At 42.2% G+C, this 57,671-nt stretch carries 53 protein-coding genes and 12 tRNA genes (1 of these 65 running past the window's edge); 46 read left to right on the forward strand and 19 right to left on the reverse strand.

Features of this window, described 5'->3' with window-relative positions:
- Nucleotides 1–46: 46 nt before the first annotated feature.
- Nucleotides 47–123 (reverse strand) — tRNA-Pro (locus C9J48_RS25560).
- A gap of 264 nt (nt 124–387) precedes the next feature.
- On the opposite strand from C9J48_RS25560, the gene C9J48_RS25565 reads away from it, so the two are divergent.
- Nucleotides 388–528 (forward strand): DUF3149 domain-containing protein, encoded by a 141-nt coding sequence (locus C9J48_RS25565; protein WP_006232775.1) that lies wholly within the window; start codon nt 388–390, stop codon nt 526–528.
- 129 nt (nt 529–657) lie between these two features.
- Entirely contained in the window at nt 658–1,239 is a 582-nt protein-coding gene (gene smrA, locus C9J48_RS25570; RefSeq protein WP_006232774.1) for a DNA endonuclease SmrA, read from the forward strand.
- Nucleotides 1,240–1,343: 104 nt separating this feature from the next.
- On the opposite strand, the gene C9J48_RS25575 is transcribed toward smrA, so the two are convergent.
- The 5 genes from C9J48_RS25575 to C9J48_RS25595 all read right to left on the reverse strand — a co-directional run bounded on the left by C9J48_RS25575 (nt 1,344) and on the right by C9J48_RS25595 (nt 6,971).
- The gene (locus C9J48_RS25575) at nt 1,344–1,958 is read right to left on the reverse strand and encodes a LysE family translocator (RefSeq protein ID WP_006232773.1); all 615 of its coding nucleotides are present in this window, start codon (nt 1,956–1,958) and stop codon (nt 1,344–1,346) included.
- A 55-nt stretch (nt 1,959–2,013) separates the two neighbouring features.
- Nucleotides 2,014–2,958, reverse strand: coding sequence for a LysR family transcriptional regulator (locus C9J48_RS25580; protein WP_006232772.1), 945 nt, complete (start codon nt 2,956–2,958; stop codon nt 2,014–2,016).
- A 10-nt stretch (nt 2,959–2,968) separates the two neighbouring features.
- Complete coding sequence (ybaK, locus tag C9J48_RS25585; protein WP_006232771.1) at nt 2,969–3,445, reverse strand: Cys-tRNA(Pro) deacylase; 477 nt, start codon at nt 3,443–3,445, stop codon at nt 2,969–2,971.
- Nucleotides 3,446–3,663: 218 nt separating this feature from the next.
- Nucleotides 3,664–5,337, reverse strand: coding sequence for a bifunctional UDP-sugar hydrolase/5'-nucleotidase UshA (gene ushA, locus C9J48_RS25590; RefSeq protein ID WP_006232770.1), 1,674 nt, complete (start codon nt 5,335–5,337; stop codon nt 3,664–3,666).
- 278 nt (nt 5,338–5,615) lie between these two features.
- A complete protein-coding gene (locus tag C9J48_RS25595) occupies nt 5,616–6,971 on the reverse strand; it encodes a Na+/H+ antiporter NhaC family protein (protein ID WP_006232769.1) in 1,356 nt (451 codons plus the stop codon).
- A 236-nt stretch (nt 6,972–7,207) separates the two neighbouring features.
- Here C9J48_RS25595 and C9J48_RS25600 point away from each other — a divergent pair, with 236 nt between their 5' ends.
- Nucleotides 7,208–9,088 carry a methyl-accepting chemotaxis protein gene (locus C9J48_RS25600; RefSeq protein WP_006232768.1) on the forward strand — a complete coding sequence of 627 codons (1,881 nt, stop codon included), beginning with the start codon at nt 7,208–7,210 and terminating at the stop codon, nt 9,086–9,088.
- A gap of 234 nt (nt 9,089–9,322) precedes the next feature.
- Nucleotides 9,323–11,206: a methyl-accepting chemotaxis protein gene (locus tag C9J48_RS25605; RefSeq protein WP_006232767.1), complete on the forward strand. Its 1,884-nt coding sequence runs from the start codon at nt 9,323–9,325 to the stop codon at nt 11,204–11,206.
- A gap of 81 nt (nt 11,207–11,287) precedes the next feature.
- Here C9J48_RS25605 and C9J48_RS25610 read toward each other — a convergent pair whose 3' ends face one another.
- From C9J48_RS25610 to hemA, 7 genes are all read right to left on the reverse strand, one after another.
- Nucleotides 11,288–12,544: an SLC5/6 family protein gene (locus tag C9J48_RS25610; RefSeq protein WP_006232766.1), complete on the reverse strand. Its 1,257-nt coding sequence runs from the start codon at nt 12,542–12,544 to the stop codon at nt 11,288–11,290.
- Between the two features lie 307 nt (nt 12,545–12,851).
- Nucleotides 12,852–13,706, reverse strand: coding sequence for a 3-deoxy-8-phosphooctulonate synthase (gene kdsA, locus C9J48_RS25615; protein WP_006232765.1), 855 nt, complete (start codon nt 13,704–13,706; stop codon nt 12,852–12,854).
- A 19-nt stretch (nt 13,707–13,725) separates the two neighbouring features.
- Entirely contained in the window at nt 13,726–14,535 is an 810-nt protein-coding gene (locus C9J48_RS25620) for a SirB1 family protein (protein ID WP_006232764.1), read from the reverse strand.
- 2 nt (nt 14,536–14,537) lie between these two features.
- Nucleotides 14,538–14,918, reverse strand: a complete 381-nt coding sequence (locus C9J48_RS25625; RefSeq protein WP_006232763.1) for a SirB2 family protein — start codon at nt 14,916–14,918, stop codon at nt 14,538–14,540.
- Between the two features lie 12 nt (nt 14,919–14,930).
- Nucleotides 14,931–15,779, reverse strand: coding sequence for a peptide chain release factor N(5)-glutamine methyltransferase (gene prmC / locus C9J48_RS25630; protein ID WP_006232762.1), 849 nt, complete (start codon nt 15,777–15,779; stop codon nt 14,931–14,933).
- Entirely contained in the window at nt 15,779–16,867 is a 1,089-nt protein-coding gene (prfA, locus tag C9J48_RS25635; protein ID WP_006232761.1) for a peptide chain release factor 1, read from the reverse strand. Before prfA ends, prmC begins: the two co-directional genes overlap by 1 nt.
- Nucleotides 16,868–16,879: 12 nt before the next feature.
- Nucleotides 16,880–18,142, reverse strand: a complete 1,263-nt coding sequence (hemA, locus tag C9J48_RS25640) for a glutamyl-tRNA reductase (RefSeq protein WP_006232760.1) — start codon at nt 18,140–18,142, stop codon at nt 16,880–16,882.
- Between the two features lie 385 nt (nt 18,143–18,527).
- Between hemA and lolB the strand changes: the two genes are divergently transcribed.
- The 17 genes from lolB to C9J48_RS25725 all read left to right on the forward strand — a co-directional run bounded on the left by lolB (nt 18,528) and on the right by C9J48_RS25725 (nt 27,049).
- Nucleotides 18,528–19,163, forward strand: coding sequence for a lipoprotein insertase outer membrane protein LolB (gene lolB / locus C9J48_RS25645; protein ID WP_006232759.1), 636 nt, complete (start codon nt 18,528–18,530; stop codon nt 19,161–19,163).
- A complete protein-coding gene (gene ispE / locus C9J48_RS25650) occupies nt 19,160–20,062 on the forward strand; it encodes a 4-(cytidine 5'-diphospho)-2-C-methyl-D-erythritol kinase (RefSeq protein WP_006232758.1) in 903 nt (300 codons plus the stop codon). The genes lolB and ispE overlap by 4 nt, the downstream gene beginning before the upstream one ends.
- A 32-nt stretch (nt 20,063–20,094) precedes the next feature.
- Nucleotides 20,095–21,042: a ribose-phosphate pyrophosphokinase gene (locus C9J48_RS25655; RefSeq protein ID WP_006232757.1), complete on the forward strand. Its 948-nt coding sequence runs from the start codon at nt 20,095–20,097 to the stop codon at nt 21,040–21,042.
- A gap of 255 nt (nt 21,043–21,297) precedes the next feature.
- A complete protein-coding gene (locus tag C9J48_RS25660; RefSeq protein WP_107281287.1) occupies nt 21,298–23,322 on the forward strand; it encodes a bifunctional metallophosphatase/5'-nucleotidase in 2,025 nt (674 codons plus the stop codon).
- 131 nt (nt 23,323–23,453) lie between these two features.
- Nucleotides 23,454–24,044 carry an aminoacyl-tRNA hydrolase gene (pth, locus tag C9J48_RS25665; RefSeq protein WP_006232754.1) on the forward strand — a complete coding sequence of 197 codons (591 nt, stop codon included), beginning with the start codon at nt 23,454–23,456 and terminating at the stop codon, nt 24,042–24,044.
- Between the two features lie 103 nt (nt 24,045–24,147).
- The gene (gene ychF, locus C9J48_RS25670; RefSeq protein ID WP_006232753.1) at nt 24,148–25,239 is read left to right on the forward strand and encodes a redox-regulated ATPase YchF; all 1,092 of its coding nucleotides are present in this window, start codon (nt 24,148–24,150) and stop codon (nt 25,237–25,239) included.
- A 305-nt stretch (nt 25,240–25,544) separates the two neighbouring features.
- A tRNA-Met gene (locus C9J48_RS25675) sits at nt 25,545–25,621 on the forward strand.
- 49 nt (nt 25,622–25,670) lie between these two features.
- Nucleotides 25,671–25,755: transfer RNA gene (locus tag C9J48_RS25680), tRNA-Leu, on the forward strand.
- A 40-nt stretch (nt 25,756–25,795) separates the two neighbouring features.
- Nucleotides 25,796–25,870, forward strand: a tRNA-Gln gene (locus tag C9J48_RS25685).
- A gap of 67 nt (nt 25,871–25,937) precedes the next feature.
- A tRNA-Met gene (locus tag C9J48_RS25690) sits at nt 25,938–26,014 on the forward strand.
- 49 nt (nt 26,015–26,063) lie between these two features.
- Nucleotides 26,064–26,148, forward strand: a tRNA-Leu gene (locus C9J48_RS25695).
- Nucleotides 26,149–26,188: 40 nt separating this feature from the next.
- A tRNA-Gln gene (locus C9J48_RS25700) sits at nt 26,189–26,263 on the forward strand.
- Between the two features lie 64 nt (nt 26,264–26,327).
- Nucleotides 26,328–26,404: transfer RNA gene (locus tag C9J48_RS25705), tRNA-Met, on the forward strand.
- Between the two features lie 45 nt (nt 26,405–26,449).
- Nucleotides 26,450–26,534: transfer RNA gene (locus tag C9J48_RS25710), tRNA-Leu, on the forward strand.
- Nucleotides 26,535–26,651: 117 nt separating this feature from the next.
- Nucleotides 26,652–26,736 (forward strand) — tRNA-Leu (locus C9J48_RS25715).
- Between the two features lie 70 nt (nt 26,737–26,806).
- Nucleotides 26,807–26,881, forward strand: a tRNA-Gln gene (locus C9J48_RS25720).
- 83 nt (nt 26,882–26,964) lie between these two features.
- Nucleotides 26,965–27,049 (forward strand) — tRNA-Leu (locus C9J48_RS25725).
- A gap of 202 nt (nt 27,050–27,251) precedes the next feature.
- Here the strand turns inward: C9J48_RS25725 and C9J48_RS25730 are convergent.
- Nucleotides 27,252–28,412, reverse strand: a complete 1,161-nt coding sequence (locus C9J48_RS25730; protein WP_006232750.1) for a 2-octaprenyl-3-methyl-6-methoxy-1,4-benzoquinol hydroxylase — start codon at nt 28,410–28,412, stop codon at nt 27,252–27,254.
- Between the two features lie 190 nt (nt 28,413–28,602).
- Between C9J48_RS25730 and mtgA the strand changes: the two genes are divergently transcribed.
- The 7 genes from mtgA to C9J48_RS25765 all read left to right on the forward strand — a co-directional run bounded on the left by mtgA (nt 28,603) and on the right by C9J48_RS25765 (nt 35,911).
- On the forward strand, nt 28,603–29,286 hold the full coding sequence (gene mtgA / locus C9J48_RS25735; RefSeq protein ID WP_081450121.1) for a monofunctional biosynthetic peptidoglycan transglycosylase: 684 nt from the start codon (nt 28,603–28,605) through the stop codon (nt 29,284–29,286).
- A gap of 256 nt (nt 29,287–29,542) precedes the next feature.
- Nucleotides 29,543–30,967, forward strand: coding sequence for a tRNA (N6-isopentenyl adenosine(37)-C2)-methylthiotransferase MiaB (miaB, locus tag C9J48_RS25740; protein WP_006232747.1), 1,425 nt, complete (start codon nt 29,543–29,545; stop codon nt 30,965–30,967).
- A gap of 114 nt (nt 30,968–31,081) precedes the next feature.
- Nucleotides 31,082–32,143, forward strand: a complete 1,062-nt coding sequence (locus C9J48_RS25745) for a PhoH family protein (protein WP_006232746.1) — start codon at nt 31,082–31,084, stop codon at nt 32,141–32,143.
- Between the two features lie 6 nt (nt 32,144–32,149).
- Entirely contained in the window at nt 32,150–32,614 is a 465-nt protein-coding gene (gene ybeY, locus C9J48_RS25750; RefSeq protein ID WP_006232745.1) for an rRNA maturation RNase YbeY, read from the forward strand.
- Between the two features lie 101 nt (nt 32,615–32,715).
- Complete coding sequence (gene corC / locus C9J48_RS25755; RefSeq protein ID WP_006232744.1) at nt 32,716–33,588, forward strand: CNNM family magnesium/cobalt transport protein CorC; 873 nt, start codon at nt 32,716–32,718, stop codon at nt 33,586–33,588.
- Between the two features lie 2 nt (nt 33,589–33,590).
- Nucleotides 33,591–35,144, forward strand: a complete 1,554-nt coding sequence (gene lnt / locus C9J48_RS25760) for an apolipoprotein N-acyltransferase (RefSeq protein ID WP_006232743.1) — start codon at nt 33,591–33,593, stop codon at nt 35,142–35,144.
- 89 nt (nt 35,145–35,233) lie between these two features.
- A complete protein-coding gene (locus tag C9J48_RS25765) occupies nt 35,234–35,911 on the forward strand; it encodes a lipid-binding SYLF domain-containing protein (RefSeq protein ID WP_006232742.1) in 678 nt (225 codons plus the stop codon).
- Between the two features lie 102 nt (nt 35,912–36,013).
- Here C9J48_RS25765 and C9J48_RS25770 read toward each other — a convergent pair whose 3' ends face one another.
- A complete protein-coding gene (locus tag C9J48_RS25770) occupies nt 36,014–36,496 on the reverse strand; it encodes a zinc ribbon-containing protein (RefSeq protein WP_006232741.1) in 483 nt (160 codons plus the stop codon).
- 187 nt (nt 36,497–36,683) lie between these two features.
- Here C9J48_RS25770 and leuS point away from each other — a divergent pair, with 187 nt between their 5' ends.
- From leuS to lipA, 12 genes are all read left to right on the forward strand, one after another.
- A complete protein-coding gene (leuS, locus tag C9J48_RS25775; protein WP_006232740.1) occupies nt 36,684–39,260 on the forward strand; it encodes a leucine--tRNA ligase in 2,577 nt (858 codons plus the stop codon).
- A 167-nt stretch (nt 39,261–39,427) separates the two neighbouring features.
- Nucleotides 39,428–40,141 (forward strand): LPS-assembly lipoprotein LptE, encoded by a 714-nt coding sequence (locus tag C9J48_RS25780; protein ID WP_006232739.1) that lies wholly within the window; start codon nt 39,428–39,430, stop codon nt 40,139–40,141.
- Entirely contained in the window at nt 40,138–41,169 is a 1,032-nt protein-coding gene (gene holA / locus C9J48_RS25785; RefSeq protein WP_006232738.1) for a DNA polymerase III subunit delta, read from the forward strand. The genes C9J48_RS25780 and holA overlap by 4 nt, the downstream gene beginning before the upstream one ends.
- A 221-nt stretch (nt 41,170–41,390) precedes the next feature.
- Nucleotides 41,391–41,708, forward strand: coding sequence for a ribosome silencing factor (gene rsfS / locus C9J48_RS25790; RefSeq protein WP_006232737.1), 318 nt, complete (start codon nt 41,391–41,393; stop codon nt 41,706–41,708).
- Nucleotides 41,709–41,714: 6 nt separating this feature from the next.
- Nucleotides 41,715–42,185 carry a 23S rRNA (pseudouridine(1915)-N(3))-methyltransferase RlmH gene (gene rlmH, locus C9J48_RS25795; RefSeq protein ID WP_006232736.1) on the forward strand — a complete coding sequence of 157 codons (471 nt, stop codon included), beginning with the start codon at nt 41,715–41,717 and terminating at the stop codon, nt 42,183–42,185.
- Between the two features lie 6 nt (nt 42,186–42,191).
- A complete protein-coding gene (gene mrdA / locus C9J48_RS25800) occupies nt 42,192–44,135 on the forward strand; it encodes a penicillin-binding protein 2 (protein ID WP_006232735.1) in 1,944 nt (647 codons plus the stop codon).
- Nucleotides 44,132–45,253, forward strand: a complete 1,122-nt coding sequence (mrdB, locus tag C9J48_RS25805) for a peptidoglycan glycosyltransferase MrdB (protein WP_006232734.1) — start codon at nt 44,132–44,134, stop codon at nt 45,251–45,253. Before mrdA ends, mrdB begins: the two co-directional genes overlap by 4 nt.
- Nucleotides 45,254–46,159 (forward strand): septal ring lytic transglycosylase RlpA family protein, encoded by a 906-nt coding sequence (locus C9J48_RS25810; protein ID WP_006232733.1) that lies wholly within the window; start codon nt 45,254–45,256, stop codon nt 46,157–46,159.
- A gap of 161 nt (nt 46,160–46,320) precedes the next feature.
- Nucleotides 46,321–47,496, forward strand: a complete 1,176-nt coding sequence (locus C9J48_RS25815) for a serine hydrolase (RefSeq protein WP_006232732.1) — start codon at nt 46,321–46,323, stop codon at nt 47,494–47,496.
- A gap of 188 nt (nt 47,497–47,684) precedes the next feature.
- A complete protein-coding gene (gene ybeD, locus C9J48_RS25820) occupies nt 47,685–47,960 on the forward strand; it encodes a DUF493 family protein YbeD (RefSeq protein ID WP_036804000.1) in 276 nt (91 codons plus the stop codon).
- 154 nt (nt 47,961–48,114) lie between these two features.
- Complete coding sequence (gene lipB, locus C9J48_RS25825; RefSeq protein ID WP_036804079.1) at nt 48,115–48,759, forward strand: lipoyl(octanoyl) transferase LipB; 645 nt, start codon at nt 48,115–48,117, stop codon at nt 48,757–48,759.
- A gap of 2 nt (nt 48,760–48,761) precedes the next feature.
- On the forward strand, nt 48,762–49,730 hold the full coding sequence (gene lipA / locus C9J48_RS25830) for a lipoyl synthase (protein WP_006232729.1): 969 nt from the start codon (nt 48,762–48,764) through the stop codon (nt 49,728–49,730).
- A gap of 91 nt (nt 49,731–49,821) precedes the next feature.
- Here the strand turns inward: lipA and bamC are convergent, their stop codons facing one another.
- Together bamC and dapA are read right to left on the reverse strand one after the other, a co-directional pair.
- Nucleotides 49,822–50,850 (reverse strand): outer membrane protein assembly factor BamC, encoded by a 1,029-nt coding sequence (gene bamC / locus C9J48_RS25835; RefSeq protein WP_006232728.1) that lies wholly within the window; start codon nt 50,848–50,850, stop codon nt 49,822–49,824.
- 31 nt (nt 50,851–50,881) lie between these two features.
- The gene (gene dapA / locus C9J48_RS25840; protein ID WP_006232727.1) at nt 50,882–51,763 is read right to left on the reverse strand and encodes a 4-hydroxy-tetrahydrodipicolinate synthase; all 882 of its coding nucleotides are present in this window, start codon (nt 51,761–51,763) and stop codon (nt 50,882–50,884) included.
- 262 nt (nt 51,764–52,025) lie between these two features.
- Here dapA and C9J48_RS25845 point away from each other — a divergent pair, with 262 nt between their 5' ends.
- Together C9J48_RS25845 and bcp are read left to right on the forward strand one after the other, a co-directional pair.
- Nucleotides 52,026–52,565 carry a glycine cleavage system transcriptional repressor gene (locus C9J48_RS25845; RefSeq protein ID WP_006232726.1) on the forward strand — a complete coding sequence of 180 codons (540 nt, stop codon included), beginning with the start codon at nt 52,026–52,028 and terminating at the stop codon, nt 52,563–52,565.
- A gap of 65 nt (nt 52,566–52,630) precedes the next feature.
- Nucleotides 52,631–53,101: a thioredoxin-dependent thiol peroxidase gene (gene bcp, locus C9J48_RS25850; RefSeq protein WP_006232725.1), complete on the forward strand. Its 471-nt coding sequence runs from the start codon at nt 52,631–52,633 to the stop codon at nt 53,099–53,101.
- 93 nt (nt 53,102–53,194) lie between these two features.
- On the opposite strand, the gene C9J48_RS25855 is transcribed toward bcp, so the two are convergent.
- Together C9J48_RS25855 and C9J48_RS25860 are read right to left on the reverse strand one after the other, a co-directional pair.
- A complete protein-coding gene (locus C9J48_RS25855) occupies nt 53,195–54,265 on the reverse strand; it encodes an AI-2E family transporter (RefSeq protein WP_006232724.1) in 1,071 nt (356 codons plus the stop codon).
- Nucleotides 54,266–54,274: 9 nt separating this feature from the next.
- Nucleotides 54,275–54,502, reverse strand: coding sequence for a sulfurtransferase TusA family protein (locus tag C9J48_RS25860; RefSeq protein ID WP_006232723.1), 228 nt, complete (start codon nt 54,500–54,502; stop codon nt 54,275–54,277).
- Between the two features lie 184 nt (nt 54,503–54,686).
- Between C9J48_RS25860 and bepA the strand changes: the two genes are divergently transcribed.
- The 4 genes from bepA to C9J48_RS25880 form a co-directional block, all read left to right on the forward strand.
- On the forward strand, nt 54,687–56,144 hold the full coding sequence (gene bepA, locus C9J48_RS25865) for a beta-barrel assembly-enhancing protease (protein WP_006232722.1): 1,458 nt from the start codon (nt 54,687–54,689) through the stop codon (nt 56,142–56,144).
- Between the two features lie 151 nt (nt 56,145–56,295).
- On the forward strand, nt 56,296–56,646 hold the full coding sequence (arsC, locus tag C9J48_RS25870; RefSeq protein ID WP_006232721.1) for an arsenate reductase (glutaredoxin): 351 nt from the start codon (nt 56,296–56,298) through the stop codon (nt 56,644–56,646).
- The gene (gene wrbA / locus C9J48_RS25875; RefSeq protein ID WP_006232720.1) at nt 56,646–57,230 is read left to right on the forward strand and encodes an NAD(P)H:quinone oxidoreductase; all 585 of its coding nucleotides are present in this window, start codon (nt 56,646–56,648) and stop codon (nt 57,228–57,230) included. The genes arsC and wrbA overlap by 1 nt, the downstream gene beginning before the upstream one ends.
- A gap of 44 nt (nt 57,231–57,274) precedes the next feature.
- On the forward strand, nt 57,275–57,671 hold the 5' portion of the coding sequence (locus C9J48_RS25880) for a DUF2069 domain-containing protein (protein WP_006232719.1). It continues 38 nt past the right edge of the window; 397 of the gene's 435 nt are visible here — the first part of the coding sequence; it begins with the start codon at nt 57,275–57,277; the stop codon falls past the right edge of the window.

Consider the following 57,671-nt stretch of genomic DNA (forward strand, 5'->3'; position numbering starts at 1 on the left):
CTTACCAGATTCATTCTATCCGACTTACATCCAATAGAAATAAGAGTGGTCGGTGAAGAGGGATTCGAACCCCCGACCCTCTGGTCCCAAACCAGATGCGCTACCAAGCTGCGCTATTCACCGACATAATCAACAGGAGTGCTGTTGAGGTCGCCTATAATACTCAGCACGGGATATTAAGCAAGTTTTACAAGCCATTTTTTTTAATTCTAGATTCAGTTGCTCATCAATCGCACAAACTAGAGGAAACACCGTCACTTAAGTGATCTAAAACACATCATTAAAAACACAAATTAAACATCTTGCCAACCATTGATCTAAATCATCATAACGTTTTCATTCATTGATTATCTTGTAGCCACTAACCCACGACTTTAAGGAAAGCACATGGATTTTTGGTTAGATCTTCTATTTGGTAACGCTGTAGGGCTCTCTTCAATGATCGTCATCTTTATTACGCTGGGTTTAATGCTATTTTTTGGCGGCTACTTTGTTTACAAAGTGTTGTCAGCACCCTCTCCTCACTAGAGCCATTTCGCAATATATTTTACTTGCGCCAGGATCAACTTGTCGGTATTGATCCTGGGTTTATTTTATCTTTATCCTTCCCAGATTGACTCGTATAATCATTTCATCGCCCTTTAACGCCAAAGCATCATGTCAGATAATAATGAATTAGATCTCTTTCGAGAGATGATGGCCGATGTTTCACCACTCGAACAAGATCAAGTTGCAATTACTCAAAAGTATCAAATAACAGAAACACATTTAGTACGTCAAATAGCAGCTCAAACCCTTACTGAAAGTGATCCTGAATATTTATCACTTGATAATGTCATAATGCGAAAGCCTGAAGATATTATTGAGTTCAAACGAGATGGTGTTCAAGAAGGTGTATTTAAAAAACTCAGACTTGGAAAATACGAGATACAAGCTCGCTTAGATCTTCACCGTAAAACCTTAAAACAGGCACGAGATGAAATTCTACAATTTCTAAAACAATGCCAAGGCATGGATATTCGTACTGTTATTATCATTCATGGCAAAGGTGAGCGCTCTGATCCACCAGCAATGATGAAGAGTCATGTCGCAACATGGTTAGAGCAAATATCTGACATTATGTGTTTTCACTCAGCACTTCGACAGCACGGCGGTAGCGGTGCAATGTATGTAATGCTAAAGAAAAGCCCAGCCAAAAAACTCGATAACCGTGAGAAGCATCAAAAGCGCCAACATTAAGGCTTGGGTTAAAGCTGGATTCAATAAAAAAGGCTTTCTGAGTAATATTCCAGATAGCCTTTTTACTGTATGAATTTATATATTTAAATGCCTTTCACTGCTATCTATGCTTGAACAACTACACGAATAGCCAAAAGAATGAGTACAACACCTGATAATTGGTCGATCAATTGAGCTTTAGTACGCAACTTATCCAATACTTTCGGGTTCGATAATACAAAAGCAATAAAGGTATACCATAAACCATCGACCAGTAATGGTGTGGCTACAATAATGGAACGGCTGGTTATTTCAGTACCAACAGCAACAAACTGACTGAATAGCGCTAAAAAGAATAAAGCCAGCTTGGGGTTTAACAATGAAATCATCAAACCATCACGGGCCGCTTCACGTAAGCGTGCTTTTTTACCCGCAGAGAGTTTCGCTGCCACACCACCTTTCGAGCGCAGCGCATTTACCCCAAGGTAAGCTAAATAAGCAGCCCCTGCATAAGAAATAAATGTAAATACAGTAGGTGATTGCTTTAATACTACCGCTAAGCCTAATAAGGTGAGTAATGCATACACACCAACACCGATAGCATGCGCCCACGATGTAACAATACCATGTAGCCTTCCGCTCGCAAGGCTATGTTTAGCCACAACCGCTAAACTTGGCCCCGGCGACATAGCCCCCAACATACAAATCATTAATAATGAAAACCAAATACTCAGTGTCATGCTTTTGCTCCTCTTGCATGGCGATAAATTAACAAGCAATGGTCATAATTAGAAATCAAAACAATTCATCTCCCTCATGACTATTAATCATAGGCATTGAATACATAGAGCTTCGCATCGTGGTTAAAAGTAATGTTCGCATCCACTGATGGGACGGTTCATTATTATATTTAGGGTGCCAAAGTAACCAATATTTATGCTCGGGCACAGATATAGGCAGAGGGAAATAGGTAATAGGAAAGAGTTGCTTCATATTCACGGCAATATGCTCAGGGATCACCAATAACATATCAGAGCGACAAATAGTGTTAAGTGCTGAAGTAAAAAAAGGGACCGAAAGCTTAACTCGTCGACTTAATCCTTTTTCAGCTAAACACCTATCAACAAAGCTATCTTTATCTCCCCCACCAGTCACTGATGCATGATCATAAGACAAAAAATCATTTAATTGCAGTGTATCTTCCGTCGCTAGTGGGTGATCAGAACGCATCACACACACAGGATAGTCAGCCCCAATAGGTTCACCGCATAAACCATCAGGAATAGCAGATAGCATAGTAGAAACAAATTGAATATCGAGTTCAGCTAATTGTTCAAACTGTTTGGGTGACCACAGTTGATAAACGACGCTAACGAGTGGAGCGTGCTCGCGCAAATGCTCAACCACCTCGGGAAGAATGTATTGCGCGACATAATCAGAAGACGATAGCACCACTTTACCTTGCCAACATTCTGGTTGAAAGGTAACGGGCTCAAACAAACTATCACACCCAGCCAACAGGGAATCTAACTTCAGTTTTAACGCTTCTGCACGTGGTGTCAGCAATAATCGATTCCCCTCACGTATTAGCAAGGTATCGTTAAATACCTCACGCAATTGGGTTAACTGTCGACTCACTGCCGATTGGGTAATATGTAAACGCTCTGCAGTACGACTAACATGGCACTCTTCGAGCAGCACTTGTAAGGTACGTAATAAATTGAGGTTATGACTCTTCATCTATTTTCCGCTACTCTTTTGCAATCAAAGCAAACTGACCAGACGTTAGCGACAATAAATCGTTAGGTGCAAGTTCAATTTCTAAGCCGCGACGCCCTGCGCTCACACAAATGGTTTTTAACTGCTGGGCTGATGAATCTAAAAAAGTAGGTAGCCGCTTCTTTTGCCCTAATGGACTAATTCCCCCCACGATATAGCCCGTTGTTTTTTCTGCAATCTGCGGATCAGCCATTTCAGCTTTCTTTCCACCCGCCGCTTTTGCAGCTGCTTTTAAATCCAACATGCCAGATACTGGAACGATGGCTACCGCCAATTTTTTTGGATCGCCATTAAGCGAAAATAGTAATGTTTTGAAAACAAGATTCGGGTTTTGACCTAACACTTCAGCAGCTTCTAGACCAAAGTTAGTATTGGCAGGATCATGCTCATATTGATGAACATTAAAGTGAATCCCTCTTTTTTTGGCTAGCTCTATTGCTGGTGTCATTATCGCTGACTCCCTTATGGTGAATGACGATGCTTAAGCCATTTACTATATGCCTTACCACCAATCAACACCAGTAAAGACCAGTAAAGAGAGCCACTCTATCCAAGCACAACGGCAAACAATTACAACAGTAAGATATAAAAAACGACACCCTACGGCTTAATACTTATAGTAGTAAAAAGCCAATAGGATGCCGCTCTCATTAATCTGTATAGCGTTTATTTATAAACGATTTCACCTTTTGGTGCATAAGCGTTTACATCAATAGGGCTGTTAGCTTGCAGGAACTCTTTCAAGACTTCTGCATCTACAAAACCAGTATTCACGTAACCACTATGGTCAGCAATTTTAGGGTAACCATCGCCACCTGCAGCATTGAAGCTTGGGATAGTAAAACGGTATGTCGCATTAAGATCTAATGCTTTAGCACCAATCTTAACGTCATGCACTTTACCCTGCTCTACAACCATAGAAATGCCATAAAACTGCGCATAAGCACCAGAATCAACAGGTTTTGTTGCCACAACATTTAAGTAATCTAGGATTTCTGCGCCCGTCATGTCGGTGTAAGTTACGATATTGCCAAATGGCTGAACCGTTAACACATCTTTATACGTGATATCACCGGCCTCGATAGAATCACGCACACCGCCAGAGTTCATGACAGCAAAGTCTGCTTTGGCACGCTGCATGTGAGAAGCTGCGATCAAACGACCAAGGTTCGTCTGCTCGAAACGAACAACACTACGATCACCTTCTAACTTGCCGTTAGACTTGGCAATTTTAATGTTAAGTTGATCCTGACCTTTTTCTTGATATGGCGTTAAGAAAGACAGTACATCTTGATCTTCAGCGATTTCATCTTGAATAAAGACGCGCTTTTTAGATCCATCAGGCATTTTCACTTTTTTCTTCAAATTAACAGGGATCAGGTTATAGCTAACCATTTCCAGTTCGCCGTTTTGGAATTCAAAATCTGCACGACCAACATACTTACCCCATTCGTGAGCTTGAACAATCCACGTACCATTTTGTTGGTCTGGCTGACAAGCCTCACCTGGTTTGAAGTTTTTGTTGTACATATTTGGACCTTCCATACAAACGGGCTCTTGCGAGTGGCCGCCTACAATCATGTCCAAATCACCTTCATCAACATAGCGTGCTAACGCTACATCACCAGGCGCATTCACACCACGGTTGCCATTTTCATAATGGCCCATATGCGTTGCAGCAATAATCACATCAGGGTTTTCTGTTTCTTTTAGCTCAGCAATTAACTTTTTAGCCTCTGCTTTAGGATCACGGAAATCAATACCGCTGATATATTCTGGATTACCAATTTTCGCCGTATCTTCGGTCGTTAAACCAATGACTGCAATTTTAATCCCTTGCTGTTCAAAGATTTGGTAAGGCTGGAATAAACGTTTACCAGTTTCCTTATCATAAATATTTGCTGATAGCATTGGGAATTCAGCCCACGCTTCTTGCTTACGCAGTACATCAAGCGGGTTATCAAATTCATGATTACCTAATGCCATTGCATCATAACCCAGCATATTCATGCCTTTAAAATCAGGCTCTGCGTCTTGTAGATCAGATTCTGGTACACCGGTGTTAATATCACCACCAGATAGAAGCAATGCTGTACCGCCTTCAGCTTGCACTTCCGTGCGCAATTCATCTAACAGCGTTTTACGCGCTGCCATTCCGTACTCACCGTTTTTATTCTGCCAGAAACGACCATGATGATCGTTGGTATGAAGAATAGTGATCTTATACGTTTTATCAGCATCCCATGCTGGTGAGGCGATATCAGCTTGGCTTGCACAACCAGAAAGTACTGCAAGCAAAGCTGCGCTCAATGCTGTTTTGGCAAATAGGCGTTGCTTCATGGTTTCCACCTTAATCGTTTTTATTGATTTTATTCCACTGCCTGCACTCCCTTGTTATTGATTATTAACAAGGCATGCAGAATTTAACTTGCGTCAGTCTAAGTTAATTCATCAGCAGTTGCGGATTCATATCATCAATATGTTGGGTGGATCACTTTACATAAATGCAAAAATTACGCGACATACGCAACACGCATAAAAAAGCTCCGCAAATGCAGAGCTTTTGATATTTCTATAAATACTGTTAATTAATGAAAACAGTACAATGTCATTAACCGTTAAGCATTCGCTAATTGACGGTTAGGGTGCTTCAATAAAACCGCAATAACGGCAGCAATCGCTAAGAAGAAACAATAATAAGAGTGGCTAACCACTTCAAGTGGCGATAAACCAAATACCGACCCCAATAATAATGCTTGAGCACCGTAAGGTAGAACGCCCTGAACCACACAAGAGAATATATCGAGTAAACTTGCGCTACGACGAGGCGTTACACCATTCTCTTCAGCTAGTTCACGTGCAACGCCACCTGAAACAATAATCGCTACCGTGTTATTAGCAGTACAAACATTCGTTAAACCAACCAAACCTGCAATGCCGAACTCACTTGCTCGTAGGTTTTGTCCTTGCGAGTGATCTTTACTAAATACTCGAATAATACGGCTAATCATTTGCGTTAAATACGCAAGGCCACCTTGTTGGCGCATTAGCTCACTGATACCGCCAATAAGCATGGACAGTAAGAAGATTTCTTGCATATTGCCGAAGCCAGCATAGATGTCTTTTGCGTACGTCGATAAACTATAGTCGTCAACCGACACAAGGCCAATACCACCCGCTAACAAGATACCGATACCCAGCACCACGAACACATTCAGACCCGATACCGCCAACACTAAAATCGTAATGTAAGGCAATACTTTTAACCATTCAATATCACTCGCTGCAGGTACTTCAGTAACAGTGCTACTAAATGCGAACACCAAAATAGCAACAATTGCAGCAGGTAAAGCAATGCGAATATTCTCGCGGAACTTGTCTTTCATCTGACAGCCCTGCGAACGGGTAGAGGCAATAGTCGTATCAGAAATAATGGATAAGTTATCACCAAACATCGCACCACTCAGTACAACACCAGCCGTTAGCGCGACATCCATTCCTGCTGCTTGAGCTAACCCCAGAGCCACAGGCGCAACTGCCGCAATCGTACCCATAGAAGTACCCATTGCAGTTGCGATGAAAGCAGATATCACAAAAATACCCGGTAAGATCATACTTGCAGGAATCATTGAAAGACCAAGATTAACGGTCGCATCCACGCCTCCCGTTGCCTTAGCAACAGCAGCAAAAGCACCGGCTAATAGATAAATCATACACATTGCAATGATGTCGCTATGACCGACACCACGTAAAAACTGCTCGATTGCTTTATTTAATTTTTCTTTGCTCAGTAGCAGCGCAATAACGATCGCAGGTAATGCAGCAACAGGAGCTGGCAACTGGTAAAAGGCAAAGTCGACACCTTGCATAGTTAAGTAAGTTCCAACACCAATAAAGAGGGTTAGAAACACGCCTAAAGGCAACAGTGCAAGTGCTGATGGCTTAATGGTAGATTGTTGTGTTGTGTTCGACATGATGACTACAGGACATCTATTTTAGAATTTGTCATAGACTAAAACTTCCATCTATACGTGTCAACTTCTAGACGTCTAAACATCTAAATAAACGATTGTTACTGGTCATATCGACAACACGGCTCTTCGTCAATTCACATATCAATGAATTTTTCCTCACCGACATACACAGCAAGGTGCTTATATTGTATAGAACATGTAATATACCGTCACCAATACCATATAAAAAATTTAAAATGAAATTAACCCTCAAAACAAAGTTAATAGGCTCAATACTCATTGCTATTAGCATTATAGCGACAAGTCTGATCTGGCTTGCCTCACAAGAACTTTTTTCACAAACGAGAAATGGCATTTACTCCCGTGCAATAAGCCTCACCAATATTGCTACAGATAGCATTGGTTCTTGGCTTGATGACCATAAACTCATCATTCAAAGTACATCTAAAGTAACGGATATATCGCTATTACAGCCAGCAATGCTTCAAGCAAAACAGATTGGAAAATTTAACGATGTATTTTATGCCGACTTAACGGGTCAGCTATTTATTGCCGGACAAAACACCGCACTTAAAGGTTTTGATGCCCGACAACGAGAATGGTATAGCAAAGCCTTAAATGCTAACGACGTCATTGTTTCATCACCTTACATAGGTGCTGATAATGGGAAAACAATGATTACTTTTTCGGTACCCATTTATATAAACGGGCAAAAATCTGGTGTGATAGGGGCTGATATCCCATTAAATTCATTACAGAATAATATTAACAATTACGATGTTGGCGACAGTGCCCATGCAATGTTACTGACCAATAAAGGTCAAATTCTTGCCTACCCTGCTCCCAATTTAATTATGAATAAATTTACCAGTGTAGCTCCAGAATTAACACCAACCGCAATTGATGCAGCTATACAGAATAAGAGCATTGAAATCTACCAGCAGCAAGGCAAAGACAAACTTGTTTACTTTGATGCTATCGCCAATAGCAACTGGTTATTCGCCGTTGAAATGGATCGCGATACAGAAGAAGCCAGTCATCAACGTTTATTGCGCCAACTAATTATGACAGGAACCATTGCAACATTGTTGGCCATGCTCTTTGTTTCTTGGTTAATTAACTATTTGTTCCGCGATTTGGTTCGTGTCTCTCAAGCCTTAGCAGAAATAGCCAATGGAAAAGGTGATTTGACTCAGCGCTTGGAGCCCAATAGTGATGATGAAGTCGGTCAGCTTGCCATTAACTTCAATCGCTTTGTGAGCAATATGCATACCATGGTCAAACAATTAAACAAGGTATCTGCATCACTCAACCAACAGTCACATACAACCGCAGCACAGGCAGAAGAACGCAGCACGCGTATTCAGCACCAGCAAGATGAAATTAATATGGTCGCAACAGCCATTAATGAAATGGCGGCAGCAACGCAAGAGATCGCCCATAATGCTGAAAATACAGCAAAAACATCGAGTGAAACTGTCACAGTCGTTGAACACGGGGCAGCACAGGTTCACCAAAGCCAAGGGTCAATAGCCAATTTAGCGACAGACGTTAAAACCGCCACCGAGGTTATTGAAGAATTAAATACCCACGCACAAAGTATCAATACCATTTTATCGACTATTCAGGGTATTGCTGAGCAGACTAATTTACTCGCATTAAATGCGGCGATTGAAGCGGCACGAGCAGGAGAGCAAGGACGAGGCTTTGCTGTCGTTGCTGATGAAGTACGCGTACTTAGCCAGCGCACCCACGCGTCAACACAAGAAATTCAGCAAATGATTGAAACATTACAACGAACAACCACTCATGCTGTGGGTATCATGGGGGATAGCCGCCAATTAGCAGAAGCAACGGTTGAAGATGCGACAGCCTCTTCCGACAGTTTATCTCAAATCAATTCAGCAGTAGTCAACATCAGCGACATGGCTACTCAGATTGCCTCGGCGGCTGAAGAGCAATCTTCGGTAACAGAAGAAATCACTCGCAATACGGTCGGTATTCGTGATGTTTCTAACGAACTAGCCATTGAAGCAACGGAAGCCGCCCAACAAGCAGCTGAATTATCTGAACTATCACATCAACTGCAGCAAGAGATAAAACAGTTCAAGCTATGAATAAAATGACATAAATAACCCTAAAAAAGCCGATACTTATATGCATCGGCTTTTTTATGCTCAAATCTCGCCATTTATTTGACGGTTATGCCAAATGCGTCAAATAAAAAGCATAACAACGTATTGATTTTATAAACTATAAATGCTTGCTAGTTTAACGTGCAAAATGTAAATAATAGCTATAAACTTCGCCACCTTATTTTGAATTACTCCATTTTTCCTCTGAGACCAAAAATGAAATTATCATTAAAACAAAAACTCATTGGTGCCAGCTTATCGGCTGTTGTTGTTATGGCAACAGCGTTGACTTGGTTAGCTGCAAATCAATTATTCGACCAAACTCGTAGTGGTGTTTATGCGCGAGCGGAAAGCTTGTCAGCTGCTGCAACTGAAGGGATCTCCAATTGGGTATCGATTCGAACCGATATCGCGAGTGCATTTAATGACTACAGCACAGAAGAGAATGTTGTTCCTTTTTTACAACAAGCCCGTAAAGCGGGTGGGTTTGACGACATTTTTCTAGGTACCCCTACAGGTGGCATGTTCCGTTCACACCCTGAGCGTAACCGTGCAGACTATGATCCACGCACTCGCCCTTGGTATCGCGATGCGCAAAATGCAGGCAAACAAATTATTACAACGGCATACCTTGATGCCATTACGAATTCACTGCTAATTACAATTGCCGAACCAGTAAATAAAAATGGTAAGTTTATTGGGGTTGTCGGTGCAGACGTGCTAATTGATCAACTGATCAATGACGTCATTAGTCTTGAGGCCGGTGACAACGCCTACGCAATGCTAATCAACAAGCAAGATGGCACCTTTCTAGCGCATCCGAATAAATCGCTACTGTTAAAGCCAATTAACAATTACAGCAAAGAAATTAGCATGCCGGCAATTGAATCAGCTATTCAAGACAACCGCATAGAAGATGTGACGATTCAAGGTAAAGCCAAACTACTGTATTTCACGAATGTACCCGGTACAGACTGGATCATGGGCCTTGAAATGGACCAAGCGACAGAGGAAGCGAGCCATGCTTCACTACTTCGTCAGCTAATCATTACGTCTATTATTATCACACTCATGGTAGTGGGTGCAGTTGCCTCGCTTGTCGGCTTCCTATTCCGTGATTTGAGCCGCGTTTCAGATGCATTGGCAAAGATTGCGACAGGTGAAGGCGATCTGACTCAACGTCTTGAACCACGTAGTGATGACGAAGTCGGTCAGCTCGCGCATAACTTCAACCGCTTTGTCGGCAATATGCACGGTATGGTGAGCCGTTTAAGTGAAGTGTCAGCTTCTCTTAACCAACAATCACACATAACAGCTTCTCAAGCGGAAGAGCGTAGTACTCGCATTCAGCACCAGCAAGACGAAATCAACATGGTCGCAACCGCAATAAATGAAATGGCGGCGGCAACCCAAGAAATAGCTGGTAATGCTGATAATACCGCGAAAACCTCAGGTGAAACGGTTGAAGTCTCTGAACATGGTGCAACGCAAGTAAAACAAAGTCAGCAATCAATCAGTAGCCTTGCGGGTGAAGTTGAGACAGCAACGCAAGTTATTGGTGAGTTGAATACACATGCACAAAGTATCAATACGATTCTTTCAACGATTCAAGGAATTGCAGAACAGACGAACTTACTGGCACTCAATGCAGCTATTGAAGCTGCACGTGCTGGTGAGCAAGGTCGTGGTTTTGCTGTCGTTGCTGATGAAGTGCGTGTATTAAGTCAACGCACTCACGCTTCGACTCAAGAAATTCAACAAATGATTGAAACCTTGCAGCAAACGACCGGTCGCGCTGTTGGTATTATGGAAGATAGCCGTCACCTTGCTGAAACAAGTGTTGATGATGCTAATTCAGCGTCTGCTAGCCTATCGCAAATTAATACGGCGGTAACAAATATCAGTGATATGGCAACTCAGATTGCATCTGCAGCTGAAGAACAGTCATCTGTAACTGCCGAGATCACACGTAATACGGAAGGGATCCGCGACGTGTCTAACGAACTAGCAGTAGAAGCAGACCAAGCTGCACAGCAAGCAGCTGAGCTTTCAAACTTATCTCATGAACTACAGCAAGAAATTAGTCGCTTTAAACTGTAGAAATACATTTCAAGATAAGACAAACACAGAAAAGGCTTACCTCTTTGGTAAGCCTTTTTTAAAACAACATAGTAAGTGACGTTAAACCAAATTAAAGACTATTGCTGACACTGCCAATAGCCCCATGATTAAAATAAAGTACGTACTAAAATGATGGCGATACTGCTTTAATACCTCTATTTTATATACCGCGACCATTGGCATTACAAACAAAATCATGGCAATAATCGGCCCAGAAAATGCCTCCATCATGCCTAGAATACTTGGGTTTAATACTGCTGCGCCCCAAATACAAAAGAACATAAAAATAATCCCCAAGCGATCCATATTTTTATTACTGAATCGAGTTTGCTTTTGCAATAGTCCATTTAAGCTTTCGCGAGCACCAAGAAAGTGCCCTAAAAATGAAGATGAAATGGCAATAAACGCAATTAATGGCCCAAGTGCAACAATAAATTGGCTATCATGTACATTGGCTAAATACGATAACACTGAAACATTCTGTATTTTAGCTTCAAGTAATTGTTCAGAGCTCAAACTCAATACACATGAAAAAACAAAAAACAGTACAAAAGAAATCAACATAACTGACGTACGCTTTAAGATTTTCTCCGTTTTAGGTAAGGCATTATCACCATAATGACGACGCTGCGCACCAGCAAAGCTAGAAATGGCTGCAGCATGACTAAAAGCAAAAACAGTAACAGGAATAGCTAACCATAATGTTGTTGATAATTGGCCAATATCGAATGTATTCGACATTTCAGGTAAGTGCCAACTAGGCACCAAATATAATGATAAGCCCGCTAAAATAAATGCTAATGGATACACAATAACTTCAAATACTTTTAGCATAAACTTTTCACCAGCCAGCATCACCGAAATCATACCGAATACCAAGATACCAGATAGTACAATGCGTGAAGGTGAAGACATACCAAGCTGATTAACAATAAAACTATCAACGGTATTAGTTAGCCCAACCCCATAGATCAATAAAATGGGGAAAATAGATAAGAAATACAGAACGGAAATAATACGACCGGTTGACACACCAAAATGCTCTTCAACAACATTGGTAAAATCAGTATTCGCTTGAGATGAAGACAATACAAAGCGCGCTAAACCACGATGAGCAAAAAACGTCATTGGCCCTGCCAGCAACGCCATTACGACCAAAGGCCAAAAGCCACCAGCACCAATATTAATAGGTAAGAAAAGAATACCAGCACCAACAGCTGTTCCAAATAAGCTCAGCATCCAGCTTGTATCATGACGGTTCCAGCGACTCTGGCCAGTCGATATATTACTTGATGGTATTCCTTGAGATAATGACACGCTACACCCTACTAATTCAAAATTTACTATCGCCTAAGCATGGAGTAGCAGTATTTAATATCAAAAATGTGACACGACAGATATCACCCCATTACCAGCAACCATATGGTTGTATCAGCCAATATTCCCCACACGAATAAGTCATACATCCACAAATAGATTGCCAACTAGTGAAATCAACCAATTTTGTTATATTGGTGATATTTTATATAAACACACTAAATCGTTTAAAATAGAAACAAAAAAGGCTAAGCAGAATATTCTGCTTAGCCTTTCTTGTTAATCAACTCTCTACACAGTAGACGACTTAATTAATTTCAATCGCCTCAAAACCCTTGATCAAGTCATCAAGCTGCTTGATCTGGTTTAGGAATGGTTCTAGCTTATCCAATGGGAAAGCAGAAGGACCATCACAACGAGCTTGGTCTGGTGTTGGGTGCGCTTCCATAAATAGACCCGCAATACCCGTCGCAATACCTGAACGAGCCAGATCAACGGTTTGCTCACGACGACCACCAGATGCTGCACCTAATGGATCACGGCATTGTAGTGCATGCGTTACGTCAAAGATGATTGGGCTACCTTTTGATGCTTTTTTCATTACATCGAAACCAAGCATATCAACAACAAGGTTATCGTAGCCATGCAGCGCACCACGCTCGCAAAGAATCACATTCTCGTTATCACATTCAGCGAATTTCTCAACAATGTTACCGACTTGACCAGGGCTCATATATTGTGGTTTTTTCACATTAATCACGGCACCAGTTTTTGCCATCGCTTCAACTAGATCTGTCTGGCGGGCAAGAAAAGCAGGAAGCTGAATAACATCAACAACATCAGCAACAGGCTGAGCTTGATAAATCTCATGAATATCAGTGATGATTTTAACGCCAAACGTATCTTTCAACTCTTGAAAAATTTTCAAACCTTCTTCCATACCAGGACCACGGTATGAGTGCACTGATGAGCGGTTTGCTTTATCAAAAGAGGCTTTGAATACGAATGGAATGCCTAGCTTGTTGGTTACTTCAACATAATGCTCACAGATCTTCATAGCAAGATCGCGAGACTCTAGTACGTTCATACCACCGAACAAGACAAAAGGCTTGTCGTTAGCTACATCAATATCACCAACGCGAACAGTTTTTTGTTCCATCATGTTTATCTTCTCGTTTTAATTAGTGCAGGGTTAAAGGCTCTTCATTAAGCGCTTGAACCTGTAACTTAAGCAATTCAGCCGCTGGATCTTCAGGGCATTGCTCAATAAAATAAGCGTAATCTGTTGCTGCTGCATGGCTACAGTCTAATTGCTGATAGATATAACCACGATCTCTAATTTCATGGGGATCATCTGGGCGTAAAGATAATGCAAGATCACTACAACGCAAAGCATCGGTATAATGTTCTTCTCGCAAAAGGGCACTTTTTAATACCGTTAACCAACGCGCGAGAATATCTTTATTATCTGCGGTCGCTAAGTGCTCATCTTTCAGTTCACAAAATGGTCCTTTATAACCAATTAGCCAACCACGCAATGTACGCAAGCTAATATATTCGCCATCAAAAGGATTAATGAACTGCTGCTCACCATCATACCAATCAACTTTTAAAATATATTGAGTAGGAAAACCAACACTGCTCACGGGCAGTTCAAGATGACGGGCTAAATATAAGAAAATAGCACCAAGACTGACAGGGATCCCTTTTTTGCGCTCAAGCACTTTATCCAGTAATGCATTTTCAGAAGAAAAATACTGTTGCTGATCCCCCTGAAACCCCCACTCTCTGTAAAAGAGTCGAATTAACCCTTCCAAACGTAAATGAGGGTTCGGCTCATCCATCAAGGCATGTTCAGCTTCTTTTGCCAGTTGCTTCAACTGTTGGCGAATTCTGGCAGCCGGAAAACTAGGATCAATAACCGAGGTGATCTCTAAAGCACCTTCCACCAACGTCATTTGGTCTAACTCGTCATCATTAAACTGCAACATGATTATCCCAGAAGTGGTGTTTTCAATACCGCAAGCTTAGCCGCTAGTACTATCCAGCCTAATGCGCCAAAAAATGCGAATGTTTTAAATACTTTATTCTTACCCACGTGTAATGTGAAAACACCTAATGCAATATAAGCAAATACACACGTGATTTTTTCAGTTAACCAACCACCACCAGCAGTAAAAGGCATAAAACCGGTAATAAATATCAGCCCGACCCCCGTTAGCAGTAACACTGTATCCACCGCGTGAGGGGTGATTTTCAGGAATTTCTTTCCCAGTAACGGAGAGTTCGCCATCATCAAACAATAACGAACAATAAACAAAGATACACTCAGTGCAATAGCGACGAAGTGAAGGTGCTTTACTGATTCATACATAATATTTTCTCTCTATCCTTGCCAGCAACCTAGGGTGACTCGATCGAGCCCCGCATAGTCTTGCGCGGTTGAGACCAGGTGATAACCCAGTTCCTGTAAAATGTGCCGTACAGCTTCACCCTGTTCGAAACCGTGTTCCATTAGCAACCAGCCACCTGTTTGCAAATGTTGTCGACCTTGCTCACTGATAATTTGAATATCAGCTAATCCATTGTCATCTGCAATCAATGCCGTTTTCGGTTCAAAGCGTACATCACCCAACACCAAATGCGGGTCTGCTGCATCAATATAAGGGGGGTTACTCACAATCACTGCAAAGAGCTCATCGCTAGCAAGCGGAGTATACCAACTACCCGCTAAAAAACGCGCATTCTGTATATTAAGACGTTGACCATTTTCAGCAGCAAGTTCAGCGGCTTCAGGACGTAAGTCTATCCCTGTAACCTGAGCATCATTACGCTCAGACGCAATCGCTAAAGCAATCGCACCCGTCCCCGTACCTAAATCAAGAACTGTACATGCCTGAGTGGGTATTTTCTCTAATGCCACCTCAACCAAGCGCTCGGTATCAGGACGAGGGATTAACGTAAAGGGGGAAACCTTTAAAGGCAGCGACCAAAACTCACGTTCACCTAAGATATATGCGACAGGCTCCCCCGTAATACGTCGAGCAAGAAGCGCCTCAAATAGCGTGAATTGCTCATCACTTGGCTCTTTTTCAGGCCAAGTTAGCAAGTAACTGCGAGGTTTATCTAACACATGGCAAAGCAATACTGCGGCATCCAATTGCGGGCTATCAGAGCCCGCCTTGGTTAACTGCAACGTTGCCTGTTTTAACAAAGCATCGATGCATAATGGCATTAGTTTTGCTCTGCCATCGCAGCCAGTTCGTCTGCTTGGTGTTCTTGAATAACAGGTTGAATCAAGCTATCCAGATCCCCTTCCATCACTTCATTCAAACGATAAAGGGTTAAGGTGATACGGTGGTCCGATACACGTCCCTGAGGATAGTTATACGTACGAATACGGTCTGAACGATCACCTGAACCAAGTAGATTACGACGCGTGCTTGCTTCTTCTGCATGTCGTTTTTCTTCTTCAGCTTTAATAATACGTGCTGCAAGAACAGACATTGCCTTCGCTTTGTTCTTATGCTGTGAGCGTTCATCCTGACATTCAACCACAATACCCGTTGGTAAGTGAGTAATACGAATAGCAGAGTCAGTCGTGTTGACGTGCTGACCACCCGCGCCTGATGAACGGAACGTATCTATTTTTAGATCGCCAGTATTAATTTCAGGAATTTCCGCTTCAGGAATTTCAGGCATTACCGCAACAGTACATGCTGAAGTGTGGACACGGCCTTGTGATTCTGTCGCTGGTACACGCTGTACACGGTGACCACCAGACTCAAATTTCAATATGCCGTAAGCGCCATCGCCACTAACCTTCGCAATCATTTCTTTGTAACCGCCCTGCTCGGAACGGTTTTCATTGATCACTTCAATACGCCAGCCACGACGCTCTGCATATCGACTGTACATACGGAATAAATCACCCGCAAAAATACCCGCTTCATCACCACCTGCACCGGCACGAATTTCAACAAAACAGTTACGATCATCGTTAGGATCTTTAGGAATCAATAGCACCTGAAGTTCATCTTCAAGACGAAGAATATTTGCTTTTGATTCTTTAACTTCTTCTTGTGCCATTTCACGCATTTCAGGATCATCTTCTTTCGCCATTTCTTCTGCGGCTTCAAGATCATCTTTTGCGCCCAAATAAGCCTGGAAGCATTGCGTAATGTCTTCTAACTGAGAGTATTCTTTAGACAACGCTCGGAACTTGTTTTGATCACTGAGAATGCCTGGGTCGCCAAGCAAATGTTGAATTTCTTCGTAACGCTCAACCAGGGTTTCTAATTTAACTAAAATTGATGATTTCATAGGATCTTTAAATTAATCTTTAATCGAGTCCAAACCCAGCGTTTCACGAATAACAGACAGTTTTTCCGGTTCACCATTGTGAGCCGCCTGCTGCATCGCACGGGTTGGCGCATGAATGAGTTTATTGGTCAATTTATTACTTAATTCAGCCAATACTTTCTCAGGAGCCACGCCATTAGCAATAGCTTGTAAGCTTCGGCTTAGCATGTCATTTTTGATATCATCGGCAAAACAACGATACTGACGAATACTATCGACAGCTTCCAGTGAACGTAACCAACTCATGAAAGCTGCACTTTCTTCACTGATAATTGCTTCCGCTTGGATGGCGGCTACCTTACGTTGTTCTCGGTTTTTTTCAATGATGCTGTGTAAGTCATCCACTGTATATAAATACACATCATTTAAATCACCTACTTCCGCTTCAACATCACGGGGAACCGCAATATCAACGAACAGCATTGGCTGATGTCGACGTGCTTTTATGGCTTTTTCTACCATACCTTTACCCACAATTGGTAAAGGGCTAGCCGTTGAACTAATCACAATATCTGCACGGTGTAAGTGTTCTGGTATATCTGGTAAGCCAATCACTTCTGCGCCAAACTCTTCAGCTAAATTGGCCGCTCGCTCTTTCGTTCGATTCGCAACAATTAACTTATTACAGCCTTGCTCGACTAAATGGCGAGAAACAAGTTCGATTGTTTCACCTGCCCCGACCAACAGCACAGTAGCATCAGAAAGAGACTCAAAAATTTGTTTGGCTAATGTACAAGCAGCGTAAGCAACCGATACAGCGTTTCCGCCAATATCCGTTTCAGTGCGAACACGCTTCGCAACAGTGAATGTTTTGTGGAACAGCTTTTCTAGTGTGCCATGAATTGCATCATACTCTTGCGAGGAAGAATATGACTGCTTTACTTGACCTAAAATCTGAGGTTCACCAAGTACTAACGAATCAAGCCCACAAGCAACGCGCATTAAATGGCGTGCAGCAGCTTGTTCTTCATGAAAATACAAACTTGGCAAAATCTCTTCTGCTGATAGCTGATGAAATTTCGCTAACCAGTCAATCATGACACCCGGGCCTGAATGCGTTACATCACAGTACACTTCCGTTCGGTTGCAAGTAGATACAATAATGCTACTTGTCACCTCAGGGTGTGACTCTAACTGCTGTAGCGCTTCTTTCAGTTTATCTGGTGAGAAAGCTACTTTTTCACGCAAATCGACAGAAGCTGTGTTGTGGTTTATACCTAATGCAAGCAGGGTCATGGAGACAGGTTACCAACTTCGCCAGTGAAAGATCTAAGGGGGGATTTTACTTGATGCCCCACCGTAATAAAAGGCAACAGATGTAATCGTTCCATGATAACCCCATATTTGTAGAGTATTAAATACAATATTTCCATGCATCTCCCCATGCAATACCCTTTTGACCAAGTATTAAACATCCTAGAAAAACGATGTAATCGTATGAATAGAAATAAAAAAACACAAATTAAAAACTAAATACCTTGTCTTAAACAAGTCAAAGATTCACCGCGTATAACAAAAAAAAAATTTATGATAAACACACCAATGAAATTACATTTTTATTTGGCTTATCGATTAATTAACGCTATTGTTTGCGCAAAAGCACTCATCGAGTCACTGTATTATGTCTGCAATATTTTCTACTCTAATTCCTGCTAAACGCTCATGGTATTTTATCGTTTTGCCACTTTGTTTATCCCTTCTTGCAGGCTGTGCGCAACAAGCACCAATAGCAACGACAACCGATTGGGCAACTCACGAGAAGGCCCTAGAAAACCTATCTCGATATGATGCCAAAGGAAAATTGGGCTATAAAGCACCGAAATTACGTTTTGGTGGCAATATGATTTGGCAAACAACACCCAATAGTGACAAATTGTTGTTAACCAATTTTCTAGGTAAAACATTACTTAAGTTAGACGCTACACCCAAAATGACAACCTTAGTTGATTATGATGGTAAGCAACACTCAGGCGCTGATGCATCAGAATTAGTTCGTGAATTAACCGGAATAAACCTGCCTATAGAACAAATGCGTGACTGGTTAATTGGTTTACCTACCGCTGCTGATACTTATCAACTGAACCCTCAAGATCGGGTGGCATACTTAGCAAAAAACGTCGATGGACAAACATGGGAAATGGATTATCAAGAATACGATTATTCCACTTATCCCTCGCTACCAAAGCGCATGGTGCTCACACAAGATAAACAACAAATCACTCTTATAATTAACGAGTGGGATATCCATAAGAAATGACAATGACTGTGAATAATCAATCAAATTACTCCCCTATTTTTAATCGTCAAACACGTTGGCCTTCTCCTGCAAAACTGAACCTTTTTTTATATATTACAGGACAACGACCGAACGGTTATCATGAGCTCCAAACGCTGTTTCAATTTTTAGATTATGGCGATACATTAACAATTACAGCAACCAATACATCGGCTATCACAATCAACCCAGCCATTGAAGGCGTGAACACCGAAGATAACCTTATCTATCGCGCTGCTGATGCATTGCGTCAAGCTACAGGGACGACATTTGGCGCTCATGTAGAAATTGATAAGATTTTACCGATGGGGGGAGGATTAGGCGGTGGCTCATCAAACGCTGCGACCACACTGATTGCACTCAATTACTTGTGGCAAACCCAGCTAGATTTAAATGAATTAGCGGATATTGGGCTTGCATTAGGAGCTGATGTACCCGTCTTTGTGAAAGGTTTAAGTGCATTTGCTGAAGGTGTGGGTGAAAAATTGCAGCCTGCCACGCCTAAAGAAAAATGGTTTTTAGTCACAAAACCAAATGTAAACATTGCAACTGTTGATATTTTCACCCATCCCGATTTAATTAGAAATACTGAAAAACGTAGTCTGGAAGCCCTTTTAGCAGGCGTTTACGAAAACGATTGCGAAAAAATTGTCAGAAGACTGCATCCCGAGGTTGATAAGGCGGTTTCGTGGCTGTTAGAATACGCGCCGTCGAGATTGACTGGCACAGGCGCTTGTGTGTTTGCTGAATTTAGCTCTCAACAAGAAGCTGATGCCATTTTAAAGAAATTACCTAACTGGCTCCACGGATTTGTCGCTAAAGGTGTTAATACATCTCCCCTGATGACAACCCTGCACGTACATTCTACGGATTGTCAGTAACTACAACTTGGACGCAACCTGAGGTTTCCACCGTGCCTGATATGAAGCTGTTTGCTGGTAACGCTACACCAGAACTAGCCCAACGCATTGCTGACCGTCTTTACATTTCACTAGGAGATGCGACAGTTAATCGTTTTTCCGATGGTGAAGTATGCGTTCAGATTAATGAAAACGTTCGTGGTAGTGACGTATTCATTATTCAATCAACTTGTGCGCCAACCAATGACAACCTAATGGAATTGGTTGTGATGATCGATGCACTACGCCGCGCTTCTGCTGGTCGTATTACTGCTGTAATTCCTTACTTCGGTTATGCTCGCCAAGATCGTCGCGTACGTTCTGCTCGTGTGCCAATCACAGCTAAAGTAGTTGCCGATTTCCTTTCTAACGTAGGTGTTGACCGCGTTCTAACTGTTGACTTACACGCAGAGCAAATTCAAGGCTTCTTCGATGTACCTGTAGACAACGTATTCGGTAGCCCAGTTCTTCTTGAAGACATACTAGCGAAAAACCTGGAAGATCCAGTGGTTGTTTCTCCAGATATCGGTGGTGTTGTACGTGCTCGTGCAATCGCTAAGCTACTTGATGATACTGATATTGCGATTATCGATAAACGTCGCCCACGTGCGAACGTTTCTCAGGTAATGCACCTTATCGGTGACGTTGAAGGGCGTGACTGTATCATCGTTGATGATATGATCGATACTGGCGGTACATTATGTAAAGCTGCAGAAGCACTTAAAGATCGTGGCGCTAAGCGTGTATTCGCTTATGCGACTCACCCTGTGTTCTCTGGTAGTGCCGTTAAGAACATCAGCGAATCAGTTATCGATGAAGTTATCGTGACTGACTCTATCCCACTGTCAAAAGAAATCGTAGCTACAGGCCGTGTATCTGTACTTACTCTTTCTGGCATGCTTGCTGAAGCGATTCGTCGTATCAGCAATGAAGAGTCTATTTCTGCGATGTTTGAGCACTAATCATTAGTTTGCTCAATAGATAAAATCTTTAAATGAAAACGCCTCCGTCATACGGGGGCGTTTTTTTATTTATTTTTATAAAACGAATCAAAAAAAATTAATACGAAATCTGTTTATTTCTCTACTAAGCCCTCAAAAATACACTTTACTCAAAACATTAGAGTCCCAGCTCCAACATTTGTCACATTAACAAGATAACCTCTTGTATATATTGCAGACCCTGCGTGATACACATCTAATAAAAAGGGACAAAGGATGAACTTTTCGAAACCATTAATTGTTTTATCAATCGGCTTAGCACTTGCTGGCTGTAACTCAGACAGCAACTCAACCACAGATAAAACACAGCCAGCGGCACCATTTGATTTAACCATTGCACATGTTAACGATACTCACTCTAGCTTTGACGCAGTAAAATCCAGTTTTAAAGTCGCCAAAACCACCGTGTACAACGAATTTGGTGGCCACCCTCGCCTACTGACCAAAGCTAACGCCTACAAAGAAGAAGCCAAAACTAACGACGACAGCATTCTATTTCTTCATGGCGGAGATGCGTGGCAAGGCAGCGCATATTTCAAGCTAAATGAAGGTAAAATGAATGCCGATATTCTAAGCCAAATGGGCCTAGATGCCATGGCTCTAGGTAACCATGAATTTGATCTTGATAATGAAAAACTAAACAGTTTTATTGGCTCAATTAATTTTCCTGTTCTTGCGGCAAACATCGACACAAGCAAAGATGCAGATCTGAAAGATCAAACCAACCTAAAGCCATACGTTGTTTATGCATTTAACGGCAACGAGAAAGAGTTGGTAACCGATCTGGACAACCTACCAGAAGGTAAGCAAATTGCAGCCATCTTCGGCTTGGTATTGGACGACATGCCAAATATTGCACCAAACACTGGGGATGTTGAATTCAAAGACATGGTGGAGTCAGCTCAATCAACCGTTGATATGCTAAAAACCAAGGGAATTAACAAAGTTATCGCAGTTACACACATCGGTAATGCCGTAGATTTAGACGTAGCGTCTAAAGTGAATGGTATCGATCTAATTGTAGGCGGTCACTCACACACCCTATTAGGGGACTTTACTAACCTAGGACTGTCTAACAACGGTACCTACGCCAAGATGGTAACCAACCCTGACGGTAAAGGTCTAACATGTGTTGTTCAGGCTGGTGAATACGCCCAGGCGATTGGTAAAACTGAAGTATCATTTGATGCCGAAGGCGAAATTACACGCTGTGGTGGTAACAATACCTTACTGACTAACGATGAGTTTTACGACGATGCTGCTCGAGATACTGGCAGCAAATTTACCGACCAAGAAACAGCAAGCGTTGTCAGCTTCATTGAAGGTCAAGATAATATCGCCGTTACAGAAGAAGAAGCTAAATTACGCGCTCACATTAATACCACATACAAGCCCGATTTTGATGCCGCCTACGGTGAAATCATTGCCATAGTACCAAATGATATCAACCACGAGCGTCGCCCTGGTGATGGTGGTACAGATGCACACGGCTCAGACGTAGCACCTATCGTTGCTGCAGGACAGTACTACTGGGCAGCGACTTCTGAGGTACAAACTATTCTTAACGCTAATGGCATCAACAGTGTCGACTTTTCTCTAGTCGGTGCTGGTGGTGTCCGTACCAATATTATGTCTGGTGACTACCGTGAAGGAAATGTATCTCTAGAACTTCTGCCTTTCTCGAACTTCATCTCAGTGCTACCAGTAGAAGGCTCTGTGATTAAAGATCTTATTGCTAGCACGATTGAAGCAACACTGCCAGAAGGCGCTCACGCTGGTAAATTCCCATACGGTGGTAATCTACGCTATACCTTTACCGAAACCGTAGCTGGCACATCCGGCAAACTAGACTCAGTCGAAGTCAATACTGGTACCCTTGAAGTGCCTGCATGGACTCCATTGGTAGATAATACGACCTACAACGTATCAATGAACAGCTACAACGCATCAGGCAATGACGGTTGGACAGCGCTATATGACGCACAAACAAGCGATTCTGGCCGAGTTGACCTTGCGTTTGTCGACGGAAAACTTACAGCCTTCCCTGTTAGCCATTTAGAAAAAGATGGCAATGACAAGACTATCGTCAAGTACGAAGGTGAAGATCTAGACTGTAAAGACGAGACTAAAGACATCGTATGTAATACCGACGCACAAGCAGTGATCGATTACATCGCAGCAGAGCAGAAGACCTTGACGCCAATCAGCTACGAAACTGTAACACTGAACCGCGTCAAGTAACCTCAAACAATTTACCCTGCGTAATAAAAATGCCTCGCACATGCGGGGCGTTTTTCGTCCTAACATATCAATCTTGGTCTGTTTGGTATAACATACGCGCGTTTTAAGCCCCTAAGACTTGAGAGACAAGCGTGAGTAATAATATTCGTCTATTAGTTGGCCTGGCAAATCCCGGTGCCGAGTATGCTAAAACCCGCCATAATGCGGGAGCATGGGTCGTACAAGAACTGGCTCGAGTGCACAATGTTACTCTACGAGAAGAATCAAAGTACTTCGGTGTAACTGGCAGAATCACAACAAATGGACAGGATCTTCGCTTGTTGATCCCAACAACATACATGAACCTATCAGGTAAATCGGTCGCTGCTTTAGCTAATTTTTTTCAAATCAAACCGGAAGAAATCCTTATTGCTCATGACGAACTCGATTTACCACCAGGCGTAGCTAAATTTAAAAAAGGCGGCGGACATGGTGGTCATAACGGCTTACGTGACACTATAAGCAAAATGGGTAACAACAAAGAATTCTATCGCTTGCGTGTTGGTATTGGGCATCCAGGCGATAAAAATAAGGTTGCAAACTTTGTGCTAGGCAAAGCACCAGTCAAAGAACAAGAGTGTATTGATGCCGCTGTTGATGAAGCAGTCCGCTGCATGGATATCTTGTTAAATGATGGGCTGAACAAAGCGCAAAACAGACTACATTCATTCAAAGCTGAATAAGTCTACACTCTACTTTTTAAATAACGATTCAACTTGCTGTTACTTCAAAAGATAACAACGAGATAGGTCGCTACGAAGATAATTACCAAAAGGGTTTCAAGCCATGGGTTTTAAATGCGGTATCGTTGGTCTACCAAACGTTGGTAAGTCCACACTATTCAATGCCTTAACTAAGGCTGGTATCGAAGCAGCAAACTTCCCGTTCTGTACTATCGAACCAAACACCGGCGTTGTACCTGTGCCAGATCTGCGTTTGGCTGCATTAGCAGAGATTGTTAAGCCAGAACGTATTCTGCCAACAACAATGGAATTTGTTGATATTGCGGGTCTAGTTGCTGGCGCATCGAAAGGCGAAGGTCTTGGTAACAAGTTCCTTGCTAACATTCGTGAAACTGATGCGATTGGTCACGTTGTTCGTTGTTTTGAAGATGACAACATTGTTCACGTAGCAGGAAAAATTAACCCTCTTGAAGATATCGAAGTTATCAACCTTGAGCTAGCGTTGGCTGATCTTGATACCTGTGAGCGTGCTATTTTCCGTCAGGCTAAAAGAGCGAAAGGCGGCGATAGCGAAGCTAAGTACGAAATTGCTGTTCTTGAAAAAATGCTACCAACATTGACTGAAGGCGGCATGGTGCGTTCTATCGAGTTATCGAAAGAAGAACTCGCAGCAATTGAATACCTACACTTCTTAACTGTAAAACCGACAATGTATATCGCAAACGTAAGCGAAGATGGTTTTGAAAATAACCCATTCCTAGACTTAGTTGTTGAATATGCCACGAAAGAAAATGCGATTGTCGTTCCTATCTGCGCAGCTATTGAATCTGAAATTGCTGAACTAGAAGATGCAGACCGTGAAGAATTCCTCGCTGACATGGGAATCGAAGAACCGGGCCTAAACCGCGTAATTCGTTCTGGTTATGAGCTACTCACTCTGCAAACATATTTCACTGCCGGTGTTAAAGAAGTTCGCGCATGGACAATCCCTGTTGGTGCAACAGCACCACAAGCAGCAGGTAAGATCCACACTGATTTTGAAAAAGGCTTCATTCGTGCTGAAGTTATTGGATACGATTCGTTCATCGAATTCAAAGGCGAAAGCGGCGCTAAAGATGCAGGTAAATGGCGTCTAGAAGGTAAAGATTACATTGTTAAAGATGGCGATGTAGTTCACTTCCGCTTCAACGTTTAAGGTAATTACTGACGAACATCAGCTTTTATCGCCCTAACACTATAAGCTAGCAGAAATGCTAGCTTATTTTTTATCTCTCGATAAATAATATGATAATCAGTAGCCTTTCGCGTTTGAACGATCTGGGATAAAAAATTGGTTTTCAGTTTGCCATTCGCCCATTTCGCCCAAATAACAGTCGAACAAACGAATTTTAGGTAGATATTAAAAAAAACTGTTGACGGTTTTTGCTGGTATGAGCATAATGCGCCCCGTTCCCAAGACAGTGTTCACTCGTGAATATGGTCAAAAAGAACAAGAAACATGGCTACGTAGCTCAGTTGGTTAGAGCACATCACTCATAATGATGGGGTCACAGGTTCGAATCCCGTCGTAGCCACCATCTTCACTCTTTTAGAGATGAAGCATCGCAAGATGTAAAATTACCAGATGCGGAAGTGGCGGAATTGGTAGACGCACCAGATTTAGGTTCTGGCGCCGCAAGGTGTGAGAGTTCAAGTCTCTCCTTCCGCACCATTCTCTTTGCGAAGAGAACTGTTCTTAAATGAACAACTGTAGGGCTATCGCCAAGCGGTAAGGCAGCGGCTTTTGATGCCGCCATCCCCTGGTTCGAATCCAGGTAGCCCTGCCACATTTAATTATGTGGCTTAATTGCTTTCTTTTTTAAGTAGCAAATAATTAAGCGGCATAAATAAAATGGCTACGTAGCTCAGTTGGTTAGAGCACATCACTCATAATGATGGGGTCACAGGTTCGAATCCCGTCGTAGCCACCATCTTCACTCTTTTAGAGATGAAGCATCGCAAGATGTAAAATTACCAGATGCGGAAGTGGCGGAATTGGTAGACGCACCAGATTTAGGTTCTGGCGCCGCAAGGTGTGAGAGTTCAAGTCTCTCCTTCCGCACCATTCTCTTTGCGAAGAGAACTGTTCTTAAATGAACAACTGTAGGGCTATCGCCAAGCGGTAAGGCAGCGGCTTTTGATGCCGCCATCCCCTGGTTCGAATCCAGGTAGCCCTGCCACATTTTATTATGTGGCTTGATTACTTCTTTTTAGAAGACTCATAGTTAAGCGGCATAAATAAATGGCTACGTAGCTCAGTTGGTTAGAGCACATCACTCATAATGATGGGGTCACAGGTTCGAATCCCGTCGTAGCCACCATTTCTCTTCTCTTTTTGAGACGATTTATGGTAAAAGTATAAATACGCGGAAGTGGCGGAATTGGTAGACGCACCAGATTTAGGTTCTGGCGCCGCAAGGTGTGAGAGTTCAAGTCTCTCCTTCCGCACCATTTATACTTTGTGACTGTGATTTATCACAGTAATACAGATTGAGCTTTACCAGTTCTTCAATCTGTACAATAAGCTCTAGAGAACACTCAATCGAATTTATTCGAATGAGACAATATGCGGAAGTGGCGGAATTGGTAGACGCACCAGATTTAGGTTCTGGCGCCGCAAGGTGTGAGAGTTCAAGTCTCTCCTTCCGCACCATTCTCTAAAGACTTATTATTCTCTTTAACTAGAGAGCTGTTCTTAAGTGCATCTTTTGAACAAACAATGTAGGGCTATCGCCAAGCGGTAAGGCAGCGGCTTTTGATGCCGCCATCCCCTGGTTCGAATCCAGGTAGCCCTGCCACATTTTATTATGTGGCTTGATTACTTCTTACCAAGAAGACGTATAGTTAAGCGATGTAAGCTCGTTAAGAGCAAATGAAATATGCGGAAGTGGCGGAATTGGTAGACGCACCAGATTTAGGTTCTGGCGCCGCAAGGTGTGAGAGTTCAAGTCTCTCCTTCCGCACCATTATTCTTTCTGATGAAAGAAATGAGAAACCCATCTTTTGGTGGGTTTTCTTATGTCTGCAGTATAATAAACACTGTAGCAATAAAGATTTTACAACCTACAAAATGATCGTATCTCTCTGGTTGTTAAGCCGAATGATTTAATATCATTCGGCTTTTTCTTTATCTACTGACTACTACTCGCCAATAACGACAAAGACCAATCATATTCCCATCGCATATTTCAGTACTTGCTTCTTTAATGGTCCAGTATGTTCTGCTAACTTAAGTGCCACATTCCGAGCCAACTTCAATGGAAATAATGAATTACTGAACGTGGTATAAAAAACATCCATCCCCGTTTGCATTAATAAATTATCAGGACGACGACGACGCTCGTAAGCTTTTAATACTGAAATATTAGGCCACTCTTTATCGGCTTTCTCAATTTCATGTAATAACGTATCAACGTCTTTAAAACCGAGATTCACACCCTGCCCAGCTAATGGATTAATCGTATGAGCAGCATCACCAAGAAGCACAACATTCGATTTATAGTAATGCTGTGCATGGCGACGGGTTAACGGAAAGCTACCGTGGTTTAGTACTTTAAACTCACCCAACTCTTTCGGAAAGTGGGCTTCAACCTCACTATGAAGTTGTATTTCACTCATGGCGCTTAATTGCTTAATGCGTTTTGGACTGTCATACCAAACTAAAGAGCCTTGGTGTCCAGTAAGCGGTAGAAATGAGCGAGGACCACGTGGGGTAAACATTTGCCACGTGATATCTTGTTGAGGTAAAGCCGTTTCAACATTGATTAGCATACAGTGTTGACGATAATCCCATGCGGTAATACCAATACCAGCTTGCTTACGCACCTGAGAATTAGCCCCATCAGCACCAACCAATAATTTAGCCTGTAGATGACGACCATCATCTAACTCTACGCAATAACCATCGGTAGTAGAGTATGAATGTGCCATACGTGCAGGGCAAAGTAGGGTTAAATTGGAGTACGAATCGAATTGACGCCATAAGCCTAGTTGGATAATACGATTCTCAACAATATACCCAAGGCGATCAAGGTTCATTTCATCAGCATTAAAACGCGTACGACACTCAGGGTGTTCCCATGTTTCTAATCGCTTAAAAGGGCATAAGCGCATCTTCATAATGCCATCCCATGCGCCTAGCCGAGTAAGCAATGCGATAGAGTTGGGAGAGATCGCTGAAACACGTAAGTCCATCGCTTGTTGAGGTTCAAATGATTCTGGCGCTTTACCTTCAATCACGGCAACGCTTAGCCCTTGCTGTGCTAGCCCTAGTGCAGTTGCTGCACCAATCATTCCTCCACCCGCTACAATGACATCATATTGTTCCATATCCACTTCCATCTCTATGCTTAATGACACTTTCATTTTACCCAATTCTAACTGTGATGCGCTGATTATTAATACATTAACTCTACATTTATCAGCTACCCATCAAGGTATTACTGATAAGATGAAAATTTGAATACTCGATTTTAATTGACTACGATGGGGCTAGAAGCCACTAATCATTTGAAATACATTGTCTAAAGTAAAACGGTTTATCTACAAAGCACTGGCTTTTATATTGCTTTTTCCTATTGCCTTAGTGGTTATAGGTAAGTTTGTTGACCCACCTATTTGGGGTTGGAAAATTCATCGTACGCTTTTCCCACCCAGTGATTACCCTTCCCAATCGACACATCAATGGGTCGAGCTAAACGCTATATCTAAAAATGCACAACTAGCTGTTATCGCTTCTGAAGATCAAACTTTCCCTCAGCATATTGGTGTCGATCTCAATGCGATCCTAATGGTGGTAAAACAAAGTGGCGCTGAAGGCCCCAGTAGAGGGGCAAGTACCATAACGCAGCAAACAGCCAAGAATGTTTACCTTTTCCCTGCCCATTCCTTTATTCGAAAAGGGGTTGAACTGTACTTTTCCGTATTAATGGAACTTATTTGGGGAAAGAGCCGTATATTAGAAGTGTATCTAAATGTGATTGAGTTTGGCCCAGGCTTATATGGTATAGAAGCGGCAAGTCAAAACTACTTTGCAATACCAGCCAGTCGATTATCCGCTCAACAGGCGGCACAGTTAGCAGCAGTGTTACCTAACCCCTATAAGATCAAAGCTAACCCAATGAGCCAATATGTATATACTCGGAGCCATTGGATTACGAAACAAATGCGGCAGCTTGGGATGGGTACCTTAAACCAACTTTAACACTATCGTTTCATCTAGGTTATTAAAGTACAAAGCTAAAGTTAAACACTAACAAGTAACCGACGATTCTTTTATCTGCCCTGTTTTAAAACCACAATTTATTCGGGGTGGTGATGATCTAGTCAGACCGAGCGTAAAGCAGTACAATACGCGGCTTGCTAACGGTTAGCTGCTATTGTCAGCGATAAACCTGTAAGAGCAACGTACCCTGCGATGTTGAATGCAACGAATAAACACTACGAGTGAAGAGTTAGACATGCCTAAGAAACTGCTGATTAAAACCTGGGGCTGCCAGATGAACGAATACGATTCATCTAAAATGGCAGATCTTCTCAATGCTGCCAACGGCTTCGAGCTAACAGAAGTCCCAGAAGAAGCAGATGTGCTGCTGCTTAACACCTGTTCTATCCGCGAAAAGGCACAAGAAAAAGTGTTCCACCAGCTAGGTCGCTGGAAACGCTTAAAAGAAAAGAAGCCTGATCTTGTGATTGGTGTTGGTGGTTGTGTTGCGACACAAGAAGGCGATTCTATTCGCAAACGTGCACCGTATGTGGATGTGATCTTTGGTCCACAAACCCTGCACCGTTTACCACAGATGATCAAAAACTCTCAATCTAATCACGGACCAGTGATGGATATTTCTTTTCCAGAGGTTGAGAAGTTTGACAACTTACCAGAACCACGTGCTGACGGGGCAACAGCCTTCGTTTCAATCATGGAAGGTTGCTCAAAGTACTGTACTTACTGTGTAGTGCCTTATACACGTGGCGAAGAAGTTAGTCGCCCAATAGATGACGTTCTTTATGAAATCGCTCAACTTGCAGAGCAAGGCGTTCGTGAAGTTAATCTATTAGGTCAAAACGTAAATGCTTTCCGTGGTCCAACTCACGATGGCGATATGGCGACATTTGCAGAATTACTACGTTTAGTTGCCGCGATTGATGGTATCGACCGTATTCGTTACACCACCAGCCACCCAATCGAATTTACAGACGATATCATTGATGTTTATACCGATACGCCAGAGCTTGTAAACTATTTGCACCTACCAGTACAAAGTGGCTCAGATCGAATTCTAACGATGATGAAGCGCCCTCACACTGTTCTTGAGTACAAATCTAAAATTCGCAAGCTGCGTAAAGTGCGTCCAGATATCACAATGAGTTCAGACTTTATCGTTGCGTTCCCTGGTGAAAGCGACCAAGACTTCCAAGATACGATGAAACTGATCCGCGATATTGATTTTGATATTAGTTACAGCTTTGTCTTCTCTCCACGTCCGGGTACGCCTGCAGCTGATTATCCGTGTGACATCCCAGAAGAAGTTAAAAAAGAACGCTTGTATGAACTGCAACAACAGATCAATACTCAAGCTATGCGTCATGCGCGCCAAATGTTAAATACCGAGCAGCGTATTCTTGTTGAAGGACCTTCTCGTAAAAACATTATGGAATTACGCGGTCGTACCGAGAACAACCGCATTGTAAACTTTGAAGGCTCTGCTGAATTAATTGGTCAATTTGTTGATGTAAACATCATTGACGTATTCACTAACTCACTACGTGGTGAATTAGTGCGTACTGAAGCAGAAATGGATCTACGTGTTGCCATGACACCGTTAGAAGTCATGGAAAAAGCACGCAAAGAAGATGAATTGGGTGTAGGCGTATATACTCCGTAATAAGACCTGTGTCTAAAGACGAGAATATGACGTCAGTCTGAAATGAAAGTAGGACACATGCCCTGAAAAATATGGTCGTCTGCTGTGGCAGACGACCTCAATGAGAGGCAAACCTTGAGCAAAATCATTACTGTAGAATTTAATTTAGAACCCGCAAATAACCAAAGACTAGCCAGTATTTGCGGCCCTTTCGACGATAATATCAAACAACTAGAACGTCGCATGGGTGTTGAAATAAACCACCGTAGCAACAGCTTCAGTGTTGTAGGACAAGTTCACACCGCCGAGGCGACAGCCGTAATCATCAAAGATTTATACGTTGATACTGCGCCCGTTCACAACAATATTCCAGATATCGAACCCGATCATATCCACTTAGCCATTAAAGAATCTGGTGTTTTAGAGCAAACAACAGAATCAAGCATTCCCTTTGGCAAAGAGATCCACATTAAAACCAAAAAAGGCGTGATCAAGCCTCGCACACCGAATCAAGCACAATACATCACTAACATGGTTAGTCATGATATTACGTTTGGTGTAGGCCCAGCTGGTACGGGTAAAACTTACCTTGCCGTTGCTGCAGCGGTTGATGCATTAGAGCGTCAAGAGGTTCGTCGCATCCTACTTACCCGCCCTGCAGTTGAAGCAGGAGAAAAACTCGGCTTCTTGCCTGGCGATCTAAGCCAGAAGGTGGATCCTTATCTACGTCCTCTTTACGATGCCTTATTTGAAATGCTCGGCTTTGAACGCGTAGAAAAATTAATTGAACGAAATGTTATTGAAGTTGCCCCATTAGCATATATGCGTGGACGTACTTTAAATGATGCATTCATTATTTTAGATGAGAGTCAAAATACTACAGTAGAACAAATGAAAATGTTCTTAACCCGTATTGGCTTTAACTCTCGAGCAGTAATCACCGGTGATGTGACTCAAATTGATTTACCTCGTGGTGCCCGTTCTGGTTTGCGTCATGCGATTGAAGTACTCTCTGAAGTAGACGAGATTAGCTTTAATTTTTTCCAAGCGGCTGATGTCGTTCGACACCCAGTGGTTGCACGTATCGTACTCGCTTATGAAGCGTGGGAATCAGAAGATCAGAAACAAAAGAAACAAGCAGAACAACGTCGCCGTGAAGAGTTTGCGGCAAGCCAAGTAACAGAAGTTGAGAAATAATACCTCATGGCAACATACTTAGATTTACAGTACGCGACAGAAAACCAAGAAGGTCTTCCTTCTGAAGATGAGTTTCAACAATGGTTTGAGGCGGCTGTTACTCTTTTTCAATCCGATGCAGAAATCACCATTCGTATTGTTGATGTAAAAGAAAGCCAGGCATTAAACCTTGAATATCGTGGTAAAGACAAGCCCACTAATGTGTTGTCTTTCCCCTTTGAAACCCCACCAGGCATAGAGCTCGATCTTCTTGGTGATCTCATTATTTGTCGTCAGGTTGTTGAAATTGAGGCAAAAGAGCAAGATAAACCACTCAATGCTCATTGGGCACATATGGTTGTACACGGCACTCTTCATCTGCTAGGTTATGATCATATTGAAGATGAGGAAGCAGAAGAGATGGAGTCTTTAGAGACTGAAATCATCGAAAAAATGGGCTTTGCTGATCCATTTGCTGCTGAAAAAGAATAGTTAATACAGAAAACCGTTATTCGCTTGTTACAATAAGCGAATAACATCTCCGTGGACATGTCCACTTAGCTGACATACTAGCTATTTGCTGAAAGTAAATAATGAACGAAGATAACCCCCAAAATTCTGAAGGTCCGAGTAGAAAGTCCTTCTTTGAACGTATCGGTCAGTTGTTCCAAGGCGAACCACAGAACCGAGAAGAGCTGGTTGAAGTTTTCCGTGATTCAGAAGAAAACGATCTGATTGACCACGACACCCGCGACATGCTCGAAGGTGTGATGGAAATAGCAGAAATGCGAGTGCGTGACATTATGATCCCACGCTCTCAGATCATCACCATCGAACGTTCTCAGAAGTTAGAAGATCTTATTAATTTGATCGTAGATGCACAGCACTCTCGCTACCCTGTCATCAGTGATGATAAGGATCATGTAGAAGGTATTTTACTGGCAAAAGATTTGCTACGCTACCTACTGCCTGATAGTGAGCCTTTCGACATGGATAAAGTTCTGCGTCCGGCCGTTGTTGTACCGGAAAGCAAGCGTGTCGATCGCCTATTGAAAGAGTTCCGTGAAGAACGCTACCACATGGCGATTGTTGTCGATGAATTTGGCGGCGTCTCTGGTGTTATCACCATCGAAGATATCTTGGAGCAAATCGTTGGCGAAATCGAAGATGAATTCGACGACGAAGAAGAACAAGAAATTCGTCAGTTAAGTAAACACACATACGCGGTAAAAGCACTGACTACTATCGATGATTTCAACGATATGTTCCAAACTACATACAGCGATGAAGAAGTCGATACTGTAGGTGGTCTGGTTATGACCAGTTTTGGTCACCTTCCCTCTCGAGGAGAAGTCGTTGAACTCGGTGGCTACTCATTTAAAGTGACTTCTGCCGATAATCGCCGTGTTATACAGTTACAAGTAACTGTACCTAACAAGGCCTATCAACCGACAATCACTTCTTAATAATGACCAAAAAATCATTCTTTTCGTTAGGACGGCTATTATTAGCCGTTCCAGCGGGCGCAATTGCGACCCTCTCCTTCGCTCCCTATAATTATTGGTTGTTAGCACCAGTTTCAATTGCATTACTGTTATGGCTGTTACAAGAGCAAACAGTAAAGCGTTCTGGGTTAATTGGCTTTTTATGGGGCTTAGGGCTCTTTGGCACAGGTATTAGCTGGGTACACGTTAGTATTGATACTTTCGGTGGTATGCCCAAGATTGCCAGTGTCTTCTTAATGTCGTCACTGATCAGTTACCTCGCTTTATACCCCGCTGCTTTTGGCGCCCTTTTCAATCGTTTTAACCGTGGACGGCCATTTCATCAGTTGATGCTCAGTGGCCCTGTTATTTGGTTGCTGCTTGATTGGGTCAGAGGCTGGGCATTAACAGGCTTCCCTTGGTTATGGATGGGTTATGGTCAAATAGATAGCCCACTCGCCTCATTAGCACCTATTTTAGGCGTTGAAGGAATCACCCTCGCCTTAGTATTAATGTCAGGCGCACTTGTCGCCTCTGTGGTTTACCGTAACTGGAAGCCACTGATGGTACCTATGATCATCATGACATTGACGTGGGCTGCAAGTACGGTGAGTTGGGTGGTTCCAGATCCAACGAAAAACCTCGATGTCGCCTTGATTCAAGGTAATGTTCCACAAGAGCTAAAATGGCTGCCGAGTGAACGTTGGCCGACATTAATGAAGTACACTGATCTTACCCGTGAAAATTGGGATGCGGATATCATTGTGTGGCCTGAAGCGGCAATTCCAGCTTTAGAAGCACATCTTCCAACGTTCTTACAGAATCTCGACAGTGCTGCCCGCAATAACAACAGTACGGTTATTACGGGAGTCTTAGATCAAAAAGAAGATGGGCAATATTTCAATAATATTCTCACTCTGGGTAAAAATGCAGATGGACCTTATCAATACGATAAGGCCACTCGTTATAGCAAGCATCACTTATTACCATTTGGTGAGTTTGTACCATTTGGCGATTTATTGCGCCCTATAGCACCTTTTTTCAACTTACCGATGTCTTCGTTCAGTCGTGGTGATTTAGTTCAACCGAATTTGGAAGCCAATGGCTACTCAATCGCACCAGCACTGTGTTACGAAGTCGCATTCAGTGAACAAGTTCGAAAAAATGTGAATATCGATACCGAGTTACTACTGACCTTATCGAACGATGCATGGTTTGGCACATCCATTGGACCATTTCAGCATATGGAAATAGCGCAGATGCGGGCACTAGAACTCGGCAAACCGTTAATCCGTTCTACCAATACAGGGATCACTGCTGTTGTTGACTATACCGGTCAAATCACCGAACAAATTCCACAATTTGAAACGGCAGTGCTTCGGGCAACAATTACACCTACTGAAGGCTTAACGCCCTACACAACTCTGGGTAGCTGGCCATTGTATTTCTATTCATTATGGTCACTAACCTTATCGATGATATTAATTCGACGCCGTTCTGGTCGTTTTAGAGATACAAGGCCGGTAGAAACTGAATAAAGGCTGAAAATAAATCAAAAAGGCGAAGATTAACTCTTCGCCTTTTTTTTCATTTTGTTACTCTATTCATTTGCTAAAGGATAGCCTTGATGAAAGCCATACAACGTATCTTTGCCGTGTTAAGTACACTAACCTTGCTATGTTTTGCTACCAGTTCTGTTGCTAAAGAAGATTATGAAACACAAGCCGTCTTAAAGCAGTTCCAACAAGCGAAACAAACACAACCATTTTTCCTCTCATCCTACGGCTACGCAGTTTTCCCATCGGTTGGTAAAGGCGGCTTTTGGGTAGGCGGGGCTTATGGTACTGGTAGTGTATATCAAGCAAGTGAAATGACAGGCTTCGCCAAGTTATATCAAGTCTCTTTTGGGTTACAGTTTGGTGGGCAGTCGTACAGTGAAATAATCTTCTTCCAAGATAAACGTGCTTATGAACGCTTTATTGGCGGAAGTTTTGAATTAGATGCACAAGCATCTGCGGTTGCGCTAACAGAAGGCGCACAAGCAAAAGCGGGTACTGGTGGTGTTGGCGCTGGCGCTGGGGATAATTATGTCGATTCTAGTTATATTAATGGCGTCGCGGTCTTCACCAGTGCCAAAGGTGGCATGATGATTGAAGCCTCTATCGCTGGTCAGAAGTTCAGCTATGAAGTACTGACACCGTTAACTGAACAGCAAGATCTAACGGATTTAGAGACAAGTAAACCAACAGAACAACCTGACGATAGCTCGACTGTTATTATGGGTGATGTGATCGAAAAGCCCTAGTTACTCAATCGACAGTATGTAAAGTACAAGACGGGAAAGCATCAGCATTACCCGTCTTGTTCGTTGGCTTTTCGGCTTGTAACATCAGGTTTATCACATGATTCACGGTGTCAGTGACTGTCGAGTAAATTGATCGTGTCCGCACTGGGAGCATAATTCAATGCGCTTAGCATGGCTGTATATTTCATGATGGCCGCACTTTTCACATACTAAATTACCCAGCCCCACAATTTCACCTGCTTGATAAATACCTTGATGCTGAAGATCATCCATCAGCTCATGCCATTCAATCTGCGTTTTATCCGTAATTTCAGCTAAACCGCTCCAAATTGATTCAGAAACAAGTTTATAAAATGGGCTTTCTGCGAAAGGTTCAGGGCTCTCTTCCACATTCTTTCCGAACTCTTTTAAATCTCGTTTTAAATAAGCCGAAATCAACGCCCATTCATCTTTTGTCATGTCGCTCGCAGCTTGACGATATTTCTCGGTTGTATCCACCCAATCTTTCAGTTCTTCAGGGCTGTGCCTCAAGGTTTCCGTGACCTTTTCAAGCAAGGCCTCATATTCCGCTTTTTGCTTAGCCATAACTCATCTCCTTTCCAATCACTATAATAGTAATTATTGGTCTAAAAACGTGGAAATTGCCTGTTCAAAGCAACAATAAATCCCCCGAATTGGTCTCAGCTATTGTTGACACCTTTACCTTTAGTTATTCTATGTCGATTATATAGACTGTGTTTGTACTCAACTCACAAATTCCTGGATGCCATCGATGCAAGAACAATATCGCCCGCAGGACATTGAACAAAAAGTTCAAGAACATTGGGACAACAACAAAACATTTGTTGTAAGTGAAGACCCTAATAAAGAAAAATTCTACTGTCTCTCCATGTTCCCGTACCCAAGTGGTCGTCTACACATGGGACACGTTCGTAACTACACCATCGGTGATGTTGTTTCTCGTTACCAACGCCTACAAGGCAAAAACGTAATGCAACCTATCGGTTGGGATGCGTTTGGTCTGCCAGCTGAAAATGCAGCTGTTAAAAATAAAACAGCGCCAGCGCCTTGGACATACGAAAACATCGAATACATGAAGAACCAGCTTAAGCTATTAGGCTTTGGTTATGATTGGAGCCGTGAGTTCGCAACATGTACTCCTGAGTACTACCGTTGGGAACAAGAGTTCTTTACAAAGCTGTATAACAAAGGCCTAGTTTATAAGAAAACTTCTTCTGTAAACTGGTGTCCAAACGACCAAACTGTTCTTGCAAATGAACAAGTTGAAGACGGTTGTTGCTGGCGCTGTGATACCCCTGTAGAACAAAAGAAAATTCCACAGTGGTTCATTAAGATTACTGAATATGCACAAGAGCTTCTGGATGATCTAGATAACCTTGATGGTTGGCCTGAAATGGTTAAAACCATGCAACGTAACTGGATTGGACGCTCAGAGGGTGTTGAATTATCTTTTGCTGTTAACGGCGAAGAAGCACCTTTAGAAGTGTATACCACGCGTCCAGATACGTTAATGGGTGTTACTTACGTTGGTATCGCTGCAGGTCACCCTCTTGCAGAGAAAGCCGCAGCAACAAATCCTGAGCTATTTGCGTTCACAGAAGAATGCCGTAATACCAAAGTTGCTGAAGCTGAGCTTGCAACGATGGAAAAGAAAGGTATGGATACAGGCCTACGCGCTATCCACCCTCTTAACGGTCGTGAAGTGCCAATTTATGTCGCTAACTTCGTATTAATGGATTACGGCACAGGTGCGGTAATGGCGGTTCCAGCTCACGACCAACGTGATTACGAATTCGCAACGAAATACGGTCTAGACATCATTCCTGTAATCAAACCAGGAGACGGCTCTGAGCTGAACGTTTCTGAAGAAGCATACACAGAGAAAGGTGTACTGTTTGATTCTGGTGAATTTGATGGCCTTGCTTTCCAAGACGCATTTGATGCTATTGCTGCGAAACTAGAAGCTGAAGGCAAAGGCAAGAAAACAGTTAACTTCCGTCTACGTGACTGGGGTGTATCTCGTCAACGCTACTGGGGTGCTCCAATCCCAATGGTAACGACTGAAGATGGTGAAGTTCACCCAGTTCCAGCTGACCAATTACCTGTAATTCTTCCTGAAGATGTGGTGATGGATGGTGTAACCAGCCCAATCAAAGCAGATAAAGAGTGGGCGAAAACAACCTTCAATGGCGAGCCAGCACTGCGTGAAACGGATACTTTTGATACCTTCATGGAATCATCTTGGTATTACGCACGTTACTGTTCACCACAAGCTGATGACATTCTAGATCCTGAAAAAGCGAACTACTGGCTACCTGTAGACCAATACGTTGGTGGTATCGAGCACGCATGTATGCACTTACTGTACTCTCGTTTCTTCCACAAACTATTACGTGATGCGGGTTATGTAACGTCAAACGAACCATTCAAGCAGCTTTTATGTCAAGGTATGGTACTTGCTGATGCATTCCACCACACTAATGAGAAAGGCACAAAAGAGTGGATCGCACCTACTGATGTCACTATTGAGCGTGATGCAAAAGGCCGTATCGAAAAAGCCATTGATGATCAAGGTCGTGAAGTTGAACACTCAGGCATGATCAAAATGTCTAAGTCTAAAAACAACGGTATTGACCCTCAAGAGATGGTTGATAAGTTTGGTGCAGATACGGTTCGTCTATTCATGATGTTTGCATCACCTGCAGACATGACACTTGAATGGCAAGAATCTGGTGTTGAAGGGGCAAGCCGCTTCCTTAAACGCGTATGGAAATTAGTTCACGAGCACACAAACAAAGGAACAGTTGAAGCACTAGATGTAGCAGCTCTTTCTGGCAACCAAAAAGCCCTACGTCGTGATATTCATAAAACAATTGCAAAAGTAAGTGATGATATTGGCCGTCGCCAAACATTCAACACCGCAATTGCAGCAATTATGGAACTAATGAACAAGCTAAACAAAGCACCTCAAGAATCAGCACAAGATCGTGCCCTTCTTGATGAAGCTTTAAAAGCGGTTGTTGCTATGCTTTACCCAATGACACCACACGCAAGTTTTGAAATGTGGGAAGCATTAGGTGAAACAGACATCGATACTGCAGCATGGCCAACTTTCGATGAGAAAGCGCTTGTTGAAGATGAAAAAACGATTGTTGTTATGATCAACGGTAAGTTGCGTGCAAAACTGATCGTTGCTGCTGATGCAACAGAAGAGCAAGTTAAAGAACTTGGTCTAAAAGACGACAACGCAATTAAGTTCCTAGATGGCCTAACAATCCGTAAAGTTATTTACGTACCAGGTAAGCTATTAAACATCGTTGCTAACTAGTTTTACTGCTAACAGTAGTAACTAAAAACATAAGATACGATTTCCTGCTTAATGGAAATCGTATCTTATAATTTATCGATTGAACCAAAAATAACGATCTTTGTCTTATTCAAGACCGTATTCACTTAATCGATTAGTTTTCACTAATTTTTCAAGGAGCTGACTGGGTGAAAGCTTTATTTTCTATCAAAAGTACCCTTCGTACTTTGTTTGTTGCAGTGCTTGCCCTAGCCACTGCTTCTTGTGGTTTTCATCTTCGTGGTAACTATATGTTACCTGATGATATCGCCAAACTATCGTTAACCAGTTTTGACCAATACAGTAAATTAACCCGCTTAGTTGAAGCCCAATTTAAGCTACATGGCATTGAATCTGTTCCTCCTACAGCAACAGTACCTAACCTGCACTTAATTGGTGAATCAACCAGTGATCGTACTTTATCGTTATACCAAAATAGCCGTAAAGCCGAATACGAACTGACCTATATTGTTAAATATCGCATTGTAGTACCAAATAAAAGTACTGAAACATACACCACAAAAGTCACGCGTAACTTCTTGGATAACCCGTTAACGGCATTGGCTAAATCTGTCGAGCGAGATGAACTTGAAGATGTCATGCGTAAACAAGCCGCACAGCAAATTATGCGCCAGCTCGCTCGCTTAACTGCTATTTTCAATAAAATTGAGGAGCAAGAGCTTGAAATTGAGTTAGACGAAATGATGAAGGGTGATACCGAAACTAACGCAATTAAGCCAAGCCAAAGTACAGTGACTACAGAAAAAGTAGACGATACTAATGCCGCTAATGCGTTGTTTAATCAAAATTCATCATATAATACAGCGCCTAATAATACCGATATGAATACTAACGCGGAATGAGAATTTACCCAGAACAACTGGCGCAGCAATTAAATAAAGGGCTGCGTCAGGCTTTCCTGCTTTTTGGTAATGAGCCATTAATTAAGCAAGAATGTGCCGACCAAATCAAACAGTGTGCTCAACAAGCCGGTTTTCATGAGCGCCATGCTTTTACGATTGATAATCAACTAGATTGGAATGAAGTATTAAATTGCTGCCAAGCAATGAGTTTATTTTCAGCACAACAAATTATTGAATTAGAAGTGCCAGAATCAGGTCTAAATGTAAATCAGGCCAAGGCATTATTAGAAATAATAAGCCATCTTAATGATGATATCTTGTTGCTACTACAAGGCCCTCGCTTAAATAAAAAGCAAGAAAGTGCCAAATGGTTTAAAGCTTTTGAGAATATCAGCTTATATATTCCTTGTAATACGCCTGATACTCGCCACTTACCTCGATTTATTCAGGCCCGTTGCCAACAGCTTAAGCTGAAACCAGATCATGAATCTGTTGTACTACTGGCTCAATGGCATGAAGGAAACTTACTCGCATTAGCCCAAAGTTTACAGAAGCTCACTCTCCTCTATCCAGATGGCGAGCTAACCGTACCTCGCTTGCAAGAATCATTAAGCCGTCATAACCATTACACACCGTTTCAATTACTTGATGCCGTGTTAGCAGGTCAAGCAAAACGTAGTCAACGTGTACTAAGGCAGCTACAGGGTGAAGGGATTGAAGCAACAATTCTACTTCGAACATTGCAACGAGAGCTAACCCAACTCTACAAAATGCAAGAAATGGGGATGAAAGGTACACCTCTCAATAATATTTTTGAGCAGTATCGTATCTGGCAAAGTCGACGCGAAGTGTATATTGGTGCTTTACATCGTTTACCTTTAACAACGCTGATTCAATTACTACAACGCTTAAGCTTATTAGAAATTCAAGTGAAGACAGATTACGACAGTAATCCTTGGCCGGCACTGAGTGCTTTATGCGCTGAAATGTGTGGAATTCATACCCACACAAGGCTCTCTGACTTTTAAAATAGTCGTATAAAATATTACTGTTCGATTGAAGCTCAATCAAATGAAAATATAATCATTTGATTTAATTGACATTAAATCAAATGAACTGAAAAAACCAATAAAGCGTTTGATGAGCTTGTAGCTAGGCGAGCAGAGCGTGGTATACTGCGCCGCTAAATTGTGATTCAGATCGACTCTGGCTCCAATAATTTCAAATTTACACTACCGAGGCGACTCACTTGCAAACTCAAGAATTACACGATCTTATCGTTGACAAAGTTGACGATCTAAAAGCACAAGACATCGTAACTATCGATGTACGTGGTAAATCAAGCATCACCGACTTCATGGTTGTATGTACTGGTACATCTAACCGTCACGTTGCATCTATTGCAGATCACGTAGACAAAGAAACCAAATTGATCGACTACCCTCCATTTGGTATTAGTGGTGCAGAAGAAGGCCGTTGGGTTATCGTTGATATGGGTAACGTTATGCTTCATATCATGCAAGAAGAAGCTCGTGGCGTATATCAACTGGAGAAGCTTTGGGGCTAACAGACAATGAAGCTTCAATTGATTGCTGTAGGCACTAAAATGCCTAAATGGGTTGAAGAAGGCTATAAAGAATATAGCCGCCGCTTCCCAAAAGATATGCCGTTAGAGCTAATTGAAATTCCTGCGGGTAAACGTGGGAAAAATGCTGACATTGCACGCATCTTACAAAAAGAAGGTGAAGCAATGTTAGCTACGGTTGCTAAAGGTAACCGTATTGTGACGCTTGATATTCCAGGGAAACGCTGGGATACAGGACAACTAGCTCAACAGCTGGATAGCTGGAAACTTGATGGTCGAGATGTATCGATTTTGATTGGCGGCCCAGAAGGGCTTTCTCCAGCATGTAAAGCTGCTGCTGAACAAAGCTGGTCATTATCTCCACTAACACTTCCCCACCCTTTAGTTCGTGTTGTGATGGCTGAAAGTTTGTACCGCGCGTGGAGTGTCACCGCAAACCATCCATACCACAGGGAATAAGTGTCAATGAGACAAAAGCGAACCCAGATCCGCGATCACCGGGCTGAGTCGGTACTATTTTATCGCCGTGCTCTTGTCTCATTCGCTGGCATCATCGCACTGATAGGCGTATTGCTCACTAATCTGTACTATATTCAGATCAGTGGGCATGATGACTATCAAACACGCTCCAATGATAACCGCATAAAAGTTGTTCCTGTTGCACCTAATCGTGGTCTTATTTACGATCGTAACGGTGTATTACTTGCAGAAAATCAACCAGTCTATGCACTTGAGATATCAACCGATAAAGTTGAAGATCTCAACGACACCTTTGCACGCCTCAAAACTCTAATGAGCGTAACTGACGAAAATATTGAGCGTTTCAAAAAAGAGCGCCGTCGCACTCGTCGCTTTAAGTCAGTCCCGATTCTTGACCAATTAACTGAAAATCAAGTTGCCCTATTCTCAGTTAATCAACACAAATTCCCTGGTGTTGAGGTAAAAGCCTACCTGAAACGCCATTACCCTTATGGTGATGCGTTAACGCATGTCTTAGGTTATGTAGCTAAAATCAATGACCGCGATATCCAAAAGCTTGAGCGTGATGAAAAAATCAATAACTACAAAGCCACGCGAGATATTGGTAAATTAGGCATTGAGCGTTACTACGAAGATTTACTTCACGGCACATCTGGCTATCAAGAAGTAGAAGTAAACAGTCGCGGGCGTATTATCCGCACCTTGAAATACGTCCCCCCCATTCCAGGGCAAGATATCAAATTGAATATTGATATCGAACTACAACTTTTTGTCAAAGAACAGCTCACTGTTCGTACACAAGATCCCGATACAGGCGAAGAGTTCATCACGTTCAAACGAGGCTCTATTGTCGTCATGGATCCGCGCGACTCAGCAGTTATCGCTATGGTATCGAGCCCAAGTTACGACCCTAATTTATTTGTTCATGGTATCTCGACTAAAAATTATCAGGCGCTACTCAACAATAAAGATCGCCCATTAGTAAACCGCGTCACTCTTGGTATTTATCCGCCAGCATCGACCGTTAAACCATTAATTGCCGTAGCAGCATTAACGGAAGGCGTCGTTACTACACGTACAACTCGAAATGATCCCGGATGGTGGAAAATACCGAATTCAAACAGCCGACCATTCCGTGACTGGTTACGCTGGGGGCATGGCAAGGTCAACATTCATAAAGCCATTGAAGAATCTGTTGATACTTTTTTCTATCAAATAGCTTACGACCTAGGTATCGATCGTTTATCTAGCTGGATGACGAAATTTGGTTACGGTGAATACACCGGCATTGATATACATGAAGAAAGTAAAGCTAACATGCCAACTCGAGAGTGGAAACAAGCGCGTTTCCGCCAACCTTGGTATCAAGGCGATACGATCCCTGTCGGTATCGGTCAAGGTTATTGGACAGCAACACCTTTACAAATAGCCAAAGCAACGACCGTTTTAGTTAACCAAGGTATTGTACGCCCGCCGCATTTATTGAAAAGTATCATCGATGATAATACAGAAACACCCGCGGCCTTTGATGAATACGCCCCAATCACTGGTGTAACAGATCAAAACTGGGAAATAGCCAAAGATGGTATGTATCGTGTTTTATACGGTGTACGAGGCACTGCAAGACGTGCCTTCTATGGAGCTCAATATAAAGCAGGCGGCAAATCAGGTTCTGCTCAGGTATTTGGGTTAGCAAAAGACCAGAAATACAATGCCGCAGAACTTGAAGAGCATCTTCGCGATCACGCTCTATTTACAGCGTTCGCCCCGTATGACAAACCTGAAGTTGTTGTTGCTATGGTATTAGAAAATGCAGGTGGTGGATCGTCAAACGGTGGACCCGTTGCACGTAAAATATTTGATCATGTTTTACTCAAGCCAGCTGCACCTAACAGTAAAAATAACCCGCAAACCGAGGCGGCACAATGAGTATTATGGCTACAACCGGTAATAAGCGAACTCTAAGTGATCGCTTACATCTTGACCTCCCTTTATTGTTAGGCATTTTAGCCTTAATGGGGTTTGGACTATTAGTGATGTACAGTGCCAGTGGTCAAAGCTTACCGATGATGGAGCGTCAAGCCGCTCGTATGTGTTTAGCGCTGGGTGTAATGTTTATACTTGCTCAAATTGCTCCCCGTCATTATGAAACCTGGGCTCCATATTTATTTGGCGTTGGCTTAATACTCTTGCTCGGAGTACTGTTCTTTGGTGAAGCATCAAAAGGGGCTCAGCGTTGGTTAAATCTAGGTTTTATTCGCTTTCAACCCTCAGAATTAATAAAACTAGCTGTACCGTTAATGGTCGCACGCTTCATTAGTAGCAAGCCATTACCACCCACTTTTACTAATATAGTTATTGCTTTAGTATTAGTTTTTGTTCCAACCATTTTAATTGCCAAGCAACCCGATCTTGGCACTTCCATTCTAATCGCCGCGTCAGGAATTTTCGTGCTATTTTTATCGGGCATGAGTTGGCGTATTATTTTTGCGGCAGGCGCACTGCTCGGGGCATTCATCCCTGTTTTGTGGTTCTTTTTAATGCGCGATTACCAACGTACGCGTGTATTAACCCTTTTTAATCCAGAATCAGATCCTCTCGGGGCTGGTTATCACATCATCCAATCAAAAATTGCGATTGGGTCTGGTGGTTTAATGGGAAAAGGATGGCTGCAAGGTACGCAGTCACAACTAGAATTTTTACCAGAGCGCCACACCGATTTTATTTTTGCCGTTATCGCAGAAGAATGGGGATTAATCGGGGTAGCTTGTCTACTATCGATATACTTATTCATTATTGCCCGAGGGCTTATGCTTGCAAGTCGAGCTCAAACAGCCTTTGGACGCATGATGGCTGGTAGTATTGTCTTAAGTTTCTTTGTTTATGTCTTTGTAAACATTGGCATGGTAAGCGGTATTTTACCCGTTGTAGGCGTTCCACTTCCACTGATCAGCTATGGTGGCACCTCAATGGTCACTCTGATGGCTGGTTTTGGCATTCTTATGTCTATTCATACTCATAGAAAAATGTTGTCAAAGGCGACCTAAATGCGTTCATTATTATTCATATTTCTCTTAATCCTTGCCGGATGTAGCTCAACGCCAGAAACAAAAGAACAAACCACAACAGAACAAGAGCAAAAGACAGAGCAAGAAAAGCCCAATACACCGACAGCAATAGTCGCTACACCTGAAAACAATGATCCAAATGCCGGTCGTTATCACTTAGAAAATGATAAAGCCCCCGATGATGCATTGATTTTAGATCATATAGAAGCTGCCCAGCCTCGCTATGAATCAAAAAGCTTAGCCGGCAATAAAGATTACACGTTGCGTGGTAAGCGATACAAAATTGAAAATATCGAAAATGGTTTTACCGAGCAAGGTAACGCTTCGTGGTACGGTGAAAAATTTCATGGTCATAAAACGTCCAACGGTGAAATTTATGACATGTATTCAATGACGGCTGCCCACAAAACCTTACCACTACCAAGCTACGTCAAAGTAACCAATACGAATAATGGTCAATCAACGATCGTGCGTGTGAATGATCGCGGCCCCTTTCATGATGGTCGCATTATTGATCTAAGCATGGCTGCAGCCTCTAAACTGGGCGTTATCAAAACAGGCACAGCGCCAGTAAAAATTGAGTTAATCAACGTCGTTAAACCTGATTCTGTTGATGAATGGCAATCTGCCAACCCAAACTACTACTTTGTTCAATTAGCCGCTGTAACCAATGAAGAAAAAGCAAAAGCCGTCGCCACTGAGTTAGAACAGAAATTTTCAACCAAAGTCGATCTTAAAAAAGCGGAATCAGCACAAGTTTACCGCATTCGCTTAGGTCCTTATATTGATCGTGATGAAGCGTTGAAACTAAGAGAAAAAGCGAGAGCTGGCCAATACCCACAAGCTTTTATCATTACAACGCAAAGAGAGTTGGAACAAAAGTAGCTTTCAGTAATCCAATAAAATTCACCCTCTCCAAGCCCATCAAGTGTTGATGGGCCACTATGTCAAGATTATGGAATATTAGCTTTTAGCACTGATTCATAAATTTCAATCTGATATAGTGTGGATAGTTTTTAGCACTGTCATATTAAGTTACAATAATCATGAAGAAATCTGCTGCAACTTTTCAAACTATCATCGCTTCAGCGCTGATATTAGCTTCCGCTTCTGCCGCTGCTATACCTACAGTTGTCCCTGAGGCACCTCAAATTGCAGCTAAAGCCTATATTTTAATGGACTATAATTCTGGCAAAATCATTGCTGAAAATAATTCAGATGAAAGATTACACCCTGCAAGTTTAACCAAAATGCTGACCAGCTATGTTATTGGTCAAGAAATCAAGAGTGGCAATATATCGCTTGATGACAAAGTATCGGTTAGCAACAATGCGTGGGCTAAAAATTTCCCTGGCTCATCTAAAATGTTTTTGGAACCTGGTAAGTTAGTTACAGTTCAAGAACTTAACAAAGGCATTATCATCCAATCAGGTAATGATGCTTGTACTGCGATGGCTGAACATATTGCGGGTTCAACCGATTCTTTTGTTGAGCTAATGAATGCTTGGGCAAAACGTATCGGAATGGAAAGCAGTCATTTTGTTAATGTACACGGTTTAGATAATGACGATCATTTCTCTACTGCACATGACATGGCAACACTTGCACAAGCTGTTATTCGTGACGTACCTGACGAATATGCTATTTATAAAGAAAAATCATTTACGTATAACGGCATCACTCAATATAACCGTAATGGTCTGTTGTGGGATAAAAGCCTGAATGTCGATGGCATGAAAACAGGCCATACTGATCAAGCAGGATACAGCTTAGTTGCATCTGCCTATGAAGGGGAAATGCGTCTAATCAGTGTTGTTATGGGCACAAAGAGCGCGAATGCACGTAAAGCAGAAAGTAAAAAATTACTTAACTATGGTTTCCGCTTCTTTGAAACAGTGACCCCACATAAAGCAAATGAAACATTTGTAACTGAAAAAGTATGGATGGGTGACATCGACCAGGTGAATCTTGGTGTTACTGAAGATACTTTTGTTACCCTGCCGCGTGGCCAAACTAAAGATTTAAAAGCAAGCTTTGTTCTAGAAAAAGAACTAAAAGCCCCTATCGCTAAAGGCGATATTGTTGGCAAGCTATTTTACCGCGTCGGCGATCAAGATATCGCTGAATATCCACTTGTTGCATTGAATGATGTTAATGAAGGCGGAATGTTTAGCCGCTTGATTGATTACGTCATGATGTTGATCCAAAGCTGGCTAAACTAATTATAAAACCGATAGATATCAACAAAGGCGACCACTAAGGTCGCCTTTTTCTTTACAGCTAACCTAATCACACCTTTTCAATACGCTTGTTTTCCAGCTACTGACACATTAATATGCAGCCTTATACCAATTAGATCATGCTGACTAATCTGGGTATTACAGTTAAACAAGAACGCTGGAGTTCAAGCATGTCGCAACAAGAACAACCTAAATTGAAAGATCTGTTAGAGTTCCCTTGTACATTTGCATACAAGGTGATGGGTTACAATAAACCTGAGCTGCCAGATCTGGTTGTAGAAGTTATTCAACGTCACGCACCAGGTGATTACACACCAACCGTTAAACCAAGTGGTAAAGGTACCTATAGCGCAGTATCAGTTACAATCACAGCCACATCTATCGAGCAGGTAGAAACGCTTTATAAAGAGCTCGGTGACATTGAGATTGTTCGTCTCGTTCTTTAATCCGTCACGATTAATGAACGATTAAACGAATACCCCTACAAATTGGCAGCTGATAATTCAGTTGCCAAGCTTTATAATATGCTCAAAGCTCACCAAACATGGTGTGTTATGCTGAATTCATCAGGCTTTGCCTGGCTATCATAAGGGTGATAAATTGCAAAATAGTCTTATTATTCGCAACCTTGGCCGCCAAGATTATGAGCCAACCTTGCAAGCCATGCATGAATTTACAGACCAACGTACACCTGAAACAACGGATGAAGTGTGGCTGGTTGAACACAACCCAGTTTTTACACAAGGACAAGCAGGTAAAACAGAGCATTTATTAAATACCGGTGATATTCCCGTTATTCAAAGCGACCGTGGTGGACAAGTGACTTTTCACGGTCCGGGTCAGCTTGTTGCTTATGTACTGATTGATCTAAGACGCAATAAATTAGGTGTGCGTGATTTGGTTACGCATATCGAGAATACAGTTATTAATACTCTGTCCCAGTTTGGGGTTGAGTCCAATGCCCGCCCAGATGCGCCTGGTGTCTATGTCAATAATAAAAAGATATGTTCACTGGGGTTACGTATTAGGCGTGGTTGCTCTTTTCACGGTTTGGCACTCAATATAAATATGGACCTAACGCCATTTTTACGTATTAACCCATGCGGTTATGCAGGAATGGAAATGACTCAACTAGCCTTATTGAGTGGTCCATCAGAACTAAATAAAGTTCAGCCTGTACTTGTGGAAGAGTTAACAAAGCTGCTCGCTTACCAGAGCATTGAGTGGATAACGGAAAGCAATTAATAATGAGCAAACCAATTAAGATCGAACAAGGTATCAAATACCGTGATGCCGACAAAATGGCGCTAATTCCTGTACGCAATGTTGCAGAAGAGGCACCTAAAGAAGTATTACGAAAGCCAGCTTGGATGAAGATTAAACTTCCATCTGACAGCAAACGTATTCAAGAAATCAAATCAGCACTGCGTAAGAATAAGCTTCACTCGGTTTGTGAAGAAGCATCTTGCCCTAACCTTGCTGAGTGCTTTAACCACGGTACTGCTACCTTCATGATTTTAGGTGCGATTTGTACTCGTCGTTGCCCGTTCTGTGATGTTGCTCATGGTCGTCCCCTACCGCCAAATGCAGAAGAGCCAAGTCATTTAGCTCAAACAATCGCAGACATGAAGCTGAAATACGTTGTTATCACCTCGGTTGACCGTGATGACCTACGTGATGGTGGCGCTCAACATTTTGTTGATTGTATCCGTGAAATTCGCGAGAAAAGCCCAGAAATCCATATCGAAACATTAGTACCCGACTTTCGCGGTCGTATGGATCGTGCGCTGGATATTCTTCAAGGAACTCCACCTAATGTGTTCAATCACAACCTTGAAACAGCACCTCGTTTGTACCGTAAGGCTCGCCCTGGCGCGAACTACCAGTGGTCACTTGATCTGCTGAAAAAATTCAAAGAGATCCATCCTGAAGTGCCGACTAAGTCTGGTGTTATGATGGGACTTGGTGAAACAAAAGAAGAAATCATTCAAGTATTGAAAGATCTTCGCGCACATGGTGTAACAATGCTAACGCTCGGTCAGTACTTAGCACCTAGTCGTCACCATTTACCTGTTGAACGTTATGTACCACCAGCGGAATTTGATGAACTAAAAGAGATCGCACTTGAATTAGGTTTCACACATGCTGCATGTGGTCCTTTTGTTCGCTCATCTTATCATGCTGATCTTCAGGCTCAGGGTCTTGAAATTAAGTAATACACTTCAAGAACGACATTAAGCCTAGCGCCTAAAAAAAACCGCTTAAGCACATGCTAAAGCGGTTTTTTTATATCCCACAACGTTTGTACTACTGGTTATTTGCACGCTCAATGGCTAAAGCAAATACAGGAGCAATCGTATTTAACGCTTCTTCAGTAATTGGCTTACCATTTGAATCCGTCACGTTAATTGACGTACGGTTACCTAAATCACCAAGCTGCAATTTATAAGTACTATCATCCAACATAATTGGTTTAGCACCAAGCTCTGTCCAGAATGCATCATCAGGCGAGCGGAATTTCACCTCAACCACACCTTGAGACCGATTACGACCTTCAACAGTAAACCCAAGATCTTCCACCAACGATGGCAGGCGTTCCCAGAATACATCATAAGCTGCACGTGCAATAATTACAGGTAACCCACTACGGTCTTTACCCATTGAGATTGGAATTTGTTTAACCAACTCTTGTGCTCGTAAACGTGCTTCATCACGTACTTGTTGATCGTACTTTGCAGTCACTAAATTCAACATCGCAATACTATAACGCTCTTTATTAACGACAGAGACTGGTTTTTCAACACCATCTTCGCGCCAATCAATCAAAGAGACTTTAAAGCTATAACGGTTAGGCTCAGATGATTTCTCAATCAAATAACGGCTACCAATTTCAGTATCTTCATCTTCATGGGTCCAGCTTACCCAATCAGTTTCAATTGAGTTTGCAGTCTGATTACGAATACCCACATTTTGATCTGCAATAATGCCTTGAATAAGTAACCAAACCTTAGACAGTTCTTCTGCTTTGGGGAGTAACAAAGCCACACCATCGGCATCTTTCACTGAACGAGCACCAGGAATTAACTCTAATACCTGTTGTGGAGGACGAATATCAACCCCTGAACCAATTTCACCCTGATATATTTTATTTTGGATCGCATAATCATCAGTGCTAAATGGTTCAGCACCTGCAGGTAATGTCCAGCTTTCTAATGGCTTACTCTCAAGATAAGTAAAGTCTTGATTCGCTTGACGACGGCGATCAGCACTACCCGAACAAGCAGCCAAACTGGCAACCATAACAGTCGTTAATACAAGCCTGTAATTACAATTCATCTAGCTTTTAAGCTCCTACGCTTTTTGCAAATCACAGCAATACATTGGCATCTTTCAAAGCCTGAAGAACAACTGGATGTGCTGATTCACTTAATTCAGTTAACGGTAAACGTAAATAACCATGCTCAATCAACCCTAATTGATGAGCTGCCCATTTAACCGGAATTGGATTTGATTCAACAAAAAGGCCTTTGTGCAACGGCATTAAGCGCGCATTAATCTCTTGCGCTGCTTCAAATTGGCCACTTAATGCCAATTTAAACATTGTTGCCATATCCGCTGCTGCAATATTCGCAGTTACAGAAATAACACCATGGCCGCCTAGAGCAACAAAATCAAGACCTGTTACATCATCACCGCTTAGTTGGATGAAGTCTTCACCACAAAGTTCCCTTGTTTTTTTAACTCGGGATAAATCACCTGTCGCATCTTTAATTCCAACAATACTTTCGAATTTAGCAAGACGAGCAACCGTTTCAGGTAATAGGTCCACCGCTGTACGACCAGGTACATTATAGAGAATTTGCGGTAAATCGGTGGCTTCTGCGATGGCTTTATAATGCTGATATAAACCTTCTTGCGTCGGTTTATTGTAATACGGTGTGACGGTTAAACAGCCCGCAACACCTGTACCGGAAAATAGTTTACTAAAAGTGATGGCTTCATGCGTTGCATTCGCTCCTGTGCCTGCAAGTACTTGAACGCGACCTTTGGCATATTCTAATGTTTTTAAAACAACTTTCACATGCTCATCAACGGTCAGAGTTGCCGACTCGCCAGAAGTGCCTACAGCAACAATTGCATCAGTCCCTGCTGCAATATGATATTCAACCAAGTTAGCGAGGCTTGCGTAATCTACTTCTCCAGCCTCATCTAATGGTGTTATTAGCGCTACCATGCTTCCTGAAAACATGTCCATCTCCCCTTTTTAGTTAAGACTTCATGGTACTTTTGAGTGACTATAAACTCAAGCACGATAGTGGGTAAAATAGTGAACAATGACACTGTCTTATGAAATAAGGCAAATTAACTCTTAGATAAAAAGGCCTTTATTAGGTAGAACACTAACCTTGCCGCAAACATCACTCATTTAATGGTTCTGTGAATTACGATTAATCCCACCTTCGTTCCTGTGATACCATAAAAATGATGATAACAACACGATGTGTATAAATATGGAACATTACCTAGTTATTACTGCCGTTGGAACGGATCGCCCTGGAATTTCAAATGAGATCAGTCATCTTGTAACACAGTGTGGCTGCAATATTGTGGATAGCAGGCTTGCTTTATTTGGTACTGAATTTACCATCATTATGCTGCTATCAGGTAACGCTAATGCCGTATCTCGAGTCGAATCAACATTACCCTTAAAAGCACAAGAACAAGAATTAATAACCGTAATGAAAAGAACGACTAAACACCAAGCACGTTTTTTTCCATATACCGCTGATTTTCATATCGAAGCCGATGATACACCTGGTCTAATAGAACAGTTCACACTATTTTTTGCCACTCGAAAAGTTGATATTTCATCACTCAGTGCGCACACCATAGAAGCTGAAAATGATGATGCAACCAATCACTTTATTCTACAGATCAGTACCAACTTGCCTGAAGGCTGCAACTTAATGACGCTACAAGAAGAGTATGAAGTGCTTTGTCTTAACCTTCAGGTAAAAGGTACCGTTAATTTTATCGGTCACAATACCTAGACTTAAACATATTATAAAAACTATTCACTTAGTAAAAAGTCACTACGCTCAGAAGGAAATAAACTATGAAGACTTTGACTGCTGGCACACCAGCGCCGGCCTTCTCTTTGCTTAACCAAGACAATAAACTCACAAACCTTGCTGATTTTAAAGGTAAAAAAGTATTGGCGTACTTCTATCCTAAAGCAATGACGCCTGGATGCACGGTACAAGCCTGCGGTTTACGTGACAGTAAAACTGAATTAGATGCATTAAATGTAGTTGTACTGGGTATTAGCATAGATGCTGTTAAACGCCTGCCTAGATTCATTGAACGCGACAACCTCAATTTCACATTACTTTCAGATGAAGATCATGCGGTAGCTGAACAGTTTGGCGTCTGGGGTGAGAAAAAGTTCATGGGTAAAGTATATGATGGCCTTCATCGCATCAGCTTTTTAATCGATGAAAATGGCATCATTGAACATGTTTTCAACAAGTTTAAAACAAAAACTCACCATGAAGTGGTATTAGATTATTTCAACAATGCTGAGTAATCAGCTTTAGATAAAAAAACAAAAAAAGGTCGCAGCTGCGACCTTTTTTTCAGTGTAAGATTTAACATGCTCAATACATACTAATACTCTTACTTACTCACTAACTGTCTCATCTGGTTCAGAGGAAGGTAACGCTCCCCATACCGCTTTCACTAATGTGGCCAACGGTATTGCGAAGAAAACGCCCCAGAAGCCCCATAACCCACCAAATACTAAGACTGCAACAATAATGGCAACGGGGTGTAAGTTAACCGCTTCAGAAAATAATACTGGGACTAACACGTTACCATCAAGCGCTTGAATAACACCATAAGCTGCAAGCAGCCACCAAAAGTCAGGCGTCAATCCCCACTGGAACAGACCGACCATAGCAACGGGAACAGTAACCGCTGCCGCACCAATGTATGGAATAAGTACAGAAAGCCCAACCAGCACACCCAATAAAACAGCGTAACGCAAATCCATTACTGCAAACGTAATATAACTAGCAATACCAATGATAAAGATTTCAGTGACCTTACCTCGAATATAGTTCGAGATTTGTTCATTCATCTCAGCGCCGACTTTGCTTGTTAGACGACGGTTTTTAGGCAGGATACCGCTCATTGTCGCCAGCATTTCATCTTTATCTTTTAATAAGAAAAAGACTAATAGCGGCACTAATATCAAATAGACCGCTATCGTTGCTAAACTCACTAAAGAGGCTAATGACCCTTTAACGACACTTTCGCCTAATCCCATCACTTTCTCACGTAACGTTGTCATAAACGTAATCGCTTGATGAGGTTGAACAAAGTCGGGATAACGTTCAGGTAAGCTAGAAACGTAGTGTTGCAAATCATTGAACATTGTTGGGACATCAGCAGCAAAATTGCCCACTTGATGCCAGATGGTAGGTACTAACCCAAAAAAAGCCATAACCATTAAACTAGCAAAAATGAGTAATACCACTAATACCGCAACAGTGCGGGGCAAACCTAAGCGCTCTAGGCGCATGACCGGCCATTCCAATAAATACGCCAGTACAATTGCGACTAATAGTGGTGCAATAAGATTACCGAAAAAGTAAATCGTAAAAAAACCACCTAATAAAATAGCGATCAAACTCACGGCATGAGGATCTGAGAATCTTCGCGTGTACCAGCGATTTAGCATATCCAGCATAAATATTTTTCACAGCCTTTTAGTTGCAATAATGACAAGCTCTTGTGGAGAGTCGGCTTGTACCTTTACATTAAACCCATTATTAAGAAGGTAACGGGAAATATCTTGTCTCGCACCAGCATCAGAGATAATAATTTCGATACTCTGATTTGAACGAAGACTTTTACTTGCTCTTTTTGCTAATAAAAGCGCCAAAGGACAACGTTCTGAAGCTAAATTAAGCGTTTGAATATCCATTCAGGTATGCTGACAATTATTATCCATCAGGGTATTGTAAAGGACATCGGTTCGACAAAAAAGAAACCCGTCATAAGTTTCGTTGTCTTATTAGCATAAATCTCTAATAATTGGTTATATAGTCAATGATTGCATATCACCAATTAACGTCGATAACTTCCACAAAGGCGGCAGTATTATAAACATGTTTCGTTTTGCTAAAGTGCCAACCTATCTATTAATCAGTGCTTTATTAAGCTCTAGTTTCACTGTAAGTGCTAACAACAGCAATAGTCTACCAGAAATTGGGACAACAGCTGCTGCAACATTAACAATAGAAAAAGGACAAGAGTACGGTGATGCATACATGCGTATGTTACGTGCTAGCCAACCTGTTATTAGTGACCCTTTATTATCTGAATATATACAAGATTTAGGTAATCGTCTTGTTGCTAATGCCGACAGTGTACGAACACCATTTAATTTTTTCATGATCCAAAATCGTGAAATTAATGCGTTCGCGTTTTTTGGCGGCTACGTAGCTATTCATAGTGGGTTGTTTTTATACGCTCAATCAGAAAGCGAACTGGCTTCAGTTGTTGCTCACGAAATAGCACACGTAACTCAACGCCACCTCGCCAGAAGCATGGAAGATCAAGCCAAAAAGTCCCCCATGACAATGGCAGCCCTAGTCGGTTCTTTAATGCTTGCGATTGCGGCACCAGAAGCCGGGATCGCCGCTATTCACGCGACAACGGCAGCATCGATGCAAGGGCAAATAAACTATACCCGCAGTAATGAAAAAGAAGCTGACCGTATCGGTATTGCGACGTTGGCCAAAGCGGGCTTTGAAGTAAAAGCCATGCCGCGATTCTTCGGACGCTTAGCCGATCAATACCGCTATGCCAGTAAACCACCAGCGATGTTACTGACTCACCCATTACCAGAAGCCCGAGTTTCAGATACACGTAATCGTGCAAACCAATACCCGAATGTAAGGTTACCTTTATCTGAACCTTACCAATTGACTCGTACTCGTATTGTGGCACGTTATGCTGGCATTGAGAGTGAAGCCGCACTTGATTGGTTTAACCGTAAAATGAAAAAGGCGTCTCCTCAAATGAAGCAAGCGCTTAATTATGGTAAAGCGTTGGTCTACATGGATTCAGGAAAATACCAACAAGCACACGCACTATTAGACCCTCTTATTGCGGCAGAGCCTAACAATCGTTTTTACATCGATTCAGCAACCGATCTCGATTTATTCCAAAAACGCTATGACTCAGCAGTCAATCGCTTGGAAAAAGCGCTTCGACAAAACCCAAACAACAGCGTGTTACGCTTGAACTTAGCGCATGCTTTGCAAGAATCAGGATTAAATGCAGGTAGCATTTCAATTCTTACCCGCTACACCTATGACAATCCTAATGATAGCAATGGTTGGAGCCTACTGGCTCAAGCCTACGCTACAACAGGTAGACGAGATGGAGAATTAGCCTCTCGCGCAGAGCTAATGGCACTACGGGGTCAATGGGACAAAGCGATTAATAATTATATTCAGGCGAGCCAAATCGCTGATATTAATTCACTAGACCAAGCGCGCTATGATGCCCGTATCGATCAGCTACGACTATCCCGTGAACGCTTTGCAAATCTGCAATAACCACTAAATTATTCAACGGTCTTCGTTTTTTATATGTTGCAGTTCCTCTACAATGGAACTGCAACATAATTAACAATTTATCATCACAAATAGCTCATCATTAAAAACAATAAATTAATTTAACATTACCTTATTTTAGGAGAAGCCTTTCATGTCAGTCACTATTTACCACAATCCTCGTTGCTCTAAGAGCCGTCAAACACTCGCACTTATCGAAGAAAAAGGTATTGCACCGACTATTGTTAAGTACCTTGATGAAACACCAAGTGAAAATGAATTAAAAGGCCTATTCGCCAAGCTGGGTTACGCATCTGTACGCGATATGATGCGCACAAAAGAAGATGTATACAAAACACAGGCTTTAGGCGAAAACACAGTAACAGACGAACAACTATTTACGGCGATGAGCCAGAACCCAAAACTCATTGAGCGCCCTATTGTTGTAAATGGCGAAAAGGCTGCCATGGGTCGTCCACCAGAGTCAGTTTTGGATATTTTATAATGTTAACGGTGCTCGTGCTGTATTACAGCCGTCATGGGAATACCCGTCAGCTTGCGCGGCATATTGCTCGTGGTATTGAGCAAGTTGACGGCTGTGAAGCCAAACTGCGCACTGTCGCCGAGATTAACGCACAAGGGCAAACTAATGAGTTACCGCTCACTGGTGATCCCATAGTGACACTAGAAGATTTAAAACAATGTGCTGGCGTTGCGCTTGGTAGCCCAGTTCGCTTCGGTAATATGGCTGCGCCACTTAAGCACTTCATTGATAGCACCAGTACAGAATGGTTATCAGGAACATTAATTGGCAAGCCTGCAAGTGTATTTACCTCATCATCTTCGATGCACGGTGGTCAGGAAACGACGTTGCAATCTATGATGCTTCCTCTGCTGCATCACGGTATGCTTGTGGTTGGGGTCCCATATTCAGAGCCGTTGCTGCATACCACACAGCATGGCGGTACGCCCTATGGGGCTTCCCATTTAAATAATGAGAACAATAAAACCATTCATTCAAATGAAGCAGCTCTAGCGCAAGCGCTGGGGAAACGGCTCTCAACTATTGCATTAAAACTGAACGGATAACTATTTTCATAGTGCTCGCTTGAGCCTCTGTAAGGGATAACACCATGACGCCTATGAGCTCAAACACAAAAAACTTACGCTATTTCGCACTCATTGCGAACCTTTCCCTGATCCTATGGGTTGGGCTATGGCAAAGTACGATTTCTCCCCATCCCCACTTGAATAATTACGTCATTGCAGTGATGTGGATAATACCAATGCTATTGCCCTTGAAAGGTATTTTAGAAGGTAAACCGTATACGCATGCATGGGCGAACTTTATTTTAATGTTCTACTTTCTGCATGCATTAACGATTTTGTGGGTTGATGAAGGTGAGCGTTGGTTAGCCTTAACCGAGCTCGTTATTACCTCTAGTGCTTTTATTGCCAATATTTTATTTGCCCGTGTTAGAGCAAAAGAGCTTGGCATTAAATTAAAGCGTTTATCTCAAGTCGAAAAAG

The sequence above is a fragment of the Photobacterium profundum genome, from assembly GCF_003026285.1.
Lineage (GTDB): Bacteria > Pseudomonadota > Gammaproteobacteria > Enterobacterales > Vibrionaceae > Photobacterium > Photobacterium profundum.

Coding starts and splice junctions, on each gene's coding strand:
- C9J48_RS25620 (WP_006232764.1), bottom strand. CDS start 14,535: ATGTTGCAGTTTAATGATGACGAGTTAGACCAAATGACGTTGGTGGAA.
- arsC (WP_006232721.1), top strand. CDS start 56,296: ATGTCAGTCACTATTTACCACAATCCTCGTTGCTCTAAGAGCCGTCAA.
- C9J48_RS25730 (WP_006232750.1), bottom strand. CDS start 28,412: ATGGAACAATATGATGTCATTGTAGCGGGTGGAGGAATGATTGGTGCA.
- prfA (WP_006232761.1), bottom strand. CDS start 16,867: ATGAAATCATCAATTTTAGTTAAATTAGAAACCCTGGTTGAGCGTTAC.
- ybaK (WP_006232771.1), bottom strand. CDS start 3,445: ATGACACCAGCAATAGAGCTAGCCAAAAAAAGAGGGATTCACTTTAAT.
- C9J48_RS25605 (WP_006232767.1), top strand. CDS start 9,323: ATGAAATTATCATTAAAACAAAAACTCATTGGTGCCAGCTTATCGGCT.
- C9J48_RS25580 (WP_006232772.1), bottom strand. CDS start 2,958: ATGAAGAGTCATAACCTCAATTTATTACGTACCTTACAAGTGCTGCTC.
- corC (WP_006232744.1), top strand. CDS start 32,716: ATGAACGAAGATAACCCCCAAAATTCTGAAGGTCCGAGTAGAAAGTCC.
- bcp (WP_006232725.1), top strand. CDS start 52,631: ATGAAGACTTTGACTGCTGGCACACCAGCGCCGGCCTTCTCTTTGCTT.
- C9J48_RS25660 (WP_107281287.1), top strand. CDS start 21,298: ATGAACTTTTCGAAACCATTAATTGTTTTATCAATCGGCTTAGCACTT.
- prmC (WP_006232762.1), bottom strand. CDS start 15,779: ATGCCATTATGCATCGATGCTTTGTTAAAACAGGCAACGTTGCAGTTA.
- wrbA (WP_006232720.1), top strand. CDS start 56,646: ATGTTAACGGTGCTCGTGCTGTATTACAGCCGTCATGGGAATACCCGT.
- lolB (WP_006232759.1), top strand. CDS start 18,528: ATGTCTGCAATATTTTCTACTCTAATTCCTGCTAAACGCTCATGGTAT.
- rlmH (WP_006232736.1), top strand. CDS start 41,715: ATGAAGCTTCAATTGATTGCTGTAGGCACTAAAATGCCTAAATGGGTT.
- dapA (WP_006232727.1), bottom strand. CDS start 51,763: ATGTTTTCAGGAAGCATGGTAGCGCTAATAACACCATTAGATGAGGCT.
- mrdA (WP_006232735.1), top strand. CDS start 42,192: ATGAGACAAAAGCGAACCCAGATCCGCGATCACCGGGCTGAGTCGGTA.
- bamC (WP_006232728.1), bottom strand. CDS start 50,850: ATGAATTGTAATTACAGGCTTGTATTAACGACTGTTATGGTTGCCAGT.
- C9J48_RS25765 (WP_006232742.1), top strand. CDS start 35,234: ATGAAAGCCATACAACGTATCTTTGCCGTGTTAAGTACACTAACCTTG.
- ybeY (WP_006232745.1), top strand. CDS start 32,150: ATGGCAACATACTTAGATTTACAGTACGCGACAGAAAACCAAGAAGGT.
- leuS (WP_006232740.1), top strand. CDS start 36,684: ATGCAAGAACAATATCGCCCGCAGGACATTGAACAAAAAGTTCAAGAA.
- ispE (WP_006232758.1), top strand. CDS start 19,160: ATGACAATGACTGTGAATAATCAATCAAATTACTCCCCTATTTTTAAT.
- bepA (WP_006232722.1), top strand. CDS start 54,687: ATGTTTCGTTTTGCTAAAGTGCCAACCTATCTATTAATCAGTGCTTTA.
- C9J48_RS25810 (WP_006232733.1), top strand. CDS start 45,254: ATGCGTTCATTATTATTCATATTTCTCTTAATCCTTGCCGGATGTAGC.
- smrA (WP_006232774.1), top strand. CDS start 658: ATGTCAGATAATAATGAATTAGATCTCTTTCGAGAGATGATGGCCGAT.
- C9J48_RS25595 (WP_006232769.1), bottom strand. CDS start 6,971: ATGTCGAACACAACACAACAATCTACCATTAAGCCATCAGCACTTGCA.
- C9J48_RS25625 (WP_006232763.1), bottom strand. CDS start 14,918: ATGTATGAATCAGTAAAGCACCTTCACTTCGTCGCTATTGCACTGAGT.
- ybeD (WP_036804000.1), top strand. CDS start 47,685: ATGTCGCAACAAGAACAACCTAAATTGAAAGATCTGTTAGAGTTCCCT.
- C9J48_RS25575 (WP_006232773.1), bottom strand. CDS start 1,958: ATGACACTGAGTATTTGGTTTTCATTATTAATGATTTGTATGTTGGGG.
- ushA (WP_006232770.1), bottom strand. CDS start 5,337: ATGAAGCAACGCCTATTTGCCAAAACAGCATTGAGCGCAGCTTTGCTT.
- hemA (WP_006232760.1), bottom strand. CDS start 18,142: ATGACCCTGCTTGCATTAGGTATAAACCACAACACAGCTTCTGTCGAT.
- holA (WP_006232738.1), top strand. CDS start 40,138: ATGAGAATTTACCCAGAACAACTGGCGCAGCAATTAAATAAAGGGCTG.
- kdsA (WP_006232765.1), bottom strand. CDS start 13,706: ATGATGGAACAAAAAACTGTTCGCGTTGGTGATATTGATGTAGCTAAC.
- C9J48_RS25855 (WP_006232724.1), bottom strand. CDS start 54,265: ATGCTGGATATGCTAAATCGCTGGTACACGCGAAGATTCTCAGATCCT.
- C9J48_RS25770 (WP_006232741.1), bottom strand. CDS start 36,496: ATGGCTAAGCAAAAAGCGGAATATGAGGCCTTGCTTGAAAAGGTCACG.
- C9J48_RS25565 (WP_006232775.1), top strand. CDS start 388: ATGGATTTTTGGTTAGATCTTCTATTTGGTAACGCTGTAGGGCTCTCT.
- C9J48_RS25860 (WP_006232723.1), bottom strand. CDS start 54,502: ATGGATATTCAAACGCTTAATTTAGCTTCAGAACGTTGTCCTTTGGCG.
- C9J48_RS25815 (WP_006232732.1), top strand. CDS start 46,321: ATGAAGAAATCTGCTGCAACTTTTCAAACTATCATCGCTTCAGCGCTG.
- lnt (WP_006232743.1), top strand. CDS start 33,591: ATGACCAAAAAATCATTCTTTTCGTTAGGACGGCTATTATTAGCCGTT.
- C9J48_RS25845 (WP_006232726.1), top strand. CDS start 52,026: ATGGAACATTACCTAGTTATTACTGCCGTTGGAACGGATCGCCCTGGA.
- miaB (WP_006232747.1), top strand. CDS start 29,543: ATGCCTAAGAAACTGCTGATTAAAACCTGGGGCTGCCAGATGAACGAA.
- lipA (WP_006232729.1), top strand. CDS start 48,762: ATGAGCAAACCAATTAAGATCGAACAAGGTATCAAATACCGTGATGCC.
- C9J48_RS25600 (WP_006232768.1), top strand. CDS start 7,208: ATGAAATTAACCCTCAAAACAAAGTTAATAGGCTCAATACTCATTGCT.
- ychF (WP_006232753.1), top strand. CDS start 24,148: ATGGGTTTTAAATGCGGTATCGTTGGTCTACCAAACGTTGGTAAGTCC.
- mrdB (WP_006232734.1), top strand. CDS start 44,132: ATGAGTATTATGGCTACAACCGGTAATAAGCGAACTCTAAGTGATCGC.